This is a genomic window from Thalassoroseus sp. (assembly GCF_984380535.1).
This window is the reverse complement of record NZ_CFHRBF010000015.1, coordinates 57672-115342: the sequence shown is the minus strand read 5'-3', so window position 1 is coordinate 115342 and position 57671 is coordinate 57672. Positions and strand designations below refer to the sequence as shown.

Below are 57671 nucleotides of genomic sequence, written 5' to 3'. Positions count from 1 at the left end.
GGCGTCAGCGGGTTGTCGCCAATCGCAATCGCGTACAGTCTGCCAGATGCACTTGTGGCGAACAAGACGTCTTCGTACGCACCGTTTTCAGTGCGTTCCGGACCGCCAGTCAAACCAGTGAAGGTAATCCCGCTTGGTTCGAACTGAGAAGTTACTAAGCCGATATAAGTCAGGCTGGCCGAGAGTTCGCCACCCGGATTGTTTACCGAGTACAAACCGCCACGGTCAGTCACAACGTAGAGCGTACCGTTGGTAACAGACGCCCCGGTGATGGTTCCCCCTGGTGCCACACCGCTGAAGATGAACGGTCCTGGTGGAACGTCTCCGGTGTCATCGGTCAGAGCACGCACGAAGGTCGCGTCTGGCGGAGTGCCAGGTGAGTTATCGGAGACGGCAACAGCGGCACTTCCTAGAGCGAAGGCGTTAACGCCGGTCGCCCCGGACTGCGAATTGATCGCAGTAACCATGCGGTCGCGAATTTGCGTAGCCGTATCGTTGATCAGGTAATCGACCGGCTCATCAGAACTTGGATCGATGCCACCAAAGTCCGTGGCGACAAGGTAGTTTCCAGCTCCGTTCGGGAAGATTGCGTTCGCAAACGGAGAGCCAGGATTTGACGGATCAATAATGTTGAATAGCGTGCCTTCGCCGCCGGCGGCAAATCGCCCATCGTTTCCAGGGGCCAATGCCGTCGAGATAGCTGCGATCAATTCGGCCGAAGTGAAGGTTTCTTCAACCGGAATTCGTGCGGCTTGAACCGCGAACGTTCCGTTGGTGCCTTCGCGGGTGAATGCACCTGCTCCAGCACGGACGTTGGCATCACCATCCGGAGCTCCGGCTTGTGGGATCAGGTTGATTCGAGTCTCGTTGCCTAGGTCTCGAACAGCCTGCAGACTTGAAGCAAACTCTGTCTGAGCGTTGATCTGAGCAACTAAGAAGTCCGTCAGCTGACCGGCGTTCAACCCACCGACAGCGGCGCGATCGATGACGACTCGTCGGTCGACTGTGGCCGGTGGCTGTCCAAGATTATTCGTATCGGCGACGAACTCGAAGCGGAGTGTCGTCCGGTTGTTGGCTGGTCCGCCCGTGATATCGAAGAAATCGTTCTCGTTGATTTGGCTACCGTTGGCAGTCACAACCAGCAGGGCACCAGTGTCGAACTCGATGAAGCCACGAGCGTACTGAATCAGATCGCCGTCTTCCACACTCACGTTCGCTTGCGGGTTCAGGCTGACATTGAACAGCGTTCCGAGATTCATCTCGTAGGTCGTATTTGTGCCGACGCCGTTATTGGTGGTGAAGATGTCACCATCTTCGATCAGCAAATTCGTTCCGGTCACGGGGTTGACGTTGGCCGCTTCAGGAACGATGAGAACGTCGTCTCCGCTACCGCCGGTGTCCGTATCGAGAATACCGCGTTCGCGAATGTTCGTACCGGCTGGTTGTCCCAGGCTGTTGGCAGGTCGTGTCGTACCGCTGGCGGCACCGGCGGATGTGAACTGATACAACACGTTCTCAATGCCACGGTTGTTCCGTTGACCGATCGCGAAGTAACCATCGTTCGGTCCACCCGGTCGCTCGTTGTCGTTCAGACCGACATCCCGACTTTCGGTCGGCGTAATCGCTGTCCACGTGAAGCCGACACCGGCACCGTTATTCGAACGCGTGTTGTCGGCTTCGTAGGTTTGAATCCCCGCGTTGGTGTTGGTCGAGGAAATAATATCGTTGAACTGCGAATTATCGTCGTTGGCGATGTTCGTGGTATCGATGCGGTAGAAGTTACCGGTGTTACTATCGTTCGGAGCACCGCCACCACCATGGCTATCCAAACTGATCAGGTCGCCGGTAACCATATCGATGGTCAAGTCTTCGAACCGGTCACCGACTTCACCGACCACGACCTGAGTTGCCCCCGTGAACGGGTTGACGACATAGAAGTCGGTCGTGTTACCGCCGAAGTTCTGAGCGACGAACAAACTCACGTCACCCAAGTGCCATGGCACGATCGAACTTCCGAGTTCGATTTCACCGTCACGGGTATCGACGAGTTGGGTCAACTCGGAATTGCGTTGGTCGGTTTGATCGCCTTGGGCGACAAAGTTCGAGAAGAACGAACTGTCTTCGTCTCCGTCTGGCAACGTATAAGAACCGCTGCCATCGATATGGTCTTCGACGATCCGATCGACAGCCAGGTTCGGCTCAAGTCGAGTCAGCGGGAATGGAGAGTTCGCATCGGTGAACTGTGTGAGCACCTGCGGCACACTGGGGCGACGCGTGAAGTCCGTTTGGTCTGTAAAGTCGGTTGCGACCGCAACGATGTAGTCGCCCTGCGGTAACTCGACTGGACCGAGGAACGGATCCGTGGAGCTGTTTGTACCACGCGTGAGATCGTCGGTGTCTGCTCCGTTCAATGGAGCCGGAACGTCAGCGGCATTCCGTGAATCTTGCGACATCAACACCAATCGACCGGTGTCGTCGAACACGAACAGCGTGACATTCCCACCCGCAAAACCTTCGGCGTAGTCGATATCGAAGGTGACAGCGTGGCGTTCGAATTCTCCACCATCGAACGTTGGGTCGATGTCTTGGTAATCTACGGTGAAGCGGTAGAAGTCGACGTCCGCGTCGTTCGGCAGAATTCCAGCGACCGAGAGCGTTCCCCGATTCGTCGCAAGCAGGTTACCCAGGGCATCAGCGTTGCCGAACGTGTCGTTCGTTTCTGCTCCGTCGAGACCGCTTTCGCCAGCTTCACCGGCCAACGGCGAGTTCTTCGGCAAACCGCTGATTTCGATCCCATCGGTCGAGTACCGCATGTCAGCGAACCGCACGGTCGAACCGGCTTGCTCATCGCGTTGTTGCAGACGAATTTGAAGCTCGTATTCGCCCGACGTGTACTCTCCATTCGCTGGAGTTCCACGGCTGCTGACCCGCACGTAGTAGATGTTGTCGCTACCGGCGATACCCGGCAGAATGACCCGCATCCCGGCGTCTTTGGGATTCGTGCCGTAGAAGTCGCCACCGTCGCGGGCGTCTTTGATGAGCGGCAAAGCCCGGGCACCGGCACGGGGATTGCCCAAGCGGTCAACGTTCAATACGTTGTTGCTGTCGGAGCTTGCAATCACCACACCAGCGGAGTTCATCAATTCGACGAATGTGTCGAGCGAGGAATCCGTACGATCGATGTCGATCCAAACTTCGGTTCCGGTTTCCGCGATGAAGCTGTAGGTATCGCGGTCATCGTTGCCGTCGGGGTTGATGATTCCGTGAATCTCGAAGCCGGCTCGGTTGTTCGCATCGGACCCTTTCGTCCCGTTGCTAGCCAGCAATCCGAGTGGCTCGGCGAGTGTCCGTTGAGCGTTCGTATCGGGACCGACACCACCCCCACGTTCGGCTTCGAGGACAATGTCCACGTTCCGATCGTTGGCGTACTGATTGAAGCGAATGCTTCGCCAATCCCCGGCAGACGGATCGGCCCCGTCAGACGGTGGCGTAAACGCATCTTGTGCGATAACTTCCAGGAAACTCGTGATCGTAGCCGTCGTCGATGCCGGATCGACAGTCCAAGAGAAAGCCGTGGTCACGTCGTTCGGACCGAAGACGCTTCCCAAAACCGGATCAACGATCGCCGGCAAGTCGTTTGTGTCGATCGTGCCGTTGATGGAGAACTGCGAGCCACCTGTGAGGATGGTATCTTGCAGGTCAGAGAACTGATCGGCAGCGAAACCATCGTAGGTCGCGTTTTCGAGCAGACCGGTCGTCGCTTGATAGATTCCACCCTGACTAAAACCGACACGTTCGGCTTGGTTGAGAGTGAAGGCCCGGAAGTCAGAGTCGCCGGGTGTCCCCTGTAGCCGCAGCACGTCGCCAGAGATTCCGAGAACGTCTTCGTCCAAGTAGTTGATGAATCGCAGATTCCCCAAAGCTTGATCACTGTCGAACGTGATCGTGTTTATCATCCGCTCGCTACCGTTTGCGAAGCTAGAAGTCACAGTCCAGCGAATCAAGCCGTTCTCACCATCGAAGGTTCCTTGGCTTCGTACGGTATCCGGAGCGATCAGCGTCGGTTGCACCGTGATGGTGGACGTGCTCAGATCGATCGCACTTCCGTTGATCCCGACATCGACATAATTAAGGAACTCAAAGACGAAGTCCGCCGCCGCAAAGACTTGGCTAGCACCTTGGGCTGTGACTTGGCTGATGTTCCCGAGCGGAATGGCACCGGCATTACCGATTTCTGCAGCGAAGTAGCCAACGTCGGTTGCGAGAATATCGTTGTCGATGATCAGGCCACGGTTCACTTCCGGTCCGATGGTCGGTCCGGCGGTCCCGGCATCTTCGCGGTCACCGTTGGTGTCACGGTTCGGGAAACCATCTGGACGGAAACCAGCGGACACCGAGTCGTCATTCAGCGAGGTCAACACAACCGGGAACCCGGGAGCCCCGACGATTTGCACCGTACCGCCGATGCGGTCGTCAATGTCGAGCGGTTCACCATCAGCAGTGAAACCAGCAGTCGGGCCAAGCAATTTCACAACAAGGCTCGATGTCGCACTACTTTGCAGCAACAGACTGCCGAACGTGTGCATGTTCGTCGTGCGGATTTCGTCACGAACGACGTGGGCAATGTCGGTATCGTCCCACACGGTATCGGTCGTGATGACCGAAGGTGCGATGTTCGGATCGGAGAAGGCCAAACCTTCCGTACCACGAACTTCCATGCCGTTTGTTACGTCGATTCCGGCAGTAGCATCGTCGCGACCATCGATTCGGTTCAAGCGAACCAACGGACCGCGGTTGTTCGCAAACTGCGTGAACAACGACCGTTCTTCAGCTCCCGAGAACGCAAAACCAGTGACGTTGCCGGTATCGTCGATGGTGTCAGCAATCAAAGCGTTAGCGTTAATGCTGATGGTGTTGCCGTCGTTATCACGGAACTCGTTGTTCATGATAATCGGCTGAGCACCGCGAACGAAGATCGTCGCTTCGGAGTTCTCCCCGCGACCATTGCGGTCGAGGTCCGTACCAGCAGGGCCGGTGCCATCAGCGTTCAAGCGGAAGTCGCTATTAACGACACGCACTTGGGCTTGATGGATTTCCATCGGGTTGAATTCGGCGAAGTCACCTTCGGTGGGTGAACCACCACCAGCGTAGGAGACACGCACGTTGTTGAAAGAACCCGAACTGGTTGCATTGAACACAATGCCCGCCCAGTCACCAGGAGCCGCGGTTCCACGGGCTGCACCGGGAATCACGACTGGAGGTGATCCGCCGCCCGTGTCGATCACGTGCGTCCCGAGTGCACCCACAAGCTGCTGAATATGGAATTGAGTCGCGTTATTCGCCTGCGCGTTTTGACCACTCAACGAGAACTCGCGGTCGATAATACGATCACTGTTCGGCAGATCGATCGCACCGGTCCCCATGATCGGCGGTTTGCCGGTTGGAGTGACGACACCTGCTTTATTGATGTGGTCCAGCGAGACGGTATGACCGATCTCGTGCGAAGTCGTGCCGGCAATCGCGTTTGTCGTTGCAAACAGGTCGCTTTGGACCCCTGCGAGTGTGGAAACGATGTCCGTAAAGACGGTCGCCACGACATCGCCCGTTTGAATACCGAAGCTCGGGCCAGCACCGCCGGCGTTCCGGACAACCGACCCACCGGCGACACCCAACGGACCATTGAACGCCGGACCGGAAACACCGGTTCCAATTTGAATGTAGTAATACTCGGTGACTCCAACCGGTGCCGTGCCGATGTCGCCGATGATGAAGTCAATGACTAAATCTTCACCAACAGGGATCGGTGTCGTTCCCTGCGGAATGCCGAAGTAGTCGAACTCGACTGCCGCCAAAACCGATTGAGCAATCGTGTCGAAGTCGGCCGGAGTGAATCCGAACGCGGCCAGATCGATTGCGTCGACGACGTTGTTGAAAATGTCCGAACTGGTGGCCTCGCCGACTTCTTTGAAGTCCAGCACGAACGTGAGAATGTCGTCACCAGGACGAGCATCCGCTCGTCCGAAGTTCGAAGGCGTCTTTGTGCTATATCGCGAGTGTCCGGTGACGGCTTCATACGCTTCAAACTCTTCCTTCGTCGTGCCCTCGAGCACGTCGGCGTGCATCGTCGGCAGGTCGGAAGAGCCGTCTTGGTCAAGGTCGCTGGAATCGTTGTTAGTATCGAAGGTACCGCTACCACCATAGGTATCATCGAAGATCGACGTGAAGATGATCGGGTTGTCGTCGGTCCCTTCGGCGATCACTTGGGCACCACCACGCTCGGCTTCGATGCGTGAGGAACCGAGTTTCACGATCACACCCGGATCAATGCTCAAACGACCGGAGAACCGTGGTCGCGTCACATTGTTGAACTCAACCACCCCACCCGGGTTGCCGGAGACAATGAGGTTCTGTGTGATCACGTGGGTGATGTCGGTATCGTCGAACTGCGCACCGACTTCCAACTCGTCCAACGCCTGATTGCCGGACTGGTTGATGCGAACGAACAACCCGTTGATCGTGTTGCGTTGAATCGTGTTGTCGTGGATGTCCGGACCGATCCGCCCCAGTGTGTCACTGAAGTTGTTCGGGTTGGCCGAGATCGCACTTCCGGCATTGTCGAAGATCGTGTTGTAGGACAATGTCGGCCGAGGACCGAAGCCACGGAACTCGCTGCCGGTGGGTACACTGTCCAGCGCGATCGCTTCATCTTGCGAGTAAGCGAACAACGTGATCGGATCGAAACTGGCCGATCCGGAACCGGTCGCCACCAAACCACCACCGAAGAGAATGACGGCGTGGTTCACGTAGTTCAGGAAGACCGCTTCGGCCTGTCCTGGGTTCATGGTGTTGAACGTCTGGAAGTTGTCAAAGTCGGAGTCTTCGCGGAAGACCAAACCGCCCCAGTCGTCGGGACGCACGTTCGGCCCGACACCGTCGCTATCGCCACCGAACAGGTCGTCACGGTACGACGTGAAGATGACGTCCTCATCAGTCGTCCCCAACACCTGCAGCGCCGCCCCTTCACGCGAGACCAACGCCGATTCCGAACCGACATCAATGTTGGCATTGCTCAGTTTGAAGATCGCACCGGCGTCGATCATCAAGGTCACACCTTCGGGGACCTCTAAGTTCGTCAACTGAGCACCCGCAACGGGGTTGCCATTGTTGTCCACACCGATGATGTAAGGCGTGTCGGAAACGTTTCCGCTCACGCGGACAATCGTATCGGGCTGGGCAACGGCGAACGCGTCGGCCAAGCTCTGGAACGGATTGCCGGCGGTTCCGTCACCCGCCTGCGTGTTCGTGACATCGACGTGAATCGTGTTCGTGCCGTCGTTGCCGCGGAACGAGAAACTAAATTCTCCACCGGCCACACCATCGGCATCGCCATCGAGCGGCGTCGGATTGCCGTCAGCATCGAGAATCGTTGCCGTATTAGACGGTTGCGGCGTGAAGCCCAAACGGAGTTCGTATTCTCCGTCGCTTCGTCCACCAAAACCACTGTTGCGGACACTCGGGTCGTAGTCGTCGTTGCCAGCGGCACTCACACCGATGTAGTACGTGCCGGCTTGCAACATGACTTCGATCAGCGAGTCTTTGCTGAAGTAGTCGTCGTTGCGTGCAAGCACATTTCCGTTGGCATCGAACAAGATCAGACTTGTGTTCAACAAGCTTGGTTCTGGTGTGCCGTCCGGTACGTTGTCGGCAGAGTTCTGATTGACCAAACGTTGGGCGAACGTTTGGGCATTCAACGTCCCGGTTGCCGAGAGATTGAACTGGTACAGATCGATATCGGTCGCATGACGTGGGTACAACCGTCGCAAGTGCGTGATGTCATGATCGCCGGGGAAGACCGGTTCGCCGATCGGGTTAGCTCCCTGCACACCGACGGTCTCTTCACCCATAATGGCGGCGAGTTCGAACGAACTGCCCAAACCGATCGCTTGGCCAATTCCTTCCATCGCTTGACGGAAGAAGAATCCGCCGTACTCGTTGTTGTCTTGGTTGAACGACTCGTTGCCGTCCATGATCAACAGACCGGTCGAGAACGGGTTGATCGCACCGTTGGTCTGTGCCAGCGGAATGACAGCGTACTCGACCTGATCCCCAGCTCGCGGCTCGATTTTCGTGACTTGCGGACCACCAGGGAACTGGCTGACGTTGATCTGACCAACGGCGATCGTCAACCCGTTGAATTCGGTCTCCACGAACTGAACACCAGCGTAATAGCTGAACAAGTCGAAGATTTCCCGAATGCGTTGTTTTTGCAGTTCGGAAATCGTGTTCTCTTGTTGAACACCACCTTGGTCGAAGCCATAGACCGTCTGGAAGTTGTACTTGATGACGGGAATTTGCTTTGGCACTTGCAGCGGTGTGCCGTCTTCGTTGAATTGCAAGTGATTCTGCGGCGTCACATCGCGGTGGCCTGGCTCATCATTGCCACCCGGTTCCGGCGGTAGCAGCACGAACGCATCTTGCGGCTCGATCAATGCATTGATCACGCGTCCCAGAGTTGGATCGAGCGCACCAAGATCCGTCGCGGTGTTGAAGCTAGAGTTGTCGTCGTTCGTTTCGTTGAACGGCGTAATCGTGGCTCCACCTTGGAAGTCCTGACCGATCCGCAGATTGTACAGCTCGCCGTCGATCGGTTGTGCAAATTGCAGCGAAACCGTGTTTGAGGACTCATAGAACAGCACATTCGACGGCAGAATCGTTCCACCGTTGATCGCGTCAACCAACCGATAATTTGAAGCGACCGTAGCCGTGATCGGATCGAGCGGATCGTTGGTGTTGAAGTACACATTGATCCGATCCCGTTGCGGGATGATCGCCCCATCGTCGAGTTCGACCCCGCTGCCCGTGACCGAAACTTCCGGCGAAAATGCATTGCCGACCAGCGAAACAATCCTACGATCGGTCGGGTCCTGAGTGACGGTCAACGCTTGCTCGGGGCCGACGAAATCATTGTTGAGTTTCGTTTCGATCGCGTTACGAATCCGAGTCGCGAGTGTGATCGGATCGTTGATAGCCGGGATCACAACGGCATTGGCATTGTTGGAGCCGTCGTTGTTTGTGTCGAACTCAAACTCGAAGAGTTGACCGGCAATTGTGACGAGCAATGTGTCGCCGTCTTGCACGGAATTTGGGTCGGTGACGCGAATCAGTGTTTCCCGAATGACCGGTTGCGGGACCACACCTTCGACTTTGGCGCCGAGATCCAACTCGAAGTTACGGACGAAGTCACTACCGTCTTGGAAGAGTTCGCCGTTCACGTTCGCCAGCGGACCGCCAGGCCCGACGAATGGCGACTCGGACGCCGGATCACCGATGATGATGATCTGGTAAAGATCGTCCGGCAGGTTTTCGGCGAACCGCACGATGACTTCGTTGCCCCGGTCGCCGATGCCGATGAATCCAGGCGTGACCACGATATCGTCGGGGTTGCCGGTGGTATCGTTGGCGTTATTAAACACCCCGTCAGCGCCAGCCCGAACGACGCGAATCCCGCCAAGGGTCGCCGCGTCAATCTCTTGGCCTTCGCTGAATTGAATGGTCAATTCGCGGAATTGCTCATCGAGCGTGGTGTTGTTCTCGATCGTCCCACCGGTATTGGGGGAAATCGTCACCACTTGTGGACCAGCGAGCAGAACTCGCTCCTCCAGTGACTCAACTGTGCCGACTCCCCGTTGGCGTTTACTGATAGGACGTCGTTTGCGACTTGGGCGGGGAGCACCCTTTCCACGAAACGCCAGTCGGGAATACACAGTGTCAAGCCAGTGCTTGATGAGCATCGTCGGAATCCTTGGTGGGTCTCTGAGCAATATCGATATGGAAAATTGGCCGGATGAATGGAATCCGACCCCGCAGGATACCGCTTACGCACGGAACCCGGGGCGAATCAATTGAATGGTTCAATCGGTTCTTAGGAAGAATATTTCATCTCGCGACACCCACCCCACAGGAATGATGGAAGCTGTTGCAGACTCAGAAACAACAACCCACATCAAGGAATTGGCTTCGCGAATGGATTTCTCAACACTTGGTGGTTCACTGACGAAACGGTCGCAGACACGTTGTTTTCGCCAGTGATGGCCATCGGCCTTTGCCGGAAGAATAGACGTTCACCGAAGAGATGAGCTTCTAAAGAATAGAACCGAAACGCCCTGCATTGCAGAATATTTCGAGCGACTTTCTCTCTTCACCGAACACCAACCCGAAGACAAACTATCTACGGATCTCTCCGGACTCGGACCAACTCTGCGAATCGTATGCCGAAATTGAAATTGAACTGTGGGAATGGCCACGAGTGTGTGTCCCACCGGACGCTCCCAATGCACGGCAACGCGCGGAATACAACATGAAAGCGAAAAATAGTCAGAAGACCACTTTCGGTTTCGGTAATCCTGCAGGGCTAGCTAAAGAACGACGGATAGAGTTACCGGAGAAGATGCAAAAAACCGGTAATAATGCGGGATTGCACGGGGTTTAACGGCAGGTTCAACTTCGCTAAAGATTGACAAACCACCAGCACAACCAACACAGCAGCGGAAAGAGGAGGAAGAGCAATGCCGCTGTCACCCACGTCGATTGACGACCATCCGGCCAGCGACCCATGATAGCACACATCCAATTTTTACAACGAATTGATGAAATTTGCATCACAGGTCGCAACAGCGATCAGTGAGCGTTGCATTTTGTATGTTTCAAATTGAAACAGCATGTATCATTTCGCCACAATCGTAGCGAGATGCACCACTTTACTGAATGTCAAATTTTCGCCCTGCTTCCCGATCGTGGCAGCAAGAAACCAGCAGGATCGAACCAGTCACAGGCGACCACTATTCGCCGACGTCACGATTGAGAGCCTCTTCACCCAAGGCGTGAAGATAGTCAAGGGTATAGATCCCTGTATTATGCCCGTCACTGAAGGAAATGTGATAGGCATAGTTTCCGGCCGGCTCCATCGCGACGGGACGCAATGGCTGCGTCTCTGCCGGCGAGAGAATCGTAAGCACTGGCTTTTCCGGCGGCGGCTGCACACGTTCGGCTCGACACGTTGCACAGGGACACGCCCGCCGTAGCACCTCCCAACGGAGCCGATGCGTCACGCCGTCGCTCCAGGTCAAAAGCAATGCGTCGCCATCATTTTTCAAAGCTTGCGGGGGAGTGATCATTTTCATCGTTTGCTAGCGGCATACGGTCCTTCGATGGCGACGATGCCATCGCGTGAACACAGCCTTAATCCTCGTACTGCGTATCTTTCGTGTCAATCTCGAGCGGTCCGCGAATGTCTTGCATATCGATTGGCGGGAGCGTCAAAACACGATACAGACAGAAACTGACCAGAGCCAATACCGCCCCCACGGAGAGCATCATCACAACAAGTGCGCCATAACTCATCTGCTAAACCTCCTCTTCAGAGACTGGAGTTGCAACCGTTGGTGCTGGCTCTGGACCAAATGTCAGGCGGCCTTCGCGTTCCCAACGACGACCGGCTATGCGAATCAACATCAACAAGAACCCCGTGATCACCATAATAAACAGAACGGATGCCAACGCTGCTGGCGTTTTGCTGATCTGTTCCAGGTATCCCGGAGCGTTGTTGATACAGAACGCAATAAAAATGACGAGCAGATAGACCGGCACAACAAATTTTAGCATGTACTGAACGAATCGCGGAATGCGGATATTCGCCCCCTTGTGCGCCTCTTCCTCGCCTTTGACGATCCCCATTGCCCAGCCGTACAGAATCGACTGGATCAGAGCCAACACAAAGATCATCACGCTGCCAACCCAGAAATCCATCGTATCCAGCGCCACAAGCCCCTTGGATAGGTACAACGTTACTCCGCAGCCAATCGCGGCCAACAACCCCAGGAATGCAGCGGAGTCACGACGGCGAAGGTTGAAACCCTCTTCCAGAAACGCAATTACGGGCTGCAGCATGGAAACGCTACTCGTCACAGCCGCGATGAATAGCATAAAGAACCAGAGGAATCCAAACACCTGCCCGCCGGTCATCTGAGCGAACACATTCGGGAGCGCCACAAACCCCAAGCCGAATGTGCCTTGTTCACCAACCGCCGGACCAAGAAAAATAAATGCGGCTGGCAGCGTGATGAGCCCACCGAGACAGACCTCGAAAAACTCGTTCATGCTGCTCGATGTCAGACCGCTTAGCACGACATCATCGCTCTCTCGCAAGTAGCTCGCGTAATTGATGATGATCCCGAAACCCACGGATAAACTAAAAAAGATCTGTCCGGAAGCAGCAAGCCACGTCTTCGGATCTTTCAACGCCTCCCCTTTGGGGCTCCACATAAAGTCTAATCCGCCCAACACCGACTGGTCTGGCTTGCTGGGATCTGGCGTCCCAAGCGTGAGCACGCGAATTAACACGATCACCGCCAACACGATCATCACGGGCATAGCGACTTTGCAGAACGACTCGATCCCTTTTGTCACACCGCGATAAATCAGCATGAAGTTGAACGCAAACACGCCGACTAGAATCAGAAGCCAATTTCGTCGCCCGGGTGACAACAATGCCCCATCGGCCTCAGCACCGACGAAGTAATCGAAGAAAGACTTGAACGCGGCAGACAACGCTTCTTGGTCTGAAATCGGGGTTTCCGCTGCCGCCTTTGCTTGAGCGGCTAACTCGTCGATTGCCCCGCCGGAACCTGCGACGAGATCCCCAGTGAGGTACCGAATTGCGTATCCTAGGCACCACGCTTCGATCAACACGTAGTACATGTAAATGACCAGCGGCAGCAACAATGCGATCGCACCGAAATACTTCGACCAGCGGTTTCGCCAAATTGTCGAGTAAATTCCGGGGGCCGAATTAAAACCTTTCAGACCGCCGTATCGCCCCATCGTCCACTCCGCCCAGCACAGCGGAATCCCCAGCACGAGCAACGATATAAAATAGGGCAACATAAACGCCCCGCCGCCGTTCTGAGCCGCCTGACCGGGAAACCGCAAGAAGTTCCCTAAGCCAACTGCGGAGCCGGCGACCGCTAAAATCACCCCAATCCGAGAACCCCATTGTTCCTTGGACTTCGGTTGCTCACTCACAGATTCCGTCCTTTTCTCCAAGTGCCGATCAGTGAAGAGTTTCGAGCGTCGGCACAGTGTAACAACCTTTCCAGGGAGGAGAAACTCATCAACAAAATCAATCGTGTTTTCGCTTCGACAGCCGGAATCTGGCGACAGACGGTTATTTTTCGCATTTTTCGTTGTTAAAATTGTCGGAGATGTCTAGAATCCTCCCAGACGCGGTGAATGGAAACCATTTTGGCCAACAGACACCCCCGAGAATTCTCCATGCAACACCGGCTTGAATCCCAAGATCAAGAGTTTCTCCATCGCCTGAACCAGGTCGGTGGCGGAACGATTCAAGAGTTGTGCGTGGAGTTCGGCGTGACCGCCACAGCGATTCGGCAACGCCTGAGTCGCTTGGAAGGCCAGCGTTTGGTCGAGCGTGTAGCGATGCGTGAAGGGCGAGGTCGTCCCGCACATCGTTATCGCGTCACTGACGCCGGCCAAAAGGAATTGGGCGATAATTACGCCGATCTCGCTCAAATACTTTGGAGAGAACTGACGGAAATTGAAGATGTCGAGGTTCGTGCTCGCATCTTGGCCAAAATCACGGATGCATTGGTCCAGCGGTTCAGCTCGGCGTCGCACGGAAAGACGCTGGGTGAGAAATTTGAACGACTCAAAGACGCATTGATTGACCGAGGTTTTCAGGTCGAGTTGGACGGGTCTGGTGAACTGCCGATCCTGCGGGAGAATCATTGCCCGTATCTCGATCTGGCTCAGGCAGACGATTCGATCTGTGAGTTGGAACAAGAAGTCTTTCGCCGGGTTTTGGGAACGGATGTCCGCCTGACGCAGTGTTGTCTCGATGGTCATTCCTGTTGCGAGTTTGAGCCTGCTTAGCAGCAGTGAAGAAACCGCCCGAAGATGTTCCGCCACGTGGCGCGTTGCATCCGAGAGATTGTCTCCGTAAAGTGCTGTTCCATTTTGAGTTGAGATTTCGTTCCTAAGACCATGCGGCCAAAACTCGCGGCAGTCACGATATCGACAGTGAAGAATGTGAATTGGCGAGTTGCGACCACTGGTCCGAAAATTCCAAAGGCGGATTGATCGATGACTTGGATCGAAGGACGATTTGAAGAAAACGTCGGATTGACGACGTTGGAACAGGCGATGAACTGGGCTCAAGAGTCCAGCGTGTGGCCGATGACGTTCGGTCTGGCTTGTTGTGCGATTGAAATGATGGCGACTGGAGCCAGTCGTTATGACTTGGACCGGTTCGGCGCGGGTGCGTTTCGTGCCACCCCGCGACAAGCCGATTTGATGATCGTCGCCGGTACCGTGACATTCAAAATGGCCAGTCGCGTTCGACGACTTTACGAGCAGATGCCCGATCCGAAGTACGTGATCGCCATGGGTGCTTGCACCGTCGGCGGTGGACCGTACTTCAAGCACGGGTACCACGTGGTGAAAGGCGTCGATTTGGTGGTTCCGGTCGATGTGTATGTTCCGGGATGTCCTCCGCGACCGGAAGCGTTGCTCGAAGGCATCATGCGAATTCAGGATAAAATCAAGACTCGTCGGCTTGGCAAGAAGCAGGGCACGGCGGGATTCGGAAAACAAGGTGAGAAAGTGGTCGACGCGACCATCGTCCCTCACCATCGCGGCCAAGTTGCCGTTCCGCACGTCGCCACTTTGGACGTGTAACACAGTCAGAAATTTGCGATTTGAACAGGGAATTTTGGTGTGACTAGCATTCTGTCCGTGAAAGACCTCCACGTCTCCGTCGGTGAAACTCCGATTTTGAAGGGCGTGAATCTCGAGATCAAACAAGGCGAAGTACACGCTTTGATGGGACCGAACGGTTCCGGGAAAAGTACGTTGGCCTATGCGTTGGCAGGTCATCCAAAATACGAAATTACCAGCGGTGAAGTCACGGTTGACGGAACGGACATCGTCGAACTTGACGCGACCGAACGGGCGCGGATCGGTTTGTTCCTCGCGTTCCAATATCCCACCACGATTCCGGGTGTGAAAGTGGCGGATTTCTTGCGTCACGCTATCACAAACGTGAGAAACCCGGATCGTAAAGAGGGTGAGAATCTCATCGGCATGCGTGAGTTCCGCAAGGAACTGCGTTCGCGGATGGAAGAGTTGGGCATGCCCTTGGAGTTCGCTCGGCGGTACGTCAACGAGGGCTTCTCGGGTGGCGAAAAGAAACGCATGGAGATTTTGCAACTCGCCATGCTCAAGCCGAAATTCGCGTTTCTTGATGAAACCGATTCCGGTCTCGATACTGATGCGGTCAATGTGGTTAGTGAAGGTGTGCGACGACTCTCCGAAGAAAACGGCATGGGCTCGTTAATCATCACCCACCACGACCGGTTACTGCAGTACAACGTGCCCGACTTCACCCATGTGATGTTGGCGGGACGGATTGTCGAAAGTCAATCGGGTCCGGAACTCGCACACGAATTGCACAGCAACGGCTACGTGAAAGTTCGCGAACGTCACCCCGAAGCTGCTGCTGAGCAAGAAGCCGCCGAAGACCAAGTCACAGCAGGCGCTTAATTACCCCCGTTTGAGTAGTTACCCCCTGTTGAGAACGTATTGCACGAACTCACTTTGAGTAGAATTCAAGCCGCGGTTCCTGGTGAACTGCAGGAGATTTATTGAATGTCGACTGAAATCAACACGAGTGTCAATCCGGAGGCCTCCGTTGCGGTAGGTGATTATCAGTATGGTTTTCACGACCCGACTGATAAGTACGTCTTCACCAGTCGCAAAGGTTTGGATCGTGAGATCGTCGCTCAGATTTCCGAAATGAAGAACGAGCCGACCTGGATGCGCGAAATGCGGATGCAGGCACTCGAGACGTTCTTCGAAAAACCCATGCCCGATTGGGGTGGAGATCTGTCGAAACTTGATTTCCAAGACATCTACTACTTCGTGCGTGCGTCGGACAAGCAACAAAAAAGCTGGGACGACGTTCCGGACGACATCCGCAAGACCTACGACCGGCTCGGAATTCCGGAAGCGGAAAAGAAGTACCTCGCCGGCGTGAAAGCCCAATACGAATCGGAAGTGGTCTACGGTTCGCTTCAGGAAGACCTGGAAAAGAAGGGCGTGATCTTTACCGATACCGACTCCGCCCTTCGCGAACACGAAGACTTGCTGCGTGAATACTACGGCACAGTCATTCCTCCGCACGACAACAAGTTTGCTGCGTTGAATACAGCCGTGTGGAGCGGTGGATCATTCATCTATGTTCCGCCGGGTGTGCATATCGACTTCCCGCTGCAAGCCTACTTCCGCATCAACAGCGAAAACATGGGGCAGTTCGAACGCACGCTGATCATCGTCGATGAAGGCGCGTCGGTGCACTATGTCGAAGGTTGTACGGCTCCGACGTATAGCAGCGAAAGCTTGCACTCGGCAGTTGTGGAAATCATCGTCAAGAAGAATGCCCGGTGTCGTTACACCACGATTCAGAACTGGTCCGACAACGTCTATAACCTCGTCACCAAGCGAGCGATGGCCTACGGCGACTCGTTGATGGAGTGGGTCGACGGTAATCTCGGCTCACGGCTGACAATGAAATACCCAGCCATTTATTTGATGGAACCCGGTGCTCGCGGCGAAACACTTTCGATTGCATTCGCGGGTGAAGGCCAACATCAAGACGCTGGCGCGAAAATGGTGCACTGTGCTCCGAATACTAGTAGTCGGATCATCTCAAAGAGTATCAGTCGAGCTAGCGGTCGCAGTTCGTATCGTGGACTCGTCAAAGTCCAAAACGATGCCAAGCACTGCAAGAGCAACGTCGTCTGTGATGCGTTGATTCTCGATAGCGTCAGCCGCAGCGATACGTATCCTTATATCGAAGTCGATGAAGACGATGTCTCCATCGAACACGAAGCATCGGTTTCGAAGATCGCCGAAGAACAACTCTTCTACCTGATGAGTCGCGGTCTTTCGGAAGCGGAAGCCTCGAGCATGATCGTGACTGGCTTCATTGAACCACTCGTCAAAGAACTCCCGATGGAGTACGCCGTCGAAATGAACCGTCTGATCGAACTGCAAATGGAAGGTTCAATCGGCTAGCAAATTGCTGTGAGTGTTCGAGAGAGGCGAAGTACGATGTCGACATCAGCATTAAAACGCTACACCGTCGAGGAGTATCTCGCCTTCGAACGCGAAAGTGACACTAAGCACGAGTACTATGACGGCGAAATCTTCGCCATGACCGGGGCGAGCTTGGCTCACAATCTCATCACCGGCAACCTTGTGGCAGCGTTAAATGTATCGCTGCGAGACACTGACTGTTTAGTACTTCCACAGGATATGCGGGTGCATTGCCCAACGGGGCTTTACACCTACCCTGATGTCACAGTCGTTTGCGGTTCCCCGGAACGCCTTGACGAGCGAACTGATACACTCCTCAATCCATTGATTTTGTTCGAGGTCGCCTCGCCTTCAACGGAAGCTTACGATCGCGGACGAAAGTTTGGTCATTATCGTACGATTGTGTCACTGAAAGAGTATGTCTTAGTCGCTCAAAATCGTCCTACAGTCGATCACTTCGCGCGACAGACAGGGACGGACCAATGGTTGATGACCTCGTACTCCAACCTTGAACAGAATATCGAGTTACCGGCGATTGATGGTGTGCTTGCCATGTCAGATCTCTTCGCCAAAGTAGAATTTCCCCCGGAAGAGCCAAACGAAACCGGCACACCATAGTCAGTTCACAGGCTCGCAATTCATTTTGATTCTTCCCCCATAATCTTATGACTTCTGCACTTGAATTGGCCCCCATGCCATCGACGTTCGACGAGAAATCCTTCGAAGAGTTTTTGGACCAACGGAATGAGCCCGCTTGGCTGACTGCCCAACGTCGCGCAGCGTTTGCGGTGTTTCAAGAGAAGTCGTCTCAACCTCTGGACCCGGAAGAATTCAAACGGGTCAATCTTCGCACGTTCCGTCCCGAGCAGTTTTCGCTCGTCGACGCTGCACCGGCGACTGACCAACTTGGTGGCTTGATGCAAGACCGGACCGATTTCGCCGGTCGAATCGTGCACGTCAATGGACACTGTAGCGGTTCCACTCTCGACGATTCGCTACGTGAAAAAGGTGTGCTGTTTGGCAATCTCGCTGACATGGTCAACGAACATGCCGACCTGATCCAACCACACCTCATGACGAAAGCCGTCGAACCGGACGCCGACCGATTCAGCGCTTGGCATGCAGCCTTCTGGACCGGTGGCACGTTTCTGTATGTGCCGCGAAATGTCGAAGTCAACATTCCGCTCTACAGTTTGATTGCACTTTCCGAAGCGGGTGGAGCGGACTTCAGTCACACGTTGGTCATCTTGGAAGACGGGGCCCAAGCCACTCTCCTCGAAGAAACCGCCTCCGCAGACGCGGACGCCGCTGGTTTGCACGTCGGAGCCGTGGAACTGTTGATCGGACAAGGATCGCGGTTGCGATACACCCAACTTCAGAATTGGAACGAGAAGTCCTATCATCTCGCCCATCAATGCGGACGCGTGGCTGGCAACGGCTTTTTACAGTGGACGGTTGGCGGATTGGGGTCAAAGTTGGCTCATATTCATCAAGACGTGCACCTCGACGGACGTGGAGCCGAAGCGGAAGTCAACGGCGTGACGTTTTCGACCAATCGGCAAACGTTGTCCTACTACACAAAACAGGCTCATAACGCGGCAAACACTCGCAGCGACTTATTGTATCGCGAGGTTTTGCGAGACCGTTCGCGGGTAGCGTGGCGGGGCATGATTCGCGTTGAACCGGATGCTCAACAGACCGATGGATATCAGCGAAGCGATGCACTGCTAATGAGTGACGATTCGCGGTGCGATGCCATCCCTGGTTTGGAGATCGAAGCCGACGATGTTCGCTGCACCCACGCCGCGACTGCCGGACGTGTCGATGACGAAGAACTCTTCTACTGTCGGTCACGTGGGCTCTCCGAATACGAAGCCATGCACATGATCGTCGAAGGATTTTTCCATCAGGTCTACGATCGCATTCCGGTGGAACTTGTCACCAATCGGGAAGACATCGAAGAACAGGGTGCTTTCGAGCAAGAGCCGATCGGACTCGTGCGTGCCGTCCTCAGTCAGGCGGTCGAACAAAAACTCGGGATTGGCGACTGACCCAAGCGCGGTTTTCGAGAATTGAAATTCAACGTGGCAGCGGAGTGAAGAGAACCTCATGGCGATCGAGTGGAATCTGGCGGCAAGTTGCGACGAAATTGCTCCCGGTCATCGGAAATCAATTATCGTCGACGAATTGCCGGCACTGTTGATTCGCGTTGGCGATGACTACTTTTGTGTCGAAGATACTTGCACGCATGACGGGGGAGAAATGACCGACGGGCCTCTGCAAGAGAAGTCGATTGTATGCCCACGGCATGGTGCTCGGTTTAGTTTGGAAACCGGACAGCCCGAATGCATGCCGGCTACTGAGCCGATCCGCACATTTCAAGTCGAAACTCGCGACGACGGCATCTACGTTGGTTTTTGATGCCACCGCTTGCTTGATCCGTGCGAAAGACATTTGAAGAACTTGGTTAGGAATGAATCGCAATGGCAGAAGAAACCGAATTGCTAGACGCCCTGAAGCAAGTCATTGATCCGGAATTGATGATCAACATTGTCGATCTCGGTTTGGTTTACGATATCGCTCAGGAAGATCGCCAAGTCCAAGTTCAGATGACGCTGACGAGCCCCGCGTGTCCCGCTGGTCCGCAGATTATGCAACAGGCCAAAATGGCTCTGGAGCGTTTGGACGATGTCGACGAAGCGAAGATCCAACTCGTCATGTCACCACCGTGGACGCAAGAACGGATGACCGACGACGCCCGAGACCAACTCGGAATTTTCTAAGAGACGACGCCAGTCTTCTGGTGGATTTCTTGTGGCCTTGCCTGGTCGCATTCGAAGGTCGTCCGCTCACTGATTCTCATCGGTGACGCCGACAGAAGTATCAGGGTCAAGCTTACGTACCTTGACATAATGGCCTAATCGACCAAATCCACAAAATCCGTAGAACTGCACGTCTGACATTTGCCTTTTGGGTTTTGTTCGGCGCATACTGTAGCCATGCGACGAACCGGTTGGGATCTCTATCCCGCCGAATCGGCCAATACAACAAGTCAAGGCGTTTGTTGTGATTGGTTATGTTGTCAACGTGCCCAACATATTCGTTCTCGGACCATCAACTTTAGTCTGGAAAGAGGTACTGGCGATGACTTCAGAAAATCCGCGGGTGAACAGCGATATGAACTTGCCGGGCGATGTCTCGCGGCGGCGGTTCGTTCAAACGGTTGGAGCGGGAATCGGCATCGCCGGAGTGACGCAACTCGGTTTTGCAGAAGAGAAGAAAGAAGCCAAGCCAACCCAGAAAGCCAAGCCAGAGCAATTGGTCCGAAAGCTTTTTGATAGTCTGGACGAGCGGCAACGAAAGCAAGTCGCGTTTGCTTGGGACCACAAGAAAGACGGAGTTCCTTATCGCCTCCATGTGCGAAACAATTGGCAAATCACAAAGCCAATGGTGAATAGCGATTTCTACACCGCCGATCAACAAGACATGATCGAGGCGATTTTTTGGGGCTTGTACAATCCGGAATGGCACCCGCAGATCAAGAAGCAACTTCGGGATGACGCCGGTGGATATGGAAAAGCTCAGTCAATCGCGTTGTTCGGTGAACCGGACAGTGGCAAGTTCGAGTTCGTGATGACCGGTCGCCACCTCACAATTCGTTGCGACGGTGACTCGACCGAACACTTCGCCTTCGGTGGCCCCATTTTCTACGGGCATGCGGCTCAAGGGTTCACAGAAAAGCCCGATCATCCTGGCAACGTATTTTGGCCGCAGGCATTGCAAGCCAACAAGCTCTACGAAATGCTCGAAGATGGCAAGCAACGTAAGCAAGCGTTGGTCAAAACATCTCCTGTTGAAGATGCCGTCCACTTCAAAGGCGCCAAAGGCGAATTCGATGGCATCGCGATCAGCGACTTGACCGGCGATCAGAAGGAACACGTTCAGAAAGTTCTGAAAACACTCGTCGAGCCGTATCGCAATTCGGACCAGACGGAAGTGATGAAGTGTCTCAACGCGCAGGGTGGTTTGGACCAATGCCACATCGCGTTCTACGAGTCCGACGATATCGGGGAAGATGAAGTCTGGGACACTTGGCGATTGGAAGGTCCCTCGTTTGTCTGGCACTTCCGCGGCGATCCTCACGTGCACGTTTGGGTCAACGTTGCGGACGATCCCTCGACGAAAGTTTCGACGTCCTAACCGGTGACACTCCCTCAAGAGCGACGTTGCGGAGCGTCGCTCGAACTCTTTTGACGGCAGCCTTCGTTCTTGAAGAACGCCCGGAACATTCCTGTTCTGTTTGATCGACCAATCACGAAATGTTCGCATAGCGTGCTTAACCAAGTCATAGAGAATTGTCTTGTTATGATTGAGGGTTCTCACTCTCAAGACAATGACTATGTCTTTGCATGGATTCGATCGGCGACCGTTTCCAATCCCCTCCCCGTGAGACAGCAGCAATTGATCTCGCGGCTTAAAATAGATGTGATGTGAGGAAAAGCGTGTTCGAAAAGTTTTTATCGCGGTCCAAGTCGCGTCGGTCGGCGGAGAAGCTCGAACAAGAAGACTCTAAGTTGGAAAGTGACACAGAGCCTCCACCAACGAAGACATCGAGTTCACGCCGCAATTCGTTTGTGCGGAAACTATTTTCCAGCAAGTCAGCCCCAAATCAACAGTTCGAAAAATTGCCGGATATGAAACTGTCGGTGAACCAAATCACCACCTACCGTTGGCAATTTGAAGAAGATATCGCGGGTTATCAACTCGCGGGCATGGACGGCATCGGCTTATGGTGTCCAAAACTGGTGGAATTCGGTGAAGAGCGGGCCGTCGATGTCCTCGCGGAATCTGGGTTGTCGGTATCGAGTGTCTCTTGGGTGGGCGGGTTCACCGGCAGACACGGCTACGCTTTCGACGATGCCATCCAAGAAGCCAAAGAGACGATCCGCATGGCCGCTCGGATTAATGCCGAGTCGGTCATCGTGATGAGTGGTTCCCGAGCTGGTCATACAGCGAACCACGCCCGTCGACTATTGATTCAGGCACTGGATGAACTCGCAGATTATTCGATGGATTACGGCATTCGGTTAGCTGTCCAACCGATGATGCGGCTCTATGCGCGAGATTGGACCTTCCTCGCGACGCTCGATGAAACACTCTCGGTCCTGGACGACTGTCAGCATGACAATGTCGGTATGGTCTTCGACGCCTATCATCTTTGGCAAGAAGAAGACCTACTGAAAAGAATCCCCGCGATTGTCTCCCGCGTGGCGTTACTGCAGCTTAGTGATTGGCATCGTCCGCCGCAGTCGCAATATGATCAGGCCTTGATCGGGGACGGTCAAATCCCGTTGGAGGAGATCCTCCAAGCATTCATCGAAGCTGGGTATCAACGACACTGCGAGATCTCAGTCTGGTCCGAGGAGTTGTGGAAGTCCGACTACGAGCAGGTCTTGGCCCAATGTCGCTCACGATTTGACAGTCTTGTGGCTGCTCCTGTGTAGTTAAGGCGAGGCAGCCTGTCATGGCGACTTCTAACGATCCCTATTCTCTAGATGACCTTGCGAAGGAACTCGGCCGAGACCGTCGCGAGGTCGAAAAGGCGGCCAGTCGCGGACGGATACCGGGGCGGAAAGTCGCTGGTGAATGGCAATTTCACCCGTCGGAAATTCGGCAGTGGCTCGAACAAGCGATGCGAGCGTTCTCCGACAATGAATTAGTTGCGTTGGAACGCTCGCAGAAGTCTGTAGAAATCAACTCAGACTTCCCAATTTCCAAACTACTCACGCCCGACACCATTGCCATCCCTCTGGAGGGCCGAACGAAACGGTCTGTGTTGGAATCGTTGGTGGAAGTCGCCGGACGGACTTGGCATGTTTGGGAACCAGCGACAGTTTTAGAAGCTGTCCAAGCCCGGGAAGATACGTTATCCACTGCTTACGATTTCGGTGTGGCCGTCCCGCACCCGCGAAACCCATTGCCGCATGTTCTTGGTGAGTCAGTCATTGCGTTCGGTCGCACGTCGAACGGGATTCCGTTCGGTGCCGCCAACGGTTCACTAAGTGACCTCTTCTTCCTCATTCTCTGTCGTGAAGCCCGCGCCCACCTTCAGGTCCTTGCAAGACTGGGGCGGATGTTGCAGCAGCCCGAGTTCATCCAAGGGTTGAGGACGGCTGAAACGGCCGAGGCGGTGTATGAACTCATCTGTGAAACAGAAGAGAAACTCTCCTAACGGCGTCCGAGTGTTTTTTGGACAAGCATAAGGCGGCCGAGTGTTGTTTGGACAAGCATAAGGCGGCTGCGGTCCGCCTATCCTCCCTGGCTTGCGTCGCTTTTTGTCAGGTTGAGTAAGATTTGCACCACTCACGGAAAAACATCATCGCGCGCGATAAATGTTCCGATTGGTACGAAAGGAGGAATATTGACGGTGTCTCGGAGAGCAACGTCCGTGGGCACGCTACCGTACACTCCAGCGTTAGTTCGTGTTCTTGCGATACATATCCGCCACAATTCCGTTGGCAATATGCCTAACTCTCGTCTGCCGTTCAGTGGGTGCGGACGAAGTGGGACGTTCGCGCGCTCAGCTAGTCGTTCAATCAGTCCCGGCGGTTGCGGGTTGGGTTCCGACTGACGTCGTTGTCCAGTCCGGTCAGTCGATCACGATCACCGCAACGGGGACCATCACCGTCGATTCTGCCTCCGGCGTTTGTCTCGATCCCGCAGGAACCTATTTCCACACTGACGAGATCATCGGCCGTGCGTTCCCTCTACCAGCAGCCGGTTCGGGACCGGCTCCGTGCTTCTGTCTGATCGGACGCATTGGCAACAATCCGCCATTCTTCATCGGACGCGGCAAGAGTTGGACTGCGAAACATTCCGGACCAATCTCGTTGGCAGTCAACGACTTTCACCACGCTGACAACAACGGCGAGTTCCACGTTGATATCGAAGTCGGTGTGCTCCGACCAATGGCCTTGGAATCGACGATCGGCCAGGAAGTCGATTTTCGTCTTGATCAAGCGACACGAGATGCGTTGCCCGCGGGTGTCGTGCCGAATTCGCAAGTCGTCGTGTTCTACATGGATGGATTGCGTCCGGACGTCATTCGCGAGATGGCTGCGATGGGACATATCCCGCACATCAATTCGCTGTTTGTGTCCGGCGGTACCTGGATGAGTAACGCCTTCACCGCCTTCCCATCGGATACCATTACATCGAACGCAACCATGTGGACCGGTTGTTTCTCGGATCGACATGGGGTCAAGGGGCAGGTGCGATTTAGCCGTCGGTTTCTACAGTCCGATTCCTATTTAGACCCGTTGGGTCCGCACCGGTCATCAAGCACCCTGACACCGGTCGGTTGGCCGAAGATTACCCAGAAGATTCACGAGAAAACAATCGGATTGGTCGGCGGTTCCGACGCAGAGCGTGTGTATCGGGAATCGCGAGTGACCAACGTGCCGCCGCTCTACGAGCATCTTCGACGAGTCGGAAAAGATTGGGCCACTGGGGTGTTGCCCTTGATGACTGACACGCCACCGTTGCTGTGGAGCCGATCCCTTGTGCGGCATATGTGTTATTTTCACTCCCACGAAGCGTGGAAGTACATCGACGATGCGAACACCCACTATGCGCAATTTCGATTGCTCGACCGGGAACAGCCTGTCACGATTGTCTGGCTGCCTGAGACTGATTCCGTCAGCCACAAAAAGATTCGTGGCCAATTCGGTTTAACGCGACGAACGATCGCTGAAGCCGATCGGTTGATTGGGCAGATTGTTCATCAACTTCACGAGCAGAATCGGCTTTGTCGAACGTACTTCGTATTGGTGAGCGATCATGGACATCACGGTGGTCAGCAACAGCATCTCGCACATTTTGATTTGACGAACGAGTTTTTCTTTGCGCCCCGTGAAATCTCCCGCGACGGACGTTGGACTGGTGGTGGGTTGGGGATGTCCGTTCGGCAGCATCGATTTTCCAATCGGCACCCGAACGACAAAGGCAAGGAATTCGTCTTCATCGATGGGGACTTCGATGGGGCGGCACGTGTCTTTTTGCCCGGCGGACATTACCAATCCGGCCAATGGATGCCACGTTCGACACCGGCGAATTTGCTGAGCTACCGGATTGCCGACCACTTGCCACCGATCAACATGATCGAAACGGTCTTGTCGATTCAGGCGACGAATCCCAATACGGGTCATCGGGAACCACCGATCGACCTGGCGATGATGAAACTCACGGACTGCTCGATCCTGATTGCGACCCGCGATCGTGGGCAAGCTGTGATCGAACGCGTTCAAACACCGGACAGTCGTTGGCATTATCGCTACTCCGTCGTCGAAAACGTCCATCCGCTGTCGAACGGCGAAGTCACTTGGAACGTCGTCGAGACGCCAAAAATTGATCCCCTTGGGTTGCTGCAATACCATCGTGCGAGCACATTCCAGGAGTTCTACGATGAACGCGTATGGCTGCATTTGACGTTGCCGACGAAGTACCCGGACAGCGTTGTGACTCTAACGCGTCATCTGCTCTGGCAAGATAATCTTCGCGAACGCGAGTTTGAATATGCACCTGATTTAGTCGTCACAGCGCAACCCGGTTGGTACTTTGGGACGGCCGCTTCGCCCGGAACAATGCACGGTTATCCGTTGGAAGATGCCATGCGAGCCACTTTGTTCCTCTCCGGGCCAACGATTCGGCGAAACACACGGATCGATGTGCCATGTCGACTCGCCGATCTCACTCCGACACTTCTAGAACTCACCCAAACACCACACAACCCGACCGACTTTGAAGGGTCCGCGTTACGGCTGATTTACGAGGGCTCACTGCAGAATGCTTTGTTTGCCGACGAAAACGCATCGACTGTCCAATTGGCCTCGCGAGAGTCCGTACCCGCATTACCCGTCGTGCCGCCACCGGCTCCCATCGAGGAACCAGCACCATCTGCAGCTCCCAAGCCAATCGGCAGTCCGGTGCAAACACGTCCTGTCTATTGGCACGATGTCGATCTCCAGGCGTGGCATCCATTGATGTATCGGGCCGGTTCACGTTACCGGTATTTGCCGAAGTCAATCAACCGACCGGATAGTCCATTCGATTTGAACAACATCGGACGAAACCTGGTTACCGTTCCGGACTTGAACATCGTGCGACTGGCGGATGATGTGGCCAGTCCGGTGACGGGCGGCGGAGAGCCGATGCTCCGTCGATTGGAACAGTACGACCAGTGGGTCCGCTGGAAGACGAATTGTATGCTCAGCGGAACCGCACGTGCTTTGGATGTCTCCAACACAGGGCTCGGCGATTATACGATTTCCGCGATTGGCAATCTTTCACGGATTGATCGTGGAATCGACGAACTGCAAAAAGGTGGTTCGCATCTCAATTACAAAGCAGCTCAGGTCTTTGGACGAGAGTCGTTGCCAGGGATGAATATTGTCAACGGAACGATCGATGCCGCTCAGTGCGTATTCCGTGAGACCTATCGATTCGCCCAACTGGTCTTGATCAAAGTCTTCGACGAAACAGCATTGAATGTCGTCGAAGACGGGATCGATCATGCAATCAATGTCTTCCACCGTGTGCCGTCGGAAGTCGTTGTGCCGTAATCCGGCTTATGACGCTTTCGTGTCTCCGCTTGACTCAGACAGAACCTGCACATACTCGGCTCCGAAGAAAATCAGCAAGCTGATGTAGTACAGCCACAACATCACAGCTAGGAACGAACCGACCGCACCATAGGCGTTGGAATACTTGGTGCCGATCAGCACGTTCGCCAAGACGACTCGACCGACCTCCCATCCGACGGCGACAAACGCAGCCCCTTGAAGTGCATCCCGCCAACGAACATACGATTTCGGCAGCCAATGATACAACAACGTGAAGATGAGGAGATTCAACAGCAGTGCGACGGCGGTCTCTAATCCTGTGACAACCGCTCCGGGTAACGGGATCCACTCCGACGCAATGGATTCGATCGTTCGCAGCGTCATACTGGAGAGGAAAACGGCCAGAACCATCAATCCGAGACTGCACAGCATCAGGAAAGCTCTGGCACGTTCCAACAGGATATACTTTATCGACGCCAGAATGCCTTTCTTACTTCGCTCGGAGACATTCCAGATGTTGTCGAACGCCCGCTCAAAATGAGCGAACAAGGTGATAGACGTGAAGAGCAACCCTAAAGCTCCCCACCATCCGCCTGTTGAAGCACCGGCCTCGACCTGCTTGAGAATATCGGCGACTTGAGCGCGAAGGACTTCGGAGCCCTGTTGACTGACCGCGTCCAAGATCTGCTTTTGGGCGTTCTGGCCCATGTTGGTGGTACTGGCGATTGTTCCCAACGTGGAAATCAATACTAGCAACAGCGGAAACAATGACAGTGCGGCGTAATAGGCGACCGCAGCGGCCATCAATGTGCCGTCGTCGCGTTTGAATTGCTCGGCCGTCGTCTTCAGCCGCACAAATCGATTTTTAGTCCATGTCCACATAGGTGATTCCGTAAAAATATTGTGCGCCGCGAACGACGTTTACTTCGTTTTTTGTTGTGACCGATGTTCGAGTTGTTCGAACTTGGCTTGCCATGCCGGTCCACCCAATTGCGGATACAGGATTTTGGTGACCCCCAGGAGTTTCTGAAAGTCTGCGGTCTGGTTTCGTTGCAACATCAATTCCAAGTTGTGAAACCGTGCTGCAAACCAGGGTTCGCTGCCGGGTGTTGATTTCTTCTCCACCTTCTGCCAATACGCCTGCGCATTCGCCAGAGCTTGGGGATTCGTTTCCTGTCCCAGGTTCTCCGCAGCCGCGGCCAACACTTTGGCATCTGCCGACCCCTTCGCCACCAGACTCGCATAGATTTTCGCGGCCCGCTCTGATTGACCGACAACCGTGAATGCCCGCGCCCGCGCCAAATCAATCATGTCGCGGTCGCCGGGGGCGAGAGAATCACGAACGTTCACGAGTGGTCCAGCGACGAGAAGCAGCAATTCCCCCCACGTGCGTTTTGACGACGCCGCTATTTTCCCATCGAGTGCTTGCAGGTCTCGAAGCAAATCAAGGTGACGTGCCGGCTGCGTAATTTCCAAAGTCTTCGCCGCGGTCTTAGCATCCGACAGTCGTTGCATCCCGGCGAGGGCCAAAACGCGTAAGAAGTTTGCCGAACTTCGCACCGTTGACCAACGTGGTGGCATCGACGTCACGGTTTCTTGTTGAAAGAGGAGTTCGAGCACGCCCTCAGCGGCAGCAAATCTTGGAGGGTTTCGCTCGAGGTGAATTCGTGCGACCCAGACTGCAATCTCTCCCTGCCAAGCATTCGAATCCGTCGCCGTTTCTGGAAATGGCATGATCCATTGCGACAGATTTTCGATCGCTTGACGTTCCCACTCGCTGCGTTTGGTCGCGATTGTTTGCCGACGGGATGAATCATCCTCGCGTGTTTCCAAGGACTCCAACCAGCGAATGATCTTGTGGTAACAGCGTGCGATTGCCGTACGGGCGGATGGGCCGCGTGGATGCGTGAGGGGAATTGCTTCGAAATACGTGATCGCTTCAGTGTGCTGCAACCGAGCCTCTTGCAACGAACCAAGCATCCAACGGGCCTCGGCGGCAGTCGCGAAGTTGGCATAACGGTCGAGATGCTGCTTTAATTCCTGTGTATATGCGGTTCGATTCGCCGAACTTGGTTCGCTCTGGTAAATCTTTCCAACGCAAATCGCATGGAGCAAATCCAACTCGGCAGTGTGAGGCTCAGCGGAGGCCGTCGCAAGTATCGTTGCAAGCACTTGGGCCGCTGCGGAATAGTTTTGCAGACGGATCAGGATCGAAGCCTGGGTTTCGCTAAGATCAACCGCCACATCATTGCGACCGGATTTTCTCGCGACAGCGATGGCCGTTTCGTATTGCTTCAACGCGGCCGACCAATCAGACGCCCCGATCGCCGTTTCGGCTCGTCGAACGAGTTTGGCAATTTGCGGGCCATATCGGTTCTCGTCCTGAATCTCCTGCCAAATCCGTTGGCATCTAACCGACCAATACCCGCCGATTAGAATTTCCGCACGTTCAGCGGTGTCATGAATGAGTTGCTCTAGTCTTTCGGTTTCCGCGGTTTGTTGCTTGTCGACAGTCACCTTTCGTAAGGCTGTCATCGTCTTTACGTGCCAAAAGGCCAATTCGCCAGAAACTCGCGATGTCCGTTGTCGGTGTTTTTGCAGCAACTCGGCGGCATCGGGCGAGTTCCCCTCGGCAAGCAGTTGCTGGACACGTTCGACAACAACCATGTCCGCAATTTCTAGGGAAGGCTGACTTTCCGAGACCGCCTGCAACAGCCGTTCGGCTTGCCCCAACTGTTGTTGTCGTCGCAGATTCGCTGCCCACGCAATGCGGGCACGGGCTGTCAGTTCCCGATCGGCTTTTTCGTGCGTAGCCTGTTCCAACCATTTCGCTGACTCTGCAAGTGCCCCCGCCTCGTCTGTGATCTCAGCACGAAGGAGCCAAGTTCTGCCCAACGCTAACCACACCGTTTGTCGAAGCGACTTCAATTCCCACAGGTCAAGGGAGTCGACGGCCGGTTGCGGTTTCATTTGCCGAAGACTTTCCTCGACCGTAATCAATTGCTGTATGGCCGTTTCGACGGTTATCTCGGCATCGGCACGCAGTTCAGAATCGTCAGGATACAAGGCCAACTGTCGCCCCAGGAATTCCGCACGGTCTGCGGGGATCTTGGCGGCCTGCAAATTCAGTTCGACGACTCGTGGGTGCCGCGACGATGTGCCCCGAACTTCGGCGAGAACCTGTTTTGCTCGTTCCCAGTATTCGGCTCGCTCGGATTCCGCTGCGATTGTCGCGTGTTCGCAATACGTTTTCGCCAATTGCACTGCGACCGCAATCCGCTCGGATGCAAGCACGTTCGCATCGGCCAAACGCCCGAGTCCGTAACTTTCCGCGACGAAGAACAACTGCCGGTCGCGTAACCCTTGAAAGTACCGTTCCAACGAGTCGTCAGCGGACGCCCATGCGACGTTGGCAAGAACAATGAAAATCGGCAGGTAAAACTGAATCAAGAATTCTGCTTCGGAAATCGAGAGTGAATGGAGGCTTCGAGTTCATTGTTCAACCCGCATCGCGATCCGTCCACCCCAATAACACTGGCAGCAACAACAGATTCCCGGCAAGTCCGCCGAGCATCGCCAGACTGACAAGAATGCCAAAGTAAACCAACGGGATAAAGTGCGAGAGCGTCAACACACTAAATCCGGCTATCAATGCCAGATTCGCATATACCAACGCTCGACCAACGGATGCATGGGTTTCCCGCAATGCAGCATCGCGATCGAATCCATTCGCACGAGCGGTGCGGTATCCGGTAATGTAATGGATGCTTGAGTCGACGGTCAGACCGATCGAGACACTTGCGATCATGGCGGTGGCGATGTTGATCGGTACGCCCACCCAACCCATCAGTCCGATGACGAATACGATTGGAAAAAGATTCGGAGCAACCGCAACCAACGCCGTTCGCCAATCACGGAAGGCCAACAACATCATCATTCCAATGCCGACAACCGCCAGGAAAAAACTCGTTGCCTGATCGCTGAGCAAACTTTGAATCAGAAAGGCCAACAAGACGAACAAGCCTGTCGCCTTAGCTTCCGCATTGGGAAATCGTTCGCCAAGTTCCTCGTCCACCCAATTTTGGGTCACTTCGCGGACACGACGAATAAGATCAAGTTTCTGACCGGCCGGTTGTCGTTCGGGAGCCCGCAACACAATTCGCATCCGTCCCGCTTCAGCGTTGTAGAGCGTCGGAAGAAACTCCGGTTGAACTTGCGTCAGCACATGCAATTGGCGTTCGAAATTCTGGGTTACGAACGGGAGTTTCGGCACAGCGTTTAAGCCATCACTGACACTGAGGACTTTCGAAATCTCCCCAGTACCGTCGTCATTCGTGAATTGATCCCGAAGTTCGGTCGTCAGTTTCTCGACCTGCTTGACGAAATCTTCGCTAAGTTCCGGGGGAGCAGGGAAGTTGACTTCCCAAGTGCCGGCACCTCCAAGACGTTCCGGCGTTTCGGCGAAGTTGAGTCCTTGAACAATCGGGCTGTCTTCCCGAAAGTTCTTGCTGAAGTCGGTTTCGACGGTCAGCCTTAGAAATCCGAACCCGCAGAACACCGTTACCACAAAAAATGCAATCAAAATACGGACGCGGTGACGGATGGTCCAATCGGTCGCCGCCGTGAGTCGTCGTGTCAATCGTCGTCCGCTGACGCCTTTCGGAGCAGCTTGCCGGGGGTTGCCTACCAACACACCGCCGGGCAATGTCATGGCGACTGCAAACAAGACCAAGACCGTGGCCAACGTCATCATCATCCCGAAGCTACGCACGGGTGTGATTCGGCTGGCTAATAGCGCCGCAAAACCGGCAGCCGTCGTCAGGCATGTCCATAGAATCGGTGGCAGTTTGGCGGCTAAGGTGTTCCGCAGTGAGGACTCGAAGTCGTCGCCCGCTTGGTCCCGGAAGTGAACGGCCAAGTGCATCACGGTCGCTACACCGATGATCGTCACCAACGAGTTCAACATCGAACTGACCATACTCAGCTGTGCATTCGCGAGCACTAAGATCGCCTGTGTCCACGCAATCGTGACGACAACGACTAATACGGGCAGCGTTACCCACCGCACACTTCGCAGCAAAATCAACAGCACAAACGCCAGCAACACCAACGAGACGGCGAACAGCACCTGGCCGTCATCCTCGACATAGCGAAACATATCCAGCACTTGAACCGGCTCACCGACGATAAAGATTTCCCGGTCGAACTCGTTGCCCGTCGTCGCAGCTACGTCCCGAATCCGGGCAATGGTCTCGGCACGCGGCATTGCGGCTTCGGTCTCCGGTTGCAGCCGAAGCACGAGGGCCGTGGTCACGTCATTGCGACCGATTAAAACGTTTCGCATGAGATCGTGCAGAATGTCTTGCGGCAGCTCGAAATTCGATAACTGTTTTTCGATAAGCGGTTTGACGAAGCCTGGTACAGTCGAGAGATCAATAGAAATCGTCTGGGGAGCGGATGCTGAGGACAAATCCTGCGTGCTGCCGGTATTGATTCCGGGAATGGCGTGGAGACGCTCGCGTAGTACGTCTAAACGTCCTCGTGCGGGGTCGGAAAGGTTACCGAACTCGTCCAGCAGTTCGGGCTCGTCATAGGAAATAATTACGAATTCATCGCCACCGAATAACGATTTACTCTCGCTATACTCCAGCAACACCGGATCGGCCGCTGCGTACAACGACTCGATACGGCGATCAAATTCCAAATTGCGTCCGATCAGGAGCCCCAAGATCAACAAGACCATGGCTAGCGGAAACCACGCGCCCCGCCAACGGACAAGCATCGTCGCCAGCCGTTCGCTAGGACGCATGTCCGAAGATTCCTCGGTTTCGGGGGTAGACATCAGTGGCTACGCCTTCCATTCTAGTCCACATTACGGCGTTCTTCGCCCGTCGTCGCCATCGGAACTCGATGGTTTTTCGAGCGGCGAGAGACAGTCACGCCGCGTTTACCATTAAACTACCGCTGCAAAATTTTGTAGCAGCGTATTCGACGCACCCGGAGTCGTCCATGCCCATCTCGAACGTATCCGAAACAAACCGTCAGAGGTGGTATCAGTCAGACGTTACAATCGGACTGTCCTTGGTGATCTTTACGATTCTTCTGCGTTCTGGAATCATTCTAGGGCTCCGTAGTGAATTGACCGTGGATATCGACGCTTACCTGGCCATTGCCCAGGAAATCGTTGCTGGCAACGGCTTTGCAACTCCGGAAACCGGCCGACCCACCGCATTTCGGCCACCGTTATATCCATTACTGCTCGCAGGATGGCTGACGATCGGTCCGGCTGCGGTCGGCGTGGCAATTTTGCACGTCTTGTTTTCTGCTGGAACCGTTTGGCTCACGTACTTTGCCGGTCTTCGGCTCATGCTCTCGAAGTTCCCGTCGGCGTTGGCCGGCCTTTTCATCGCCTGTGATCCGCTGTTGGCCCGATATGCGGCGTTGCCAATGACAGAAACCCTGGCGACGTTTCTTGCGTCAGGCTTGCTATTTCTAAGTTTCGGTTCCGATCGAAAGACTCAGATCATCCGCGGAATTTGCTTTGGATTAGCGGTTTTGTGCCGACCGACATTCTGGGTCTTCGGCGGGTTTGCGATGTTGGCTTGGATCACAGATGCATGGCGGAATCGGAGTAAGTCTCCACTGCGTTGCCTAGTTCAACAAGTTCCCTGGATTACGGTTCTCGCGGTAGCTGTCGTGGTGCTTCCCTGGGTGGTTCGCAATACGATCGTTCTTGGTCGGCCCATCTTGATGACGACACACGGTGGCTACACATTGCTGCTCGGAAACAACGCCACCTTTGCGCGGGAAGTCGTCGAGCAACCCTTCGGTACCGTCTGGGAGGGGGAGAGTTTGCGACGTTGGCAAGCTTCGCTGGAACAGGACATGAGCACGCACGGAATCGCGACGGATGACGAATTCGCAAGAGATCGTTACTTGCGAGACCGAGCGGTCCGTTTTATTCGTCGTGAGCCTGGCACATTCTTCCGAGCGAGTTGGTTGCGGTTTCGACGTTTCTGGGGCATCGATCCGCCGGCGTCTGCTGTGGAAGCGATCGGTCGACTTTGGACACGTTTCACCGGCAACGTCGAATTGGTGCCAATGGTCCAGAACATCGTCCGTTGGTCAGTGCGACTCTTTTACGGACTCTTGTTCCTAGCAGCGATCATCGGGGGTTACCGGATGATTCGTCGTCCCGATTGGCATCCCGTGTTTTGGCTGATCGTTTCGCTGATGCTGGTTCACTTGGTGTACTGGTCGAACGCACGAATGCGAGCACCGACGATGCCGGCAATCACTTTGCTAGCAGCGTCGGTGTTTCATCGCCAACGATCGGAAAACACGGATGACGAGCGTACCTCGGTCGTCTGATTTCGGTCTGAAGTTTCTACAAACTATAAAGCGGACACCAGTCGTCTTCGTGCCACATGCGGACTTTTCCATCGTAACCGGCGGAAACCAGGAAGTTCGCGTCGGGCAGATAGCTGAGACAGCGAACACCGATGCGGTGAGCAGGAAACGTGTTGAGAACTTCGCCACTTTGCACATCGTAAATTTCGACATACGGCGTTAAAGCACCGCAAGCGAACGACTTCCCATCAGGAGACAGTGCCAGTCCCAACACGCTTTGTCGTCGATCGGCCGATCTCGCCCATAGGACTTCATGCGACTGCATATCGAACGATTTCAATTCACCGCTCACAAATCCGCAAATCAACTGTCGGCCATCTTGCGAGAAGATGCAGACAGAACAGGTATCACCCTTGGTACGACAAAGTCGATCGACCACTTTACCAGTTTTAGCGTCGCGAATAGTCAAGGCTTCATGATGGCCAGTCGCAACGAGATATTGTCCGTCTGGTGAAAGTGCCAAGGCCTCGATTCGTCGCGTACCGACTCGGAAGCGGCCTTCAGTCTGATTGGACTTCGTGTTCCAAATCGTGACATGACCGGCCTCGTCACCGATAATGATCCGCTCGCCATCTCGTGAAAACACAAGTCTCACGATGTGTTTGTGTGGCGGAACTGCAAGTTGGGAATCAGTTCCTTTTCGATCCCTGAGCCAAACAGTTCCATCGACACGGCCCATTGCCAACATCCGGCCGTCGGGTGAAAACTCGACGCAAGTGACTCCTTCAACAATGTCCGTATTGGGTTGCATCTCGCCGGGTTGAATGTTGAGTGCCTGAGCGGCGCGTCCCGAACGGACAACCATCACCTGCCCCTGTTCGGCGGAGATACTCATGCTGTAGATCGGCGATTGCTCCGCGACAACGGAATCCGGTGGAGAACTCGCGACCGAATCGGACGCCATTACCAAATCGCGTTGATAGAAATAGAGAGTTGCGATCGTAGCACAGGCGATCGTGGCCAACAGGCACAATTCACCCAGCCAACCGAGAGCAATTCGGCCGCTTCGTGTGGAATGTAAATCACCGGTCCGAAAACGAATCCGCGTTTCCATTGTCCAGACTTCCTTCGCGTACTTTCCCATGGGACTTGTTCAAACTAACAAGATTGGACGATCGACATTCCGGAAGTAGATCAGCTCTACTTAACAGACACGCGATCTTCGCTTTTCCCGTTTAGAAATTATGTATTTGACTCAAATTCTTCGAGATTTGTGGGGAGCGGCTTTCCCACACAGCGTTTACATACGTCGTTCGGCAACTTGCAGAATTCGCAAGAAGTCAAACAACTTCAGGGAGACCGAACCGAGAGCGAATTAGGAACGAACTAGCTTTGCCAGACTCATGATCAATTTGCGTTCTCAGTTCTCTAAGGTGGTAGGAGACCAGGCGGGAGTCGCCTCCGCGACGTCTTATCATCCGTTGCAAACCTCGCATTGCAGATCACGTGCCATTCCCGATGCCAAGAGTCTCAGTTGCCGACCAAGTCGCCGTAAGACATTCGCTGACATGGAATTGCAATCGGACCGGCAAACATAACGACGTGCAGCATCTCAGAATGACTGCTAGGTTTGCTCGCAAAGCGCGTTGAAATCGGAAGCACCGCGTCGGGCATTTCCGGAAGACATATGCCTAAGAAGTTACTCGTGCGATGGGACAAGGTCACGAACTGCCACCAACACAGCCTGAACATTGTCGTTGGTCAGTTCGCCCGTCCGAAACGCAAATCGGTTCACGACTTGCTGATGTTCGTAAAGAACAACCGTGACCGCGGCATGAGGATGAATGTTTTGATGGGTCGGCCCTGCGATTGTTTCGCTGGCAACCGTCATGGGAGTCGCAATCTGATGATCGAACGCAAACGTCTGCACCACCGGGATGGCAGACCGCGGTTGATCGCTTAAGTAGACACAAAAGCTGCGGAGTCCTTCGGCCCGATGCGAATCGACAATCTCATCCAGTTTCTCCAACAATGGCTGTAGTTCCGGTTCCATCTTTCGCAGCAGGATCATCGCTACCGGACGGTTCCCGTTGCGACAGACATAACACGTCGACTGATTTCGCAGTGGTCCCGTGACAGCCCGCACGTAAAATGACGGAACTTTCTCGCCGATATCCCGTCCTGACTTTAATGATTCACCACCAAGGCACACGGTCCCTGTTAAGAGAACGCCCAGGAGACAAACAATCAAAGTCAGACGGTGAAGTCGATGGGGCAGCCGATCATCCAGAGAATTTTGTCGAGTCATGCTCTTATTTTTCCGATTGCTGTCCACTCGTGCAACGACAAAATTGTGCAAACGGGCGACCACGGCGGACAAATCAACTATAATGATCCGGTTCTCCACTCTGACATACACCCCGACAGAAATGCCTCTTGAGTGAAACCCCACCAGTTGCATGCACGCATTGAAACGGTTCGTTGAGTCCTATCTTGGTTTGCCGCCGAACGATCCCGGGCAGGGAACGGCTTGGAATTTCTTGTGGAATTCCCCATGGCCTGCCTGGTTGCCGGGTTGGGCCGTGCTGGTTTTGATCGTGCTGGCGATGGCCTTCATCGTGGGGATCTATCGTCGAGACGCCGCCACGGTTCCGACGCGTGTCCGTTGGGGACTCATCGCCTTGCGAACTGGCGTCGTGTTGATGGCGCTCTTCTTTCTCTGCGAATTGCGGTTATCCGTTGATCGCACTGGTCTCCCAACAGTTGTGCTATTGCTCGACGACTCTCTTAGCATGGGCTTCGAGGACGATTACAAAGACAAAACAATTCAGCGAGTTGTGAAAGAATTACAAGCCTCGTCCGAACTCTCGGAGACCACGCGGCTGAATCTCGTCAAATCTCTGCTGACCAGCGATGATGGCGAACTTCTGAAAGACTTGCTGCCTCGTCATAAGGTGCGCGTCTACCGGTTCAGTGACGATGCCAACGTGCTCGGCGACGGTGGCGAGTTGCTGAACACCGCCGATGTCGATCAGTTGCTTCCCATCTTGCAGGGCTTGCAACCTGATGGTGAATCGACACGACCAGGAACCGCGGTGCGGAAAGTTCTGGACGATCTGCGAGGCACGCCACCCTCCGCAATTGTCGTGTTCAGTGATGGCATCACCACGACCGATTCAACCGATTCCCTCGCCGCAGTCGCGGACGTCGCCCGCAGTCGATTGGTTCCGGTCTTCACCGTGGGGTTGGGAACTGAAGAACCCGCCCGCGATTTGCATCTCTACGGTTTGCTATCCGATGAGATCGCCTTCGTCGACGACCCGGTTACGTTCTCCGTGAAGCTGAAAGCCTACGGTTTGGAAGGCGAGTCCATTCAAGTCGTGCTCAAACGCAACGATACCGGCGAGGAAGTCGATCGCAAAACCGTGACCGCCGCTGCTGATGGCGTGAGCGAGAAAGTCGAATTCTTGTGGATTCCAAATCAGGAAGGCGAGTTCGAATTCGTGGCCGAAACCGTCGTGCTCGACGAGGAAACCAACGCCAACAACAATCGCACGCAACCACAACTCATCAGCGTGCGACAAGAGCCGATCCGTGTGCTGCTGGCGGACTCCGTGCCCCGTTACGAGTTTCGCTACTTGAAAGCGTTGTTAGAGCGAGAAGCGTTCCGCGAAGAGGGACGCAACACGTTGGAGGTTTCCACGGTGCTGCAACAAGCGGACCTTGATTTCACCGCTGAAGACCGCACCGCGCTCGACCACTTTCCCGTGCAACGCGATGAACTCTTTCGGTACGACGTAATTTTGCTCGGCGACATCGATCCATCGTCGCTCAGTCCGATCGTGCTCAAGAACCTGCAAGACTATGTCCGCGATGCAGGAGGTGGACTCGTTCTGATGGCTGGACCTCGGCATAACCCGCTCAAGTTCCAAGGCACGCCGCTGGAAACGTTGTTGCCGGTCGATTTGGAAAACGCATCGCTGCCGCCCGAAGGTGTGCCCATTCCGAACGGTTTCCATCCGGAACTGACAATCGAAGGCCGAACTTCGAACACGGTGTTTCGTTTCGAAGACTCCGAACCCGAGAGCTTGAAAGTGTGGGCCAATCTGCCGGATTGGTACTGGTATGTTCGTACGCCGCTGTTGAAACCCGGTGCCGTCGTGTTTGTGAGTCACCCGTTTCAGAACGGCGAGGACGGCTTGCTGCCTTTGATTAGCGTGCAACAATACGGAGCCGGCAAAGTCATGTTCCACGCGACCGATGAACTCTGGCGTTGGCGGTTTCGACGAGGTGACCGGTATTATGGACGCTACTGGCTGCAGGCGATTCGGTATCTCACGCGGTCGAAACTCGTTGGGAAAGATCGTGGCGCTCGCCTGACCGCCGACCGGGAACAATATCAACGCGGCGAAACCGTCACGCTGCGGTTGCGGTTCCTCGACGAACGTCTGATCCCCGCTGCTACCGATGGTGTCTCGGTGATGGTCGAGCGTCGCGGCGATGTGCAACGTGCGATTCCGCTTACTCGCGTCCCTCAGGCTGCGAACGTTTTCGAAGGCCAGTTGAGCGATGTCGGCGAAGGTTCGTACCATGTGTGGGTGACGCGGCCGAACTTCAACGAAACGCCACCGTCCGATGATTTCATCGTCGAGTCGCAAAGTCGGGAGCTGATTCAACGGAACTTAGACCGTGACGACCTCGTCCAAATTGCGAAAGCCAGTGGCGGACGGTTTTTGTCGTTGGTCGAAGCCCGACGACTGAGCCGCATCATCCCGCCGGGGCAACCGGTCCCCTTGGAAAGTCAAGAGCCGATTCTGTTGTGGAACCGCTGGGAGTTTCTGCTGCTGTTCACGGTCCTACTCGCCGCGGAATGGATCTGGCGGAAGCGATGGCGACTGGTATGATGACAGATCACGCACTCCGAGACTCCGAGTGAAATCATGACGAATCACGATCTCCGACAACAATTGTTGCAGCTTCGCAAACGAGTCCGCCAATTGTTGGCACTCTACGGCGTGAGTTGGCTCGTCGCAGTCGTATTCGGGGGCGTATTCCTCGCCGGTTTTCTGGATTGGCTCATTCAAATCGACGACCCGGGCATCCGGCTGATTTTGGGTTGTTTGGTTCTCACCGCATCCGCCTGGATTGCGTGGCGACTGTTGATCACCCCCCTCAGACGTACTCTGAGCGATATCGACATTGCGCTCCGGATCGAAAAACGCTATCCCGGTTTTCGTGACAGTTTTGCGAGTACCGTGCAATTTCTGAAAGGCGAGTGCGATGCTCGCGTCGGATCGCCGGACCTCCAACGACAAGTCGTGGAGCAAACGCTGCGTCACGTTCGACAGTTGCGGGTCGAAGAACTTGTGGAAACCCGTCCAATCCGCCGGGCAGTGATGGTTGCCATCGGCGTGTGTTTGGTGACTGCCGTTGTTGCGGGCTTCAATCAGGCAAACGCGGCGACGGCGTTACACCGATTGTTGTTCCCGTTCTCCGAAAGACCGTGGCCGAAGAAAACGCGGCTGGTGCTCCTCGATGAACAATTCCAAACACTGAAAACTCAGTTGGAACCGCACCGCGTCGCACGGGGTGACCAACTCGACCTCTACGTCGAGAACGAACGCGGACCGTTGCCCAGCGACGTCAAACTGCAGATCCGTCTCGAACCACCGCAACCGATTGTCGCCGAGACGGAGCCCGACAAAATCGAACAAAACGCCGCCAACGATGTCCGAGAGGAAACCCTCCGCACGACAACTCGGCAAGACGAAAATGGCAAGTCGCGGTCCGTGGGTGTCGTGCAAATGCGACCTGTCGAAGACCGATTGTGGTTCCGCGCCGTTGGCGGTGATGACCACGAAATGCCTTGGCATGAGATTGAAGTTGTTCCGCCGCCGCAGATCGAAACATTGCATGTGACGCTCACGCCGCCAGAGTATCTCGGCGAGCCACCCGTCGAACTTCCGCCAGGCACGGGACACGTTCGCGGTTATCTGGGCACACGTGTCGACATCACGATACACGCCAACAAACCGCTAAGGACTGCGCGACTACGGGTCAAGGAATCACCCGCCGTTGAGATCGCGATCAATCCAGACGACAAAAGCACCCTGCAAACATCGTTCGTCATCGAAGAAGCCGGTGTGTACTCGTACTGGTTCGAACTCCAAGATTATCAAGGGTTCGAAGACGCCGACGCGCCGCGTTTCGAAGTCAGAGGAATTGCGGATAACTCTCCCGACGTGTGGATTTCACAACCTGAAGTCGATCGGCAAGTCACACCCGCCGCCGTCGTGCCGTTCGAACTCGGCGCGAAAGACGATCTCGGTTTGGCCGGTCTGCGGTTGGTCTATCAAATTGCCGACGCAGGTTCGAAGTCCGAACCGGTCGCAATCAGTCTGCCTCTGAGCACCAACGATATCTTTCGCCAAACCGCCGAGCACAACTTGGATTTGGGGCAACTCTCGCTGCAACCTGGCCAACAAGTTGTAACTTGGGCGGAAGCGGAGGACGCATTTCGCATCGATGAGCAACGACACATCGGTCGATCACTCACGCGGACGTTGACCATCGTTACCCCCGAACAAAAGACGCAAGAGTTCGAGGATCGACAGTCGGGAATCGTCGATGAACTGGCCGACGTCAGGGAAACGCAACGTCAAGTTCGCGACACGATCGAGCAACTCCAAATTCAAATGCAAAACGCCGGTGAGTTGCGGTTGGAAGATATCGATCAACTCAAACGCGTGGAGATGGAACAGAAACGCATTGGCAGTCGGCTGACGCACCCGCTCGATGGCATAGACGCGCGTGCCAAGGATATCGAAGACGACATGCAAGCCAACGGCATCGAATCCCAACCGATGCAACGCCGACTCGCTCGGATTCGCGAGGAATTGCGTGTCATCCAGGAAGATCATTTGCCGGAAATTGAACGGGCGTTGATCGACACTCGCAAGCAAGCCGAGACCAAATCCGCCACCGGTCAATCGGCTGATGCCACGCAAGCCAAGCAGCAACAGAAACGGTTGAACGAAACCGCTGGCGAACAAGACGCGATTCTCAAATCGCTGGGGACCTTGCTCGACGAGCTTTCCGAGTGGCGTCGACAACGAAACCTGTCGGCGGAGATCGAAAACCTGTTGAACGAGCAAGATGCATTGAACGCCGAGCGGGCGGACATCGGCCAACGAACACTGGGAAAGAACCGTTCGCAACTTACACCGCAAGATCGAGCCGATTTGTCAAAACTCGCGAATCGACAACGCAACCAGGCCGAACGTGTCGAGCAACTCGAAACCGAACTGAAAGAGAACGCGGAGACGCTGCAAGAGAGTCGTCCCGATATCGCCGAACGACTCAACGATGCCCGTCAATATTTGCGGGAATCAGCGACAGCCGGTGCATTGCGAGAAGCCGCACGAGCACTCGATGAAAATGAAATCGGTTCAGCGACGAAACAGCAATCACAGGCGACTGAGAACTTACGCGAACTTGATGACATTCTGCAAAACCGCGGAGCGGCGAACGTCGAGGAACTCGCCCAGGAGTTGGAGTCGCTCCGAAAACGCTTGGAAGAACTGAAGCAAGACCAAACCGAAACGCTTCGCAAACTCAAAGACGCGGAGTCGATCAAAGATCCCGATCAACGAGAACAGGAACTCGAACGGCTTCGCAAAGAACAGGAAGAGCTTCAACAGCGAGCAGCGGAGTTGGCGCGGGAACTTCGCCGGATGCAAGCCGGTCGTCCCGGTTCGTCGGCTAGACGTGCCGCCAGCCGAATGGAAGAAGCCGTCCAACGCCTCACCAAAGATGACCCTACGGCCATCGAGGAAATCGAAGAGGCCCTCGAAGATCTGGAACAAGCCGAACGCGAACTCGCCGAGGAACAGCGAGCCGCCGAGGAACAATTGGCTCAAGAACTTTTGGAAAAGATTGCTGATGAAATCAACGCGTTTGTCGAACGCCAACAAGCGGTGATCGATGAAACGAATCGGTTGGAAACGGAGCGGCGGGAGCGTGGTCGACTCACACGCGGCCAACTGGTTTCCTTGCGGAATCTGGCGGAACTCCAAACCACGCTCGCCGACGAAACGGCGGAACTGGCGAAGAAGATTGAGGCGGCTGCCGTCTTTGCATTGGCTATTCGCGGGGCCGAACAGAACATGCGAAGAGCCGTAACTCGGCTGGAAGAACGAAAAACCGATCGCCGCACCATTGAAGCTGAGGAAGCCGCTCGGGATCGGTTTGCTGACTTAGTGGCGGCTTTGGAAAAAGATGAAAAGAAACCTGAGGAACAAACGGACGACGCCGAGCAAACCGATCAACAGCCGAACCAGCCCCAATCTGGTGGCCCGCAAACTGACGGAATCCCGCAGCTCGCTCAGCTCAAGATGCTTAAGACCATGCAAGAAGACATCTTGCAGCGAACCGCCGATCTCGATCGGAAACGTACGGATACGGAACTTGATGACGAACAAAAAACGGAGCTTACTGAGCTGACAGAACAGCAAAGTTTGCTCGCCGACATCACGCGAAATTTAACGAAACAAGTCATGGACGCTGTCCAAGCGGACCCCGTCAAACCGGAACCCGACGATAACCAGCCCGAAGAAACCGAAGAAGAAAAACCCGAGAAATCCAAGCCGAAGAAATCTCAGGACGAAGAACTCAAGGATTTGGGAATCGATCTGAACTTGGACGAACTTGGCCCAAAGAAACCGGAGTAAACGCCATGCCCCGAACACAATATCTCGCTTGGTTACTGACGATCGTCTGCGTGTGGGCTTCTCCGTTAGTCGCGGAGGATGAGACGCCGAAGCCACCAGCGAAAGCGGCCGCCCCCAATGAAAAAGTCTTCGACGATAAACTTCTCGACGAACCTGAGGAAGCGGAGAAACCAGCGCCGCCGCTGGAAAACCCCATCGAGACCGCAGTGGCAGGCATGCGGTCTGCAACCGAACATTTGAAAGAATCGCGAACCGGCGAAGAAACTCGCGAGATTCAAGAACAAGTCATCCGCGATCTGCAGAAACTGATTGATCTCGCAGAACAATCGCAAAATCAAAAACCAAATTCGCCGCCCCCGTCACAACCGCCGCCGCAAGATCAACAGGACCAAAGCGACAACAAATCGGATCAATCGGAGTCACCCGATAACGCAAATCAACCACCGTCACCGCAGACCGGCGAAACGGGCACGGAACAGCAACCGCAGGCAAATGAACGGTCTCGCGAATCGTCGGAGGACGCCAATCAAACGGCGAACGGAGGCGGCACCGCGCCGCCCGATCGTCAGCACCTCATGCGGGATGTTTGGGGACATCTCCCGCCCGCCGTGCGGAAGAAATTGCTTAACATGAGCGGCGACAAATACTTGCCGAAATACGAGGACCTGCGAAAACGCTACTTCGAATCGCTCGCCGAAGAAGGTCAGAGTGGGAGCAAATGATCGATTTCAATTGGATTCGGGGCTGTTGCTCTGACGAACAGCAAACGAGTCGACTACAATTCCGCTAGTCCTTAGGAATCTGTGTCGGAGCCATGAATGTTTCCCATCCGTGACAATATCCCCTCGCGTCAAACCCCGTTCGTCAACTATGCGTTGATCGCCGCATGCGTTGTCGCATTCCTGATGCAACTTTCTCGACCGGAGGGTGAACCGACTTTAGTCGAAGAGTACGGCATGATTCCCGCCCGGGTCCTGCACCCGGATCAACCAGTCGAGATTCCGGACGTCCAACCGCAAAAGGACGGGCGTGGCAAACCGGAAATCGTCATGCGTGAGGCGGCACCGTCGGCCGTACCGGCTTGGATGACGCTTCTCACTTGCGTGTTCTTGCACGGCGGATGGATGCATTTGCTGGGCAATATCTGGTTTTTGTACATCTTCGGCGACAATGTCGAAGACTGTTACGGGCATTTCGGGTATCTGGTGTTTTACTTAGCTTGCGGAGTCGCGGCGAGTGGGACGCACTTGCTTCTTAACGCCAATTCGTCGATTCCCACGATCGGCGCGAGTGGTGCGATCGCCGGCGTGATGGGTGCGTACTTTTTGCTTTATCCACACTCCCGCGTGTTGGCGGTATTGCCGTTGTTCGTGATTCTCTACACGCTTGTCGTGCCAGCTCCGGTCTTTTTGGGAATCTGGTTCCTGCTGCAGTTGATGCAAAGTGTCAGCAGCATCAACAATGTCGAAGCAGCCGGTGTCGCGTTTTGGGCGCACGTCGGTGGTTTCGTTGCGGGACTCGTCGCCACATACGGCTTAAGGACGACTTCATTCCTGAATCAAGCTGTCAGTGAACGCCTTCCGGATTCGTCAGGTCGGGCCGGACTTCCGACGAGTCGCGGCAAGCGTTCGTCAGGTTCAGCTGATCCATTTTCCGATGACGACTTTTTCTCGAACCGCCGATAGACCACGTGACGGTCTTTCGTATGTGCAAACTTGAGTACGTCACGTACTTCTACGGGACTAAATCCGCTTCAAAGAATCGGATGCTGGGTTTTCGATCTCCCTGCGACCGAAAACCCAACGTCCGATTCGGGTCGAAAGCATTGCCGGCACCAACACCAGATCGGAAAAGACCGCGACAATCAACAAACAGAAAATCGTAATGGCAAACCGGCTCTGAGTAGCAAGCGGGCTAGGAAGAAACACGAGTAGCCCCAAGCCACACACCAAGGTCGTGGTGAGCATCGCGGGGGCGCATTCTTGGAAAGTGTGTCGCAGAGCTTCCGTCGGGCATTCGGTTTCGTGTTCCCGATAACGTAAGAGGAAGTGAGCCGTGTCATCGACGGCAATTCCTAACGCCACGCTACCGGTGACAATCGTTGCGAAATCGAAGTCAAACCCCAACGCGGCGGTGCCTCCAAATACAACGACACTTGGCAGCACGTTCGGTACCATCGACGCCAACCCCGCTAGAACGCTGCGAAGTACAAACGCCATCACCACGGCAATAATCGCAAAAGCCAACGCATAACTTTGGAACAAGTCCCGGATCACGTTCTTCTGCGAGCGAAGGTACAATGGAGCGGCTCCGGTGTACTTGACGACGATGTCGCCTGACTCCGACGATTCCAATTCCTGATCGACCAGGTTCCGAACGTCGTCTTCGAATTTGGCCAAATCGATACGCTCGATCTCCGTCGCTCGGATGGTAATCCGCCACCACTCGCGATCGTCGAATTCGTTCAGGTAGGCTCCATCGAGCATTTTGTACCGGGAATCCCGAAGTTGCTTGCGGGATACGACCCGGGCCAGAAACCCCACGCGGCCGTGTAGATCGTCCGGCAATGCAACCAGCGTGGCTGACGAGAAAGTTGTCGAGACTTCGGGCAACTCTTTCAATCGCCGTTCGATCGACTGAATTTTTCGAAATCGTTCGTCGAACTCGCCCGACCCGATTGTGGGAAATCCTAGCACCACCTCGACGGCACCAAACGGACCGATTTCGTTCTCGATAAAATACAGGTCTCGTAGGTATTCACTGTCGCTGCGAAAATGGTCTTCGACCGCAACCGACGCACGGATGTTTCCAAGTTGCATTCCTAAGACACTGGCAAACGTGACGACCCCCAGAATCACGAATAGGGCGTGTGATGTTGCCATATGAAACCCACGCCACAGAGTGCGTTGTAGGAATTGCGGGGGATGCAGTCCTCCACGAGAACCAAGCACGCAATAAGCTAAGGGTCCTGGTGCGAGCAGTAACAACAGCCCAAGCATCAACAATGTGCCCGCCGCCGAATAGAGGCCGAACTGGCGAATTGCGGGAAACTCGCTCGAGACCAACGATCCCATTCCGACCGCCGTCGAAACCGACGATACCACCGACGGTTTCCACGCAATCGAAAAACCACGACGGGCAATCGATTCCGCATCCGCTTGCTCGGCGGGCAGGGTTTCGGATGCAGAACGGAGATAGCTAACGAGGTGAATGCATGTTGAAACCGCTAGCACGTATATCAACGAGGGAACCGCCGTCAGTAGCCCATCGAGTTTCGTACCGAAGAGCGGAATCAAAGCAACTGCGGCACCGGTTGCAACGCCTGAGAGAAACAAAGTCACCAAAACCGCCGGCAGATTCCGCAAACAGAACCAAGCCACCAGGATCGAGACCAAACACGCCGGCGGCGTGAACAGAGTAATGGCCCGGGTGATGGCCGCCTCGGCAACATATCCCGAATACGGGTACCCTGCCATCCGTAATTCGCCCCGACTCAACCCCGGTGTGGCGGCTGCTGCTCGGAAGATGTCTTGAATGGCCTCGGTCCGATGTCGTTGTCCAGATGGCGTGAGGCGAATCGTGAGACATGTTGTCTCGCCGTTAGCGCCGATCAGTGTCCCAGCGAGTCGCTCGATGACCTCGTCTCGGGTCAGTTGGCTGTTCTCACCCGTGAGACGCCCGATGACCTCGGGACCGGTCATCACCTCGTCGATATATTCGGCCCCACGCAACTCCGAGAGTTGGTTAGCGAACACTGGAATTCGCGGGTCATCCAGACCGCATTCCGGCCAAGATACGACGACAACATCATCGGATCCGAAATGCTCGAGAAACCATTCGTAGGTCACCAACCCGGGTGAGTCGTCGGGAAGCCATTGGTAGACGTCGTCGATGTTGGTTTCGATCCGCAATGCCAACACAATGATGCTAGGCACCAATGCGGCCAACAAGATGAATCGCCACCAGATTGTGGTGTGAAAACGTCGCATGTCGTCAAGGTTGCAGGAGAACGGCTCTGTGATTCCTGCCCAAGCCGGTCACTGACACAGACCGATAGCGGGGACGAGCCGATTCCGTAGGGGAAGCGTTCTCAATCGGAAATCACGTTTTACCGAGAAGGGCGGACACGGTCGACTACATTAGCGATTTCATTTTCACGATGCGAGAGTAGCCACATGATCGCAGCAGGAGACCGCAGATTTTGACGGGAGGGATCTAAGTAATCCTCGACGCGTCGGACGGATGCGCCAAGGGCGGTCAGTTTCTTCTCCAGGCGTTCGTAACCGCGGTCCAAATGACAGATCCTGTGAATCGTGGTCGATTCTTCCGCGGCCAATCCCGCGATAACGAGGGCGGCACTGGCTCGAAGATCTCCTGCCATCACATTCGTGCCATGCAAGCGATCCACACCGTCCACAACAACGGAAGAGCCATCACGCCGAAGTCGAGCCCCCAGCCGAGCGAGTTCCGGCGTGTGCTGGAATCGCTCTGGAAAGACACGGTCTGTGACGATACTTGTCCCGTTCGCCATCGAGAGCAAGGCCATAAACTGGGCTTGGACGTCGGTCGGAATTCCGGGAAATGGCTTCGCCGTGATTTCCGCAGGGTTCGGCCGCTGTGTCGCTGTCACACGCACCGTGCTGGTTTCATTGGCCTCAAAATTCCTCGCCGTCATGGACTGTGAAGAATCAACTTCAATCTCAACGCCAATGTCCCGAAGTTTCTCGATAATAGCGGTCATATCGGCCACAGGTACGTTTTCGAGTTTGATATCTCCACGGGTGGCGGCAGCGGCGATCATCAAAGTGGCGGCTTCAATTCGATCGGGGACAATGGATTGTGTTGCTCCCCGCAAATGCCGGACTCCTTCGATTCGCAGACGTGATGTGCCCAGTCCCTCGATATGGGCCCCCATGCGGTTTAGGAACCGTCCAAGTTCCATTACTTCCGGCTCACAAGCGGCGGACTCGATAATGGTCACGCCTTCCGCGAGAGTCGCGGCGGACATGACGTTGCATGTCCCTGTCGCGGTCGTGCCGAAGGGTCCGTCGAGAAACACTCGACTGCCACGCAACCGCTTTGCCTGGGCATGCACGTAGCCTCGATCGACATGAATCTCGGCCCCTAACGATCGTAACCCTCTGAGATGCAAATCAATCGGTCGATCGCCGATGGCACAACCGCCGGGCAAGGACACACGGGCTCGTCCACGTTTCGCGAGTAACGGTCCTAATACGCATACGCTGGCTCGCATTTGCCGAACCAAGTCGTAGTCGGCCAAGCAGCGTGATTCGTCCTGGACCGTCAGAACGAGTGAACGCCCGAGATAACTCGGTTTCCAGTGCACACGAACCCCGAGCAGTCGCAATAACCGACACATGGTTTGCACGTCGAGCAGGTCGGGAACGTTGTGCAACTCGCACGCGGAATCGGCCATGATCGCGGCCGCCATAATCGGGAGACTCGCGTTTTTCGAGCCGCTGACACGGGCCGTGCCAACCAGGGGACGGCCGCCGTCAATCACGAACATGTCCATCCGTGGACTCCTTGATGCCAAACGTGCCGCCGGAAAGTGGATGAGATCATAGCAGAAAGTTGGAACCGAGTGCAGATCACAATTGAGGACGTGTCTTCCGAAGTTCCAACACCATGACTTCATCTGGCGTGCGAGTGTACCGCAGGTGAGCATACGTGCGAAGCCACTCTGCGACGGCGGCGGCATGCGTCCGTTCGAGTTCTTTCTCGTCGCTGGTCTGCGTTTTCGAAGCTTGTTGGGCCACACGACCGGCGAATTGATGAAGCGTCTCGGATGCCGACCGTTTCCAGCCGAACGGTTGTAGTTCGTTTTCCATCCGTTGCAGCATATCCCCGAGGGCAGCTTCCCATCGGTCTTTCGGACGGATACGCCGCCGAGACCAACGAATTCGCCAAGGCAACCTTTTGTACAGCCAGAATCCCAGGCCGAACAAAATCATGACCGTGAAACCGGAAGTGGCAGACCCCCAAAGTGTATGCCAAACTCGTTTCCAGTTCTGGTTGGCGATGTGAACTTTCAGACGACCGATTGCCGCTTTCAATTCCTCCCACCATTGTTGCCATGCGGAAATCGTGGACGATTGCGGAACACCGCCAGCAGGGGTCGCTTCGACGATCGTCCAGCCGGTCTGCGGATCGTAAGCCTCGCACCACGCATGGGCGTCACGATTGCGAGCGACCCAATACCCTCCAATTTCATTGCGTTCACTGACGACAAACCCAGTTACGTACCGGGCCGGAACTCCGACGCGTCGCAATAGGATGACAGCGGCGCTCGCGAAGTACTCGCAATGGGCGGCGGGTTTTTCTTCCAAGAAGTACTGTAACGGATCAGGGTCGTGCCACCGGTTTCTGGGAATTTGAAGTCCCAAATGGTACTCGTAATTCTGATAAAAATAGCTTTCGACCGCTGCGATTTTTTGCTCGGTTGTCTCACATCCCTCAAACACGACGTCGGCGACACGTCCGACCCAATCCACACGAAATCGAGGTCGGACCTCGGGATAATCCATCAGCTCCATCTCTGGGCCATGCCAGTCATCCACCCACTCAGTTCGACGTGGCAAACTTTCCGAGTGTTCGTGGGACACAAGGGCATTCGGACTGCCAATCGGTTTTTCGGCGATCGCTGGTGGATCCGGTTGGGGAGGCCGATGATACTGCGATAACCCCAGATACTGGGCAATTTCCTCCGCAGAGTGTCTCACAAGTGGCTTGGTTTTTGACTCGGGATGTGTTAACTCCCAAGCGATATACGGAAAGCCGGGCGGTAGTTCCCCAAGGTCGAACAGTCCCTGAGTGCGATAGCGAATCTCATCGGTTTCCGCTTGCAAGTGCGTTGTACGCAAGGTGGAAAACGAAATTCCCTTTAGCGATTCCGCTCGCCAACACTCCAGGCTACGCCAGCGACGACTCTCCGGTAAATCGAACCCGGGATAGGCGAAGAGTTCTCCTTTTTCCGATACCGCCGGAAGCCCTTGGGGAGTTCCTCCTGCAGGATGAATCGGAAACCGTAACGACGCCGGCGATCGCCATTCGCCAAGAATGTAATCGATGTAAACTTGTCCGCGGAGATAGCCCGGTTCTTCCTCGGCAAAAACTCGCAATGAAATGGCATCGTCGTTCGATGATTTGCGAATCCCTACCGAATTCAAACTCGCGCGTTCGCTAAAACCAACGATACTGGAGCCGAAGTCTTTACGAAGCCATCGGGCCAGCCAACTTTCCACCTGTCGCACAAGCCATTCATCAATCGGTCGATGATACTGAACAACGGACCGTGCAATCGCTGCGGTGGAAAACACCAGCGAGACGAACAATAAAGCAACCACGACAACCCGCATTCGAGAGGCACGTCGAACAGACCCCGATGGGACAGCGCGGTTCGAAACGGCATCACGGTGTCGCCAAGCCATTTGAAACATTGCCCAGCCAAGAACATAGGCAATTGCCAACATACCGACGATGATGCTACGCGAGGCCCCCATTTCGACATCGCTGGCACAGATAAATGCCGCCGCCCCGAGTGCAGGCAGCGACAATGGCAAACGGTCATTCGGTTGTCGAATGACAAACTGCATCGCCTGAATGAATGCCAAACACCGTGCCATCTCATGCATGAGATCAGTGCGGATGAAATAAGCGTCGGCGGAAAATTCCACCGGTGCCAAGCGATACTTCAGCAGGAAGAACGCAATGCACACCGCCGTCCAAATGAAGAGTCGTTCCGGACGGACGGTGATTCGCCATTGCGTGAACGTCCCCACTCCCGCGATTGTCATCACGATCAACGCGAACACGTACCCGCCGGAGACAAATCCGATCAGCCCGCATTGCAACGCGACAAGAACCAACGCCCAAAGTCTTTCGTTACGCATCCTTTCCCCTCAATGATGACATCACTAAATTGTGCGCCATCGCAGAGCGAACTCGCAAGGATCAATCAATTGACCTCTTCGTACTCGGGTTTGTCCCCGTCAGTCACTCGTTTCCAAGCCTCTGCAAAAAGTTCATGGACGGGGCGGGTCGGAAGAATCCGAGACAACGGCATTTCGAGCCCGCCCTCGGCATTTCGTTCGATGCCGAATAACGGAAGTTTCCAAGTCTCGATGGGCAGATGCGGCAACTTGAGGGCTTCCCAACCACCCGGCAAGAAAAAGCCGCGTCCTGCACGGGACCGTTTCGCTTCGAGGACCAATTCCTTCGCCGCCAATTCCTTCACGGCTTTGTTGAGCTGCGATGTCGTCCACCCCATCCAGGCTTTGATGTTGGCACTCGTCGGGTCGGGCAACGACAGCACTTGCAGATAAAGCGCGGCTGACGCCTCTTCGATTCCGTAAGTGTCTGCGACCTCACCGACCAAATCCTTGACCGATTGCATCGGGTTGGTTTCAAACTCCCCGTCCGAAACAGGCGTCTTCTGAATTCGCTTGCAGATATTCCGGTAGCCGTCGGAGTGAATCAACTCTAGATGCCAGACGTGCTGATTCTGATAAGAACCGTGGGCGGATGTAATCACGTCTTTGAGACTTGCCAGTCGTTTCCAATCCTTAGCCTTCTGCAACTTGGCAGGTCGAATCGCATAGACCAATTGATGATCTTTCGCCACTCCCAGGATCAGCCCATCATCAACAGTCGAGACGCCTTTGCTCGTCTTTGATTTTCCCAGCGTTTGTTCGAGTTGCTTCTTCGCTGGTTCTTCCTCATCCGCTGTGTAGAGATAGTGATGTCCCGCCGGCAACAACAAGTTTGCATTCTTGAGACAACTTAAGGTGACGCTGTGCAGTTCAACCAGCCCGGCTCTCGTTGCATCACCGACCGGCAAATGATAGTTCAGAAATGGAATTGCAATCGTAACCGCTGACAATACCGACTCGTTGAATGTCCGGTCTTCGGAATCCGAGTGTAACTCGGGGGAGTAGTCCTCTTCATCTTGACGCAGTACCCATTTTGCGTTCGCGTCGAAGTAGTCGTGTGACTGTGGAGCCGCCAATGCGGAGAGCATTTCGCCGTCCGCGCGATAATAACCGAACGCTTCGCAGAGCTTCTCCGACATTTTGGCGGGAATCTCGAGTCGCTTCGGCATGACATTGGCCCATTCGCTCGCTAGCCGATCAAGCGCGGGGAGTTCCTCGGTATTCCAAAGCTCCGCGGGATCACCATCCAATAGCAGATTTTGTAGTCTCGTGAGGGTCTCACCCGGCAGCGATTGCAACGCCGTTTTCGCTGCCGCCGCTTCCGCGACCTTCAGCTTGAGGTGTTCGCGTAACGGCTTCGGCATGAAATTTTTATCGTACCAACTGAAGTTCGGACAGCCGAACCACAGCAGGCCAACTTCCGCCGCGGACACACCCAAAGCCTCTGCTTTTTCGAGAAACACCTCACGGTCTAGCAATGGTTTTTCGTGGGAGTCCAATGCCTCCAAAAACACTTTCCACTGCTCAGACGACCACAACCGTTCGTACTCGGTTTCCGATTCAATCTGGAAATTCGGCAACACTTGGAAGCTCTTCTTGGGAGCGTATTCCAGAATGGTCCATTGATCGGACCAGCCGCAGTTCATCAGAAAATAATTCCCTTTGTGTTCATGGAAGAACCAGGCATCTTCGTAGTCGTCTTTGCGAACGGGAAACGGGGCAGACCCGTCGAATTCGCCTTCAAGTTTGCGAAGTTTCCCCGGCAAATCGACAAACGGTAACTCGACCCAAGCCGCGATGAGTTTTCGCCAAGCATCGTCATCATTCGTCCAATAAGCCGACCATGCCCGACGTTCTAAACCGTCGAGCAGGTCGAACCATTCGAAGGGAACCTCTGCAATCGGCGTGCGGGATCTCCGAGGTTCACCCTGGAAGAATTTCGCGACCTCGTGCAGGTGGGGTAGTAGTGGGTGTCCATCTCCCCAACCAGTGCGAATCCCCAACTTCTGAAGCCCTTCCGTGACAATCGCTTCGAGGGCGGGGTCGAAGTCCACCGGTGATTCCGCTTCCGGATCACGGTTTTCCAGCAGTTCTTGCAAACGCTTCGTCAATCGACCAGCCAACAAACAGATACCGGCAACCCCGGAAATGAGTCGGCGGGGGTCGGACTTTTTCAACCAGGCCTCGATGACCGCAGTCGTTTCGACCAGCTGGACGATTTCAGCATCGAAGTCCTGTTCTTCGATATCTTTCAAGGCCGCAGCAATCAACTTCTTCGCCTGCGTGAGACTGGTTTTGCGAAGTTTCTTGGAGAGTGCCTTGTCTCGACATTTCATCGCGTGCCAACAGACAATCGGCAACGCCGCAACTTGACCGTTGTTATAGTGACGGTCGTCGTCGAAGTCCGCCAGCAAATACTCGCCCGCCGGGTCCCAAAGGTTCGGATCCTCATCGGTCAACCAGTCCCCGGAAACTGGCAACCGGTTGTCCGTACCGGGTTGATCCAGTAACGCCGTCGGCGGCCCGTAACCAAGGATACCCGTCCAAGTTCGTCCGTCGATTCCTTCACACTCGAAAGACGTCGGAGAGTCTCCGTTCTCATGTCGGACCCGCCAACCGAACATATGATCTTTGATCCCCAGCGGAGAATCCTCCACGCTCTCCAACCGCATGAGTGCGCAAGCGTTTTGATAGAGCTTATGTTTCGAGGTGACATAGTCCTCCAAGAAGGATGGCAACGACCACCGGCCTTTTTGCTCAGTCATGGGATCATATTCACGAAGTTGCCGGTCGTCTGTACGCCACTCGAGAGTCCAAAAGTGCTCACCGTCAAAATAGAAGGTGTCCGGTCTTTGCATGTTCTCGGTATCGCCAGCATGCACCACGCGGCGACCGTTGAACGTGCCTCCATTCGGCAAATCGACAGTAACACCGGAGACACCCCCGCCATAATGCCATTCTTTCGACGTCTTCTTGGGCGCACTCGACCAATAAAACGCCGACTCGTACCGGGCGGTTTCATAGAACACGCAGAGCTGCCCGTCATAGAACATCAAGTCCGAAAGTTCCGCCTTCTTGGGAAGTCGAAGTTCGTGTTCGTAGACGATTTCCGTCGCATTGACTACGACAGCAGTCGCTCCATCGGAAACCACAACGTGCGGAAATGCCCCATAAAAGTTGATTTCCTGTTTGCCGTCGGGGTTCAGACGGTCGGCAACCTCCTCTAAGATCGGCCAGCCATATTCGTCGATCAAACCGCCCTGCAAGTTCCGCACAAGAGCCGCGTCGACACTCGCTTTTTTCAGGGCCGCGTAGCATTCTGGAAACTCGCGGAAGGTTTCACGAGTCGTCCGGTTTTCCAGTTGGCCGAGTGCTGAATTCGCATCGGGCAACGCCTTTTGATCGACGGATTGGATCAAGTCCAGCAACCAAGCTTTGCGAGCGGCTTTCAACGCCTCTTTGCCACGGGCGGCGGCTTCGAATTCGGCCTCGCCCGCGGAGTTAGGCACGGCGTTTTCGAGGAGTTTGCCGAAGCGTTTATCGCGATGGACGAACACCGGGTCGCGGGGTCGGTTCTCGACATCGTCAGGGACCCGAGCCCAGCTACTAAGATCGAAGTGACAGTCCACCGACGGGTCAGCAACCGGAATGTCTCGCTCCAACACAAAGTCGAGCAGGTCGACACAAATCGAAGGATTACCCCAACGTTGGACTTCCAATTTCAACGGTGTTTTGTCTTTGATCAGCCGTTTAGTCGCAGCTTCGATAAGCTCGAACACGCGTTGTGGCGGTTGTTCTGTAGCCGTCGTCAATCGCGTCAACCAAGCCGCCGTCCCGTTGGCCGGACCGTTCTTGTCGGTAGCTTTTCGTTCCCAAGCGTTCTTGAGGATTCCCCATTCTTCCAGCAATTCTAGCCACGTCCAAAGTTCCTCCGGTTCGCCCCAACTGCTCGTTTCTGGAACGAGATTCAACAGTCGCCCCGCGACCTCGTCGTCGCGTTGAACCAGACCATTGATGATCGCTGAGTACCCCTTCCAAAAGCCCATCGGAGCCCGAGACATTGCTGGTGAATCGAGGATCTCGATCAGGAATTGCTCGAGTTCCTGCTCGACGTCCCGATCGGTGCTGGAAACGAGTTGTTTGATGTCCGTCGCCATCGACGTCCACGGCGTCATCCCCCCAAGAGTTCGACGCACACACAATTCACGGAAGATATTCCACGCTTCGTCTGGAGAATGAGATTTCTGCAGCTCTTTGCCGTACTCGGTAATCGCTTTATTCGTGAGACAGCCCGCAAGTGCGAACTCCAAAAAAGCGTTTTTGCGAAGGTCTTCGTCAACTTCGAGTGCATGCACACGTTCGGCTTCTCGCGCCTTACCAAAGCAACGGGACGCATACGTGTTGTTTCCTAACTCGATGAACTCTCGCCCGGCTTGTTCCCAAAACGATGGCAGGAAATGCGCCACGCTTTTGCCTAATCGTTTGGCGATTTCAACGAATGCATCGTAAGAGTGTCCCGGTTTCGACTTGGCTTTTCGAGCAGCTTTCTTAAATTCCTTGACGAGTTCCAACGCATACCGCGCATGATCGGGATCGTGAATCAACGCCCAACCAGGGAACCCCAGAGCTTGCCGACGTTTGTGTGCGAGTGGACCGTTGACGGTCGGTGCGTCGAACCCAATAAACTCCATCTCCAGATCATCGCCCTGCGCCAAAGAGTCCGGCGTCAATCGAACAACGACTCGCTCGCCCATGGCCGGATGCTGATACACCCGAGCACTGATTGCATCGACCTGTTCCTGCTTCTTGATCTTCGTTTTCTTAGGCAACAAAGCCCCAGCTTCGAGGAGCGCGGTGGTGTCGGTCATTTCTGAGATCTTTCTCGCAACGAATTTGTAGTCGTAGGGTGCGTGCCGACGCACCGAAAACCCGCACAGAATCGTGGTGCGTCTCAACGCACCCGCCGCCCGCTATTCGTCATCGTCTTCATCGACGACTCGCTTCGCATAGATAGCCGCTGCCATGCGGACACCTTCGCTAAACGCAACCGGACCGACATCCTTGATGGGAACAGTGCGTTCGCGTTCGTCGGTAAAAACAAGATCGCCGGTCCAGGTTTCGGCTTCGGGGTACTCGCCGCCAATCCAGAAACGCGCTTCTGTGAGTTTTCCGTCTTCCCAAACCGCACACGTCGCGCTTCCGCCCCGGACACGATAGCCCAACCGCCGACACAACCCCATCGCATGATTCAGCTGCTCGAACTTGCCGTTCTGATACTCTTCGATCTTGGTCTGTGCACGTTGTTCCTCGGTCGGTTCCCATGTCTGCCGGAAGAGTTGATCCAGCGGTTGCTCGAAGTTCAATTCCACGATCAACTCGCGGAAGTCCGAAAGATCGGTGAGCAAAATCGGATGAGGAATTGCGACCGTTGGCGTGGTGATCCATTGTGATTCACCATCGAGATCAATGACCCCCACACCTTTCTTCTTGTCGATGTCTTTCAGAAAACCGGACTCTTCCTGATTCAAGTCCTGCTTATCGACCGCGCAAACAACGAGGTTCTCCAAGAGATTTCGCCAAGTCGGATCCGCCCAAACGGCTGCAAGAATTTCTCGCGGCACCGGAAGCGATCGCATCATCCAGAGTTCGACAGACTCTCGACATTCAGCTTCATGCCGTTCGAGCCAATCGCTGAGCGTCGTCAGTTGCTGGGCCAGTTCGCTTTCTTTGAGCCATTTGGGCACAGATGCCAACTGTTTGCCCTTCGGATTCTGGCAAGCGAGTTTGCCATCGACGAGGGCCAGTTGATAATCCTTCTCGGCGGCAACCCAAGTCGGTTCCGCCGACGCTAACGCGGGAGAAGCAACCATAGCGAATTCCGAATTACGGTACTTGATGTGACGAACATTCCCAAGAAAGGAATGTTGAGATTTGTGCTCGTCACACTAAACGGCGTTCATCGGTTTGTCCAACGAGTACCGATCGGAATTCATCAGTTCTTTGTGATCTCACTCCCATTCGATCGTTGACGGCGGCTTCGAACTAATGTCGTAAACCACGCGGTTCACACCACGGATGGAGTTGATAATGCGGGTCGACATTCGACCCAACAATTCGTGAGGCAACGGATACCAGTCGGCGGTCATAAAGTCATCGGTTTGTACCGCGCGGATGGCAATCGTGTCTTCATAGGTGCGAGCGTCGCCCATCACACCGACCGATTGAACCGGCAACAACACGGCGAACGCCTGCTGAACCGTGCGATACAAGTTTGCCTTCCGCAATTCCTCGATCACGATGGCGTCGGCTTCACGGAGCGTGTTTAGCCGGTCGGCAGTGATCTCTCCCAAACATCGCACGGCTAAACCGGGACCCGGGAACGGATGTCGCCAAACGAGTTTGTCGGGCAGTCCGAGTTCCACCCCCATGCGGCGGACTTCGTCTTTGAACAAGTCTCGCAACGGTTCGATCAGTTCGAAACCTAATTCTTCCGGCAAGCCGCCGACATTATGGTGGGATTTGATCGTCGCTGCGGGACCATCGACATTGGCACCACTTTCGATGACATCCGGGTACAATGTGCCTTGCGCGAGGAAGTGAGCGTCAGGGATCGACTTCGCTTCCTCCCGAAACACATCGATGAAGACTTTGCCGATGATCTTGCGTTTCTGCTGCGGATCACTCACACCCGCGAGTGCGTCAAGAAACTGTTTCTCGGCGTCGACAATGTGCAAGTCGGTTTGAAAGTGCTCGCCGAATTCGTGACGAACCTCTTCACGCTCGTCTTTCCGTAGCAAGCCATTGTCGACGAAAATGCACGAGAGCTGATCACCGATTGCCTGATAGAGCAG

At 54.9% G+C, this 57671-nt stretch carries 32 protein-coding genes (2 of these 32 cut by a window edge); 17 read left to right on the top strand and 15 right to left on the bottom strand.

Translation table 11 applies throughout. From position 1 onward, the window contains the following. The 4 genes from AC5DDB_RS20575 to AC5DDB_RS20560 form a co-directional block, all read right to left on the bottom strand. A protein-coding gene (locus AC5DDB_RS20575; RefSeq protein ID WP_491741643.1) for a Calx-beta domain-containing protein crosses the window boundary here: on the bottom strand, nucleotides 1–9791 show its 5' portion. The gene continues 8266 nt to the left of window position 1, outside the view; 9791 of the gene's 18057 nt are visible here — the first part of the coding sequence; it begins with the start codon at nucleotides 9789–9791; its stop codon lies beyond the left edge, outside the window. 1047 nt (nucleotides 9792–10838) lie between these two features. Beyond that, nucleotides 10839–11174, bottom strand: coding sequence for a DUF971 domain-containing protein (locus AC5DDB_RS20570; RefSeq protein ID WP_491741642.1), 336 nt, complete (start codon nucleotides 11172–11174; stop codon nucleotides 10839–10841). A gap of 64 nt (nucleotides 11175–11238) precedes the next feature. After that, a complete protein-coding gene (locus AC5DDB_RS20565; RefSeq protein ID WP_491741641.1) occupies nucleotides 11239–11400 on the bottom strand; it encodes a hypothetical protein in 162 nt (53 codons plus the stop codon). Nucleotides 11401–11403: 3 nt separating this feature from the next. After that, a complete protein-coding gene (locus AC5DDB_RS20560; RefSeq protein ID WP_491741640.1) occupies nucleotides 11404–13080 on the bottom strand; it encodes a sodium:neurotransmitter symporter family protein in 1677 nt (558 codons plus the stop codon). 249 nt (nucleotides 13081–13329) lie between these two features. Between AC5DDB_RS20560 and AC5DDB_RS20555 the strand changes: the two genes are divergently transcribed. The 12 genes from AC5DDB_RS20555 to AC5DDB_RS20500 all read left to right on the top strand — a co-directional run bounded on the left by AC5DDB_RS20555 (nucleotide 13330) and on the right by AC5DDB_RS20500 (nucleotide 26789). Continuing rightward, nucleotides 13330–13947: a helix-turn-helix transcriptional regulator gene (locus tag AC5DDB_RS20555; RefSeq protein WP_491741639.1), complete on the top strand. Its 618-nt coding sequence runs from the start codon at nucleotides 13330–13332 to the stop codon at nucleotides 13945–13947. Between the two features lie 210 nt (nucleotides 13948–14157). Next, nucleotides 14158–14751 carry an NADH-quinone oxidoreductase subunit B gene (locus AC5DDB_RS20550; RefSeq protein WP_491741638.1) on the top strand — a complete coding sequence of 198 codons (594 nt, stop codon included), beginning with the start codon at nucleotides 14158–14160 and terminating at the stop codon, nucleotides 14749–14751. Between the two features lie 39 nt (nucleotides 14752–14790). Continuing rightward, nucleotides 14791–15615, top strand: a complete 825-nt coding sequence (sufC, locus tag AC5DDB_RS20545; RefSeq protein ID WP_491741637.1) for a Fe-S cluster assembly ATPase SufC — start codon at nucleotides 14791–14793, stop codon at nucleotides 15613–15615. 105 nt (nucleotides 15616–15720) lie between these two features. After that, nucleotides 15721–17148, top strand: coding sequence for a Fe-S cluster assembly protein SufB (sufB, locus tag AC5DDB_RS20540; protein WP_491741636.1), 1428 nt, complete (start codon nucleotides 15721–15723; stop codon nucleotides 17146–17148). Nucleotides 17149–17184: 36 nt separating this feature from the next. Continuing rightward, nucleotides 17185–17787, top strand: coding sequence for a Uma2 family endonuclease (locus AC5DDB_RS20535; RefSeq protein WP_491741635.1), 603 nt, complete (start codon nucleotides 17185–17187; stop codon nucleotides 17785–17787). Between the two features lie 74 nt (nucleotides 17788–17861). Further along, entirely contained in the window at nucleotides 17862–19220 is a 1359-nt protein-coding gene (sufD, locus tag AC5DDB_RS20530; protein WP_491741634.1) for a Fe-S cluster assembly protein SufD, read from the top strand. 58 nt (nucleotides 19221–19278) lie between these two features. Beyond that, nucleotides 19279–19590 carry a non-heme iron oxygenase ferredoxin subunit gene (locus tag AC5DDB_RS20525; RefSeq protein ID WP_491741633.1) on the top strand — a complete coding sequence of 104 codons (312 nt, stop codon included), beginning with the start codon at nucleotides 19279–19281 and terminating at the stop codon, nucleotides 19588–19590. A gap of 56 nt (nucleotides 19591–19646) precedes the next feature. Continuing rightward, nucleotides 19647–19952 carry a metal-sulfur cluster assembly factor gene (locus tag AC5DDB_RS20520; RefSeq protein WP_491741717.1) on the top strand — a complete coding sequence of 102 codons (306 nt, stop codon included), beginning with the start codon at nucleotides 19647–19649 and terminating at the stop codon, nucleotides 19950–19952. 361 nt (nucleotides 19953–20313) lie between these two features. Continuing rightward, nucleotides 20314–21369 (top strand): DUF3500 domain-containing protein, encoded by a 1056-nt coding sequence (locus AC5DDB_RS20515; RefSeq protein WP_491741632.1) that lies wholly within the window; start codon nucleotides 20314–20316, stop codon nucleotides 21367–21369. A gap of 506 nt (nucleotides 21370–21875) precedes the next feature. Next, the gene (locus tag AC5DDB_RS20510) at nucleotides 21876–22673 is read left to right on the top strand and encodes a sugar phosphate isomerase/epimerase family protein (RefSeq protein ID WP_491741631.1); all 798 of its coding nucleotides are present in this window, start codon (nucleotides 21876–21878) and stop codon (nucleotides 22671–22673) included. A 20-nt stretch (nucleotides 22674–22693) separates the two neighbouring features. Then, nucleotides 22694–23401, top strand: coding sequence for a PTS sugar transporter subunit IIA (locus AC5DDB_RS20505; protein WP_491741630.1), 708 nt, complete (start codon nucleotides 22694–22696; stop codon nucleotides 23399–23401). 331 nt (nucleotides 23402–23732) lie between these two features. Then, entirely contained in the window at nucleotides 23733–26789 is a 3057-nt protein-coding gene (locus AC5DDB_RS20500; RefSeq protein ID WP_491741629.1) for an alkaline phosphatase family protein, read from the top strand. A 6-nt stretch (nucleotides 26790–26795) separates the two neighbouring features. On the opposite strand, the gene AC5DDB_RS20495 is transcribed toward AC5DDB_RS20500, so the two are convergent. From AC5DDB_RS20495 to AC5DDB_RS20485, 3 genes are read right to left on the bottom strand one after another with little or no spacing between them, the layout of a single operon-like run. Continuing rightward, on the bottom strand, nucleotides 26796–27671 hold the full coding sequence (locus AC5DDB_RS20495) for a YihY/virulence factor BrkB family protein (RefSeq protein WP_491741628.1): 876 nt from the start codon (nucleotides 27669–27671) through the stop codon (nucleotides 26796–26798). Between the two features lie 39 nt (nucleotides 27672–27710). After that, entirely contained in the window at nucleotides 27711–30239 is a 2529-nt protein-coding gene (locus AC5DDB_RS20490) for a hypothetical protein (protein WP_491741627.1), read from the bottom strand. Nucleotides 30240–30288: 49 nt separating this feature from the next. After that, complete coding sequence (locus tag AC5DDB_RS20485; protein WP_491741626.1) at nucleotides 30289–32631, bottom strand: efflux RND transporter permease subunit; 2343 nt, start codon at nucleotides 32629–32631, stop codon at nucleotides 30289–30291. A gap of 167 nt (nucleotides 32632–32798) precedes the next feature. On the opposite strand from AC5DDB_RS20485, the gene AC5DDB_RS20480 reads away from it, so the two are divergent. After that, a complete protein-coding gene (locus tag AC5DDB_RS20480) occupies nucleotides 32799–34160 on the top strand; it encodes an ArnT family glycosyltransferase (protein ID WP_491741625.1) in 1362 nt (453 codons plus the stop codon). 16 nt (nucleotides 34161–34176) lie between these two features. On the opposite strand, the gene AC5DDB_RS20475 is transcribed toward AC5DDB_RS20480, so the two are convergent. Together AC5DDB_RS20475 and AC5DDB_RS20470 are read right to left on the bottom strand one after the other, a co-directional pair. Then, nucleotides 34177–35253: a WD40 repeat domain-containing protein gene (locus AC5DDB_RS20475; protein ID WP_491741624.1), complete on the bottom strand. Its 1077-nt coding sequence runs from the start codon at nucleotides 35251–35253 to the stop codon at nucleotides 34177–34179. A 585-nt stretch (nucleotides 35254–35838) separates the two neighbouring features. Then, nucleotides 35839–36447, bottom strand: coding sequence for a hypothetical protein (locus AC5DDB_RS20470; protein ID WP_491741623.1), 609 nt, complete (start codon nucleotides 36445–36447; stop codon nucleotides 35839–35841). Nucleotides 36448–36598: 151 nt separating this feature from the next. On the opposite strand from AC5DDB_RS20470, the gene AC5DDB_RS20465 reads away from it, so the two are divergent. The 4 genes from AC5DDB_RS20465 (at nucleotide 36599) to AC5DDB_RS20450 (ending at nucleotide 44553) form a co-directional block, all read left to right on the top strand. After that, nucleotides 36599–39043: a VWA domain-containing protein gene (locus AC5DDB_RS20465; RefSeq protein WP_491741622.1), complete on the top strand. Its 2445-nt coding sequence runs from the start codon at nucleotides 36599–36601 to the stop codon at nucleotides 39041–39043. Nucleotides 39044–39079: 36 nt separating this feature from the next. After that, the gene (locus tag AC5DDB_RS20460) at nucleotides 39080–42868 is read left to right on the top strand and encodes a hypothetical protein (RefSeq protein WP_491741621.1); all 3789 of its coding nucleotides are present in this window, start codon (nucleotides 39080–39082) and stop codon (nucleotides 42866–42868) included. A gap of 5 nt (nucleotides 42869–42873) precedes the next feature. Further along, nucleotides 42874–43590, top strand: coding sequence for a hypothetical protein (locus AC5DDB_RS20455; RefSeq protein WP_491741620.1), 717 nt, complete (start codon nucleotides 42874–42876; stop codon nucleotides 43588–43590). A gap of 96 nt (nucleotides 43591–43686) precedes the next feature. Then, nucleotides 43687–44553: a rhomboid family intramembrane serine protease gene (locus AC5DDB_RS20450; RefSeq protein WP_491741619.1), complete on the top strand. Its 867-nt coding sequence runs from the start codon at nucleotides 43687–43689 to the stop codon at nucleotides 44551–44553. Nucleotides 44554–44610: 57 nt separating this feature from the next. Here AC5DDB_RS20450 and AC5DDB_RS20445 read toward each other — a convergent pair whose 3' ends face one another. The 6 genes from AC5DDB_RS20445 to guaA form a co-directional block, all read right to left on the bottom strand. Then, on the bottom strand, nucleotides 44611–46857 hold the full coding sequence (locus tag AC5DDB_RS20445; protein ID WP_491741618.1) for an efflux RND transporter permease subunit: 2247 nt from the start codon (nucleotides 46855–46857) through the stop codon (nucleotides 44611–44613). Nucleotides 46858–46976: 119 nt separating this feature from the next. After that, a complete protein-coding gene (gene murA / locus AC5DDB_RS20440) occupies nucleotides 46977–48404 on the bottom strand; it encodes a UDP-N-acetylglucosamine 1-carboxyvinyltransferase (RefSeq protein WP_491741617.1) in 1428 nt (475 codons plus the stop codon). Nucleotides 48405–48480: 76 nt separating this feature from the next. Further along, a complete protein-coding gene (locus tag AC5DDB_RS20435; protein ID WP_491741616.1) occupies nucleotides 48481–50781 on the bottom strand; it encodes a transglutaminase TgpA family protein in 2301 nt (766 codons plus the stop codon). A 65-nt stretch (nucleotides 50782–50846) separates the two neighbouring features. Next, entirely contained in the window at nucleotides 50847–55688 is a 4842-nt protein-coding gene (locus AC5DDB_RS20430) for a hypothetical protein (protein WP_491741615.1), read from the bottom strand. Between the two features lie 102 nt (nucleotides 55689–55790). Continuing rightward, a complete protein-coding gene (locus AC5DDB_RS20425; protein ID WP_491741614.1) occupies nucleotides 55791–56690 on the bottom strand; it encodes a DUF4132 domain-containing protein in 900 nt (299 codons plus the stop codon). Between the two features lie 138 nt (nucleotides 56691–56828). Further along, on the bottom strand, nucleotides 56829–57671 hold the 3' portion of the coding sequence (gene guaA / locus AC5DDB_RS20420; protein ID WP_491741613.1) for a glutamine-hydrolyzing GMP synthase. Its footprint extends 747 nt past the window's final position; only the last 843 of its 1590 coding nucleotides appear in the window; its start codon lies beyond the right edge, outside the window; it ends in the stop codon at nucleotides 56829–56831.

Bases quoted from the DNA above. Each gene is read 5' to 3' on its own strand.
- AC5DDB_RS20570 (WP_491741642.1), bottom strand. From the start codon at position 11,174: ATGATCACTCCCCCGCAAGCTTTGAAAAATGATGGCGACGCATTGCTT.
- AC5DDB_RS20565 (WP_491741641.1), bottom strand. From the start codon at position 11,400: ATGAGTTATGGCGCACTTGTTGTGATGATGCTCTCCGTGGGGGCGGTA.
- AC5DDB_RS20555 (WP_491741639.1), top strand. From the start codon at position 13,330: ATGCAACACCGGCTTGAATCCCAAGATCAAGAGTTTCTCCATCGCCTG.
- AC5DDB_RS20550 (WP_491741638.1), top strand. From the start codon at position 14,158: ATGACTTGGATCGAAGGACGATTTGAAGAAAACGTCGGATTGACGACG.
- sufB (WP_491741636.1), top strand. From the start codon at position 15,721: ATGTCGACTGAAATCAACACGAGTGTCAATCCGGAGGCCTCCGTTGCG.
- AC5DDB_RS20535 (WP_491741635.1), top strand. From the start codon at position 17,185: ATGTCGACATCAGCATTAAAACGCTACACCGTCGAGGAGTATCTCGCC.
- sufD (WP_491741634.1), top strand. From the start codon at position 17,862: ATGCCATCGACGTTCGACGAGAAATCCTTCGAAGAGTTTTTGGACCAA.
- AC5DDB_RS20525 (WP_491741633.1), top strand. From the start codon at position 19,279: ATGGCGATCGAGTGGAATCTGGCGGCAAGTTGCGACGAAATTGCTCCC.
- AC5DDB_RS20515 (WP_491741632.1), top strand. From the start codon at position 20,314: ATGACTTCAGAAAATCCGCGGGTGAACAGCGATATGAACTTGCCGGGC.
- AC5DDB_RS20505 (WP_491741630.1), top strand. From the start codon at position 22,694: ATGGCGACTTCTAACGATCCCTATTCTCTAGATGACCTTGCGAAGGAA.
- AC5DDB_RS20495 (WP_491741628.1), bottom strand. From the start codon at position 27,671: ATGTGGACATGGACTAAAAATCGATTTGTGCGGCTGAAGACGACGGCC.
- AC5DDB_RS20485 (WP_491741626.1), bottom strand. From the start codon at position 32,631: ATGTCTACCCCCGAAACCGAGGAATCTTCGGACATGCGTCCTAGCGAA.
- AC5DDB_RS20480 (WP_491741625.1), top strand. From the start codon at position 32,799: ATGCCCATCTCGAACGTATCCGAAACAAACCGTCAGAGGTGGTATCAG.
- AC5DDB_RS20475 (WP_491741624.1), bottom strand. From the start codon at position 35,253: ATGGAAACGCGGATTCGTTTTCGGACCGGTGATTTACATTCCACACGA.
- AC5DDB_RS20470 (WP_491741623.1), bottom strand. From the start codon at position 36,447: ATGACTCGACAAAATTCTCTGGATGATCGGCTGCCCCATCGACTTCAC.
- AC5DDB_RS20465 (WP_491741622.1), top strand. From the start codon at position 36,599: ATGCACGCATTGAAACGGTTCGTTGAGTCCTATCTTGGTTTGCCGCCG.
- AC5DDB_RS20460 (WP_491741621.1), top strand. From the start codon at position 39,080: ATGACGAATCACGATCTCCGACAACAATTGTTGCAGCTTCGCAAACGA.
- AC5DDB_RS20455 (WP_491741620.1), top strand. From the start codon at position 42,874: ATGCCCCGAACACAATATCTCGCTTGGTTACTGACGATCGTCTGCGTG.
- AC5DDB_RS20450 (WP_491741619.1), top strand. From the start codon at position 43,687: ATGTTTCCCATCCGTGACAATATCCCCTCGCGTCAAACCCCGTTCGTC.
- AC5DDB_RS20445 (WP_491741618.1), bottom strand. From the start codon at position 46,857: ATGCGACGTTTTCACACCACAATCTGGTGGCGATTCATCTTGTTGGCC.
- murA (WP_491741617.1), bottom strand. From the start codon at position 48,404: ATGGACATGTTCGTGATTGACGGCGGCCGTCCCCTGGTTGGCACGGCC.
- AC5DDB_RS20435 (WP_491741616.1), bottom strand. From the start codon at position 50,781: ATGCGTAACGAAAGACTTTGGGCGTTGGTTCTTGTCGCGTTGCAATGC.
- AC5DDB_RS20430 (WP_491741615.1), bottom strand. From the start codon at position 55,688: ATGACCGACACCACCGCGCTCCTCGAAGCTGGGGCTTTGTTGCCTAAG.
- AC5DDB_RS20425 (WP_491741614.1), bottom strand. From the start codon at position 56,690: ATGGTTGCTTCTCCCGCGTTAGCGTCGGCGGAACCGACTTGGGTTGCC.